52 protein-coding genes and 1 riboswitch (2 of these 53 cut by a window edge) are annotated in these 57,671 nt (G+C 68.5%); of the genes, 37 read left to right on the top strand and 15 right to left on the bottom strand.

All coding sequences use genetic code 11. The features are described 5' to 3' along the window. A protein-coding gene (locus NBG84_RS05650) for an ABC transporter ATP-binding protein (protein ID WP_425608582.1) crosses the window boundary here: on the bottom strand, positions 1-507 show its start. 1,386 nt of this gene lie to the left of the window's left edge; 507 of the gene's 1,893 nt are visible here — the first part of the coding sequence; the start codon lies at positions 505-507; its stop codon lies beyond the left edge, outside the window. Positions 508-806: 299 nt separating this feature from the next. Further along, positions 807-2,828 carry an ABC transporter ATP-binding protein gene (locus NBG84_RS05645; RefSeq protein WP_250918155.1) on the bottom strand — a complete coding sequence of 674 codons (2,022 nt, stop codon included), beginning with the start codon at positions 2,826-2,828 and terminating at the stop codon, positions 807-809. A gap of 414 nt (positions 2,829-3,242) precedes the next feature. Here NBG84_RS05645 and NBG84_RS05640 point away from each other — a divergent pair, with 414 nt between their 5' ends. The 6 genes from NBG84_RS05640 to NBG84_RS05615 all read left to right on the top strand — a co-directional run bounded on the left by NBG84_RS05640 (position 3,243) and on the right by NBG84_RS05615 (position 10,508). Further along, complete coding sequence (locus NBG84_RS05640) at positions 3,243-4,454, top strand: L,D-transpeptidase (protein ID WP_250918154.1); 1,212 nt, start codon at positions 3,243-3,245, stop codon at positions 4,452-4,454. A gap of 461 nt (positions 4,455-4,915) precedes the next feature. Then, positions 4,916-6,157 carry a L,D-transpeptidase gene (locus NBG84_RS05635; protein WP_425608576.1) on the top strand — a complete coding sequence of 414 codons (1,242 nt, stop codon included), beginning with the start codon at positions 4,916-4,918 and terminating at the stop codon, positions 6,155-6,157. 204 nt (positions 6,158-6,361) lie between these two features. Then, complete coding sequence (locus NBG84_RS05630) at positions 6,362-7,141, top strand: enoyl-CoA hydratase/isomerase family protein (RefSeq protein ID WP_250918153.1); 780 nt, start codon at positions 6,362-6,364, stop codon at positions 7,139-7,141. A 315-nt stretch (positions 7,142-7,456) separates the two neighbouring features. Continuing rightward, positions 7,457-7,987 carry an ATP-binding protein gene (locus tag NBG84_RS05625; RefSeq protein ID WP_250918152.1) on the top strand — a complete coding sequence of 177 codons (531 nt, stop codon included), beginning with the start codon at positions 7,457-7,459 and terminating at the stop codon, positions 7,985-7,987. A 488-nt stretch (positions 7,988-8,475) separates the two neighbouring features. Then, on the top strand, positions 8,476-9,282 hold the full coding sequence (locus NBG84_RS05620) for a polysaccharide deacetylase family protein (protein WP_250918151.1): 807 nt from the start codon (positions 8,476-8,478) through the stop codon (positions 9,280-9,282). Then, positions 9,282-10,508, top strand: a complete 1,227-nt coding sequence (locus NBG84_RS05615) for a YncE family protein (protein WP_250918150.1) — start codon at positions 9,282-9,284, stop codon at positions 10,506-10,508. The genes NBG84_RS05620 and NBG84_RS05615 overlap by 1 nt, the downstream gene beginning before the upstream one ends. 54 nt (positions 10,509-10,562) lie before the next feature. On the opposite strand, the gene NBG84_RS05610 is transcribed toward NBG84_RS05615, so the two are convergent. After that, positions 10,563-11,228 (bottom strand): GNAT family N-acetyltransferase, encoded by a 666-nt coding sequence (locus tag NBG84_RS05610; protein ID WP_250918149.1) that lies wholly within the window; start codon positions 11,226-11,228, stop codon positions 10,563-10,565. A gap of 100 nt (positions 11,229-11,328) precedes the next feature. Between NBG84_RS05610 and NBG84_RS05605 the strand changes: the two genes are divergently transcribed. The 5 genes from NBG84_RS05605 (at position 11,329) to NBG84_RS05585 (ending at position 15,646) form a co-directional block, all read left to right on the top strand. Continuing rightward, a complete protein-coding gene (locus tag NBG84_RS05605) occupies positions 11,329-11,568 on the top strand; it encodes an EF-hand domain-containing protein (protein ID WP_250918148.1) in 240 nt (79 codons plus the stop codon). Positions 11,569-11,653: 85 nt separating this feature from the next. Beyond that, positions 11,654-12,622 carry a CopD family protein gene (locus NBG84_RS05600; RefSeq protein ID WP_425608575.1) on the top strand — a complete coding sequence of 323 codons (969 nt, stop codon included), beginning with the start codon at positions 11,654-11,656 and terminating at the stop codon, positions 12,620-12,622. A gap of 237 nt (positions 12,623-12,859) precedes the next feature. After that, positions 12,860-14,071 carry a S8 family peptidase gene (locus tag NBG84_RS05595; RefSeq protein ID WP_250918146.1) on the top strand — a complete coding sequence of 404 codons (1,212 nt, stop codon included), beginning with the start codon at positions 12,860-12,862 and terminating at the stop codon, positions 14,069-14,071. 160 nt (positions 14,072-14,231) lie between these two features. Continuing rightward, positions 14,232-14,726: a SigE family RNA polymerase sigma factor gene (locus NBG84_RS05590; RefSeq protein ID WP_250918145.1), complete on the top strand. Its 495-nt coding sequence runs from the start codon at positions 14,232-14,234 to the stop codon at positions 14,724-14,726. After that, positions 14,723-15,646 carry a hypothetical protein gene (locus NBG84_RS05585; protein WP_250918144.1) on the top strand — a complete coding sequence of 308 codons (924 nt, stop codon included), beginning with the start codon at positions 14,723-14,725 and terminating at the stop codon, positions 15,644-15,646. Before NBG84_RS05590 ends, NBG84_RS05585 begins: the two co-directional genes overlap by 4 nt. 644 nt (positions 15,647-16,290) lie before the next feature. Here the strand turns inward: NBG84_RS05585 and NBG84_RS05580 are convergent. The 3 genes from NBG84_RS05580 to NBG84_RS05570 are packed head-to-tail and all read right to left on the bottom strand — an operon-like array spanning position 16,291 to position 18,231. Then, positions 16,291-16,485: a hypothetical protein gene (locus tag NBG84_RS05580; protein WP_250918143.1), complete on the bottom strand. Its 195-nt coding sequence runs from the start codon at positions 16,483-16,485 to the stop codon at positions 16,291-16,293. Positions 16,486-16,521: 36 nt separating this feature from the next. Further along, a complete protein-coding gene (locus NBG84_RS05575; RefSeq protein WP_250918142.1) occupies positions 16,522-17,100 on the bottom strand; it encodes an HD domain-containing protein in 579 nt (192 codons plus the stop codon). Positions 17,101-17,115: 15 nt separating this feature from the next. Continuing rightward, positions 17,116-18,231, bottom strand: coding sequence for a helix-turn-helix domain-containing protein (locus NBG84_RS05570; protein WP_285366389.1), 1,116 nt, complete (start codon positions 18,229-18,231; stop codon positions 17,116-17,118). A gap of 305 nt (positions 18,232-18,536) precedes the next feature. Here NBG84_RS05570 and NBG84_RS05565 point away from each other — a divergent pair, with 305 nt between their 5' ends. Next, positions 18,537-18,773, top strand: coding sequence for a hypothetical protein (locus NBG84_RS05565; protein ID WP_250918141.1), 237 nt, complete (start codon positions 18,537-18,539; stop codon positions 18,771-18,773). Between the two features lie 218 nt (positions 18,774-18,991). Here the strand turns inward: NBG84_RS05565 and NBG84_RS05560 are convergent, their stop codons facing one another. The 6 genes from NBG84_RS05560 to gcvT all read right to left on the bottom strand — a co-directional run bounded on the left by NBG84_RS05560 (position 18,992) and on the right by gcvT (position 24,466). Further along, positions 18,992-19,384 carry a type II toxin-antitoxin system VapC family toxin gene (locus NBG84_RS05560; RefSeq protein ID WP_250918140.1) on the bottom strand — a complete coding sequence of 131 codons (393 nt, stop codon included), beginning with the start codon at positions 19,382-19,384 and terminating at the stop codon, positions 18,992-18,994. Beyond that, positions 19,381-19,653, bottom strand: coding sequence for a hypothetical protein (locus tag NBG84_RS05555; RefSeq protein ID WP_250918139.1), 273 nt, complete (start codon positions 19,651-19,653; stop codon positions 19,381-19,383). The genes NBG84_RS05560 and NBG84_RS05555 overlap by 4 nt, the downstream gene beginning before the upstream one ends. A gap of 296 nt (positions 19,654-19,949) precedes the next feature. Next, positions 19,950-21,317 carry an L-serine ammonia-lyase gene (locus NBG84_RS05550; protein ID WP_250918138.1) on the bottom strand — a complete coding sequence of 456 codons (1,368 nt, stop codon included), beginning with the start codon at positions 21,315-21,317 and terminating at the stop codon, positions 19,950-19,952. Positions 21,318-21,443: 126 nt separating this feature from the next. Further along, the gene (glyA, locus tag NBG84_RS05545; protein ID WP_250918422.1) at positions 21,444-22,703 is read right to left on the bottom strand and encodes a serine hydroxymethyltransferase; all 1,260 of its coding nucleotides are present in this window, start codon (positions 22,701-22,703) and stop codon (positions 21,444-21,446) included. 71 nt (positions 22,704-22,774) lie between these two features. Further along, complete coding sequence (gene gcvH / locus NBG84_RS05540) at positions 22,775-23,152, bottom strand: glycine cleavage system protein GcvH (protein ID WP_250918137.1); 378 nt, start codon at positions 23,150-23,152, stop codon at positions 22,775-22,777. A 189-nt stretch (positions 23,153-23,341) separates the two neighbouring features. Then, positions 23,342-24,466, bottom strand: a complete 1,125-nt coding sequence (gene gcvT / locus NBG84_RS05535; protein ID WP_250918136.1) for a glycine cleavage system aminomethyltransferase GcvT — start codon at positions 24,464-24,466, stop codon at positions 23,342-23,344. Positions 24,467-24,613: 147 nt separating this feature from the next. Next, positions 24,614-24,709, bottom strand: a riboswitch (glycine riboswitch). 222 nt (positions 24,710-24,931) lie between these two features. Here gcvT and NBG84_RS05530 point away from each other — a divergent pair. The 11 genes from NBG84_RS05530 (at position 24,932) to NBG84_RS05480 (ending at position 38,306) form a co-directional block, all read left to right on the top strand. After that, positions 24,932-25,627, top strand: coding sequence for an AAA family ATPase (locus tag NBG84_RS05530; protein ID WP_250918135.1), 696 nt, complete (start codon positions 24,932-24,934; stop codon positions 25,625-25,627). Positions 25,628-25,747: 120 nt separating this feature from the next. Continuing rightward, positions 25,748-26,530, top strand: coding sequence for an enhanced serine sensitivity protein SseB C-terminal domain-containing protein (locus NBG84_RS05525; protein ID WP_250918134.1), 783 nt, complete (start codon positions 25,748-25,750; stop codon positions 26,528-26,530). A 133-nt stretch (positions 26,531-26,663) separates the two neighbouring features. Continuing rightward, positions 26,664-27,452, top strand: a complete 789-nt coding sequence (locus tag NBG84_RS05520; RefSeq protein ID WP_250918133.1) for an enhanced serine sensitivity protein SseB C-terminal domain-containing protein — start codon at positions 26,664-26,666, stop codon at positions 27,450-27,452. Positions 27,453-28,257: 805 nt separating this feature from the next. After that, positions 28,258-29,256 carry an ABC transporter permease gene (locus NBG84_RS05515; RefSeq protein WP_250918132.1) on the top strand — a complete coding sequence of 333 codons (999 nt, stop codon included), beginning with the start codon at positions 28,258-28,260 and terminating at the stop codon, positions 29,254-29,256. Between the two features lie 195 nt (positions 29,257-29,451). Next, positions 29,452-31,230, top strand: coding sequence for an ABC transporter substrate-binding protein (locus NBG84_RS05510; protein ID WP_250918131.1), 1,779 nt, complete (start codon positions 29,452-29,454; stop codon positions 31,228-31,230). Between the two features lie 281 nt (positions 31,231-31,511). Beyond that, on the top strand, positions 31,512-32,486 hold the full coding sequence (locus NBG84_RS05505; protein ID WP_250918130.1) for an ABC transporter permease: 975 nt from the start codon (positions 31,512-31,514) through the stop codon (positions 32,484-32,486). Then, the gene (locus NBG84_RS05500; RefSeq protein WP_250918129.1) at positions 32,483-33,598 is read left to right on the top strand and encodes an ABC transporter ATP-binding protein; all 1,116 of its coding nucleotides are present in this window, start codon (positions 32,483-32,485) and stop codon (positions 33,596-33,598) included. The genes NBG84_RS05505 and NBG84_RS05500 overlap by 4 nt, the downstream gene beginning before the upstream one ends. Beyond that, on the top strand, positions 33,595-35,010 hold the full coding sequence (locus NBG84_RS05495; RefSeq protein ID WP_425608574.1) for an ABC transporter ATP-binding protein: 1,416 nt from the start codon (positions 33,595-33,597) through the stop codon (positions 35,008-35,010). The genes NBG84_RS05500 and NBG84_RS05495 overlap by 4 nt, the downstream gene beginning before the upstream one ends. A 23-nt stretch (positions 35,011-35,033) precedes the next feature. Further along, complete coding sequence (locus tag NBG84_RS05490) at positions 35,034-35,693, top strand: trimeric intracellular cation channel family protein (RefSeq protein WP_250918128.1); 660 nt, start codon at positions 35,034-35,036, stop codon at positions 35,691-35,693. Positions 35,694-35,992: 299 nt separating this feature from the next. Beyond that, a complete protein-coding gene (locus tag NBG84_RS05485) occupies positions 35,993-36,838 on the top strand; it encodes a thioesterase family protein (RefSeq protein WP_250918127.1) in 846 nt (281 codons plus the stop codon). 304 nt (positions 36,839-37,142) lie between these two features. Beyond that, positions 37,143-38,306, top strand: coding sequence for a cysteine desulfurase family protein (locus NBG84_RS05480; protein WP_250918126.1), 1,164 nt, complete (start codon positions 37,143-37,145; stop codon positions 38,304-38,306). 117 nt (positions 38,307-38,423) lie between these two features. On the opposite strand, the gene NBG84_RS05475 is transcribed toward NBG84_RS05480, so the two are convergent. After that, positions 38,424-39,128 carry an N-acetylmuramoyl-L-alanine amidase gene (locus NBG84_RS05475; protein ID WP_250918125.1) on the bottom strand — a complete coding sequence of 235 codons (705 nt, stop codon included), beginning with the start codon at positions 39,126-39,128 and terminating at the stop codon, positions 38,424-38,426. 60 nt (positions 39,129-39,188) lie between these two features. On the opposite strand from NBG84_RS05475, the gene mnmA reads away from it, so the two are divergent. Beyond that, a complete protein-coding gene (gene mnmA / locus NBG84_RS05470; RefSeq protein ID WP_250918124.1) occupies positions 39,189-40,313 on the top strand; it encodes a tRNA 2-thiouridine(34) synthase MnmA in 1,125 nt (374 codons plus the stop codon). Between the two features lie 116 nt (positions 40,314-40,429). Here the strand turns inward: mnmA and NBG84_RS05465 are convergent, their stop codons facing one another. Next, on the bottom strand, positions 40,430-41,227 hold the full coding sequence (locus NBG84_RS05465; protein WP_250918123.1) for an alpha/beta fold hydrolase: 798 nt from the start codon (positions 41,225-41,227) through the stop codon (positions 40,430-40,432). Between the two features lie 202 nt (positions 41,228-41,429). Here NBG84_RS05465 and NBG84_RS05460 point away from each other — a divergent pair, with 202 nt between their 5' ends. The 9 genes from NBG84_RS05460 (at position 41,430) to gatB (ending at position 52,598) form a co-directional block, all read left to right on the top strand. Beyond that, positions 41,430-41,969 (top strand): LOG family protein, encoded by a 540-nt coding sequence (locus tag NBG84_RS05460; protein ID WP_250918122.1) that lies wholly within the window; start codon positions 41,430-41,432, stop codon positions 41,967-41,969. Positions 41,970-41,998: 29 nt separating this feature from the next. Next, entirely contained in the window at positions 41,999-42,688 is a 690-nt protein-coding gene (locus NBG84_RS05455; protein WP_250918121.1) for an SDR family oxidoreductase, read from the top strand. A gap of 92 nt (positions 42,689-42,780) precedes the next feature. Then, positions 42,781-43,788, top strand: coding sequence for a methionine synthase (locus NBG84_RS05450; protein ID WP_308312012.1), 1,008 nt, complete (start codon positions 42,781-42,783; stop codon positions 43,786-43,788). Further along, positions 43,788-46,025 carry an NAD-dependent DNA ligase LigA gene (gene ligA / locus NBG84_RS05445; RefSeq protein WP_250918120.1) on the top strand — a complete coding sequence of 746 codons (2,238 nt, stop codon included), beginning with the start codon at positions 43,788-43,790 and terminating at the stop codon, positions 46,023-46,025. Before NBG84_RS05450 ends, ligA begins: the two co-directional genes overlap by 1 nt. Before the next feature lie 315 nt (positions 46,026-46,340). Next, entirely contained in the window at positions 46,341-48,527 is a 2,187-nt protein-coding gene (locus NBG84_RS05440; RefSeq protein ID WP_250918119.1) for a putative bifunctional diguanylate cyclase/phosphodiesterase, read from the top strand. 511 nt (positions 48,528-49,038) lie between these two features. Beyond that, positions 49,039-49,335: an Asp-tRNA(Asn)/Glu-tRNA(Gln) amidotransferase subunit GatC gene (gatC, locus tag NBG84_RS05435; RefSeq protein ID WP_250918118.1), complete on the top strand. Its 297-nt coding sequence runs from the start codon at positions 49,039-49,041 to the stop codon at positions 49,333-49,335. Between the two features lie 5 nt (positions 49,336-49,340). Next, positions 49,341-50,834, top strand: coding sequence for an Asp-tRNA(Asn)/Glu-tRNA(Gln) amidotransferase subunit GatA (gatA, locus tag NBG84_RS05430; RefSeq protein WP_250918117.1), 1,494 nt, complete (start codon positions 49,341-49,343; stop codon positions 50,832-50,834). Continuing rightward, the gene (locus tag NBG84_RS05425) at positions 50,831-51,070 is read left to right on the top strand and encodes a hypothetical protein (RefSeq protein WP_250918116.1); all 240 of its coding nucleotides are present in this window, start codon (positions 50,831-50,833) and stop codon (positions 51,068-51,070) included. The genes gatA and NBG84_RS05425 overlap by 4 nt, the downstream gene beginning before the upstream one ends. A gap of 16 nt (positions 51,071-51,086) precedes the next feature. Next, positions 51,087-52,598, top strand: a complete 1,512-nt coding sequence (gatB, locus tag NBG84_RS05420) for an Asp-tRNA(Asn)/Glu-tRNA(Gln) amidotransferase subunit GatB (RefSeq protein ID WP_250918115.1) — start codon at positions 51,087-51,089, stop codon at positions 52,596-52,598. Positions 52,599-52,775: 177 nt separating this feature from the next. On the opposite strand, the gene NBG84_RS05415 is transcribed toward gatB, so the two are convergent. Continuing rightward, the gene (locus tag NBG84_RS05415) at positions 52,776-53,675 is read right to left on the bottom strand and encodes a hypothetical protein (protein ID WP_308312011.1); all 900 of its coding nucleotides are present in this window, start codon (positions 53,673-53,675) and stop codon (positions 52,776-52,778) included. A gap of 312 nt (positions 53,676-53,987) precedes the next feature. On the opposite strand from NBG84_RS05415, the gene NBG84_RS05410 reads away from it, so the two are divergent. From NBG84_RS05410 to NBG84_RS05395, 4 genes are all read left to right on the top strand, one after another. Next, positions 53,988-56,219, top strand: coding sequence for an MMPL family transporter (locus tag NBG84_RS05410; protein WP_250918113.1), 2,232 nt, complete (start codon positions 53,988-53,990; stop codon positions 56,217-56,219). 46 nt (positions 56,220-56,265) lie between these two features. After that, a complete protein-coding gene (locus NBG84_RS05405) occupies positions 56,266-56,844 on the top strand; it encodes a GNAT family N-acetyltransferase (protein ID WP_250918112.1) in 579 nt (192 codons plus the stop codon). A gap of 120 nt (positions 56,845-56,964) precedes the next feature. Continuing rightward, positions 56,965-57,573: a hypothetical protein gene (locus tag NBG84_RS05400; protein WP_250918111.1), complete on the top strand. Its 609-nt coding sequence runs from the start codon at positions 56,965-56,967 to the stop codon at positions 57,571-57,573. Positions 57,574-57,640: 67 nt separating this feature from the next. Then, positions 57,641-57,671: the start of a GNAT family N-acetyltransferase gene (locus tag NBG84_RS05395; RefSeq protein ID WP_250918110.1), read on the top strand. The gene runs 770 nt beyond the window's last position; only the first 31 of its 801 coding nucleotides appear in the window; it begins with the start codon at positions 57,641-57,643; the stop codon falls past the right edge of the window.

Genomic DNA, 57,671 nt, shown 5'->3' with positions numbered 1-57,671 from the left:
CGAGCGGGAGATCAACCGCCCCGAGGTGTACCGGTCGTGGAAGTCCACACTCAGCGCCTGGGCATGGCGGAAGATCCGCCCCCGCAGATCGAGCAGCACGTCCTGGTTGAGACGCCCGGAGACCATGATGAAGAGGTACTGGAGCAGACCGGCGCCCAGGGAGGCGACCGCGTAGCCGGCGGCGACGGCGATCAGCGGGCCGTAGTCGTGCTCCCGGAAGGCCGGTACGCCACGGTCGATGGCGTACGCGACGAGCAGCGGGCCGGCCTGGATGGCGGCCTGCTGGAACAGCAGGATCAGCGCGACGCACAGCACCCGGGGGCGGTGCGGCGCCAGGAGCGAGCGCAGCAGGCGGCCGGTTGCGCCGTTCTCGGTCGGCAGATCGTCCTGGTCGAAGGGGTCTGCCGCCCGGGCCGGCGCGTCGGACCTGCCCAGTGCCTGATCCGGTCGGGGTTCCCGTTCCTGATCCGACGCGGCTTCCTTGCCCGCGCCGGGCCGGCCGGACATCTGCTCCTGCCGGGAAGGGTGCCGCTGGCCGGGGGCGTTCGCCTCTTCCCCGGTCGCCCATGGGCCAGTGGTGGATGGGGAGCCAGCCGCACGGACCGGGACCTGCTCGGCTTCGGCCGGCTGGCTCGGACGGTCCTCGCCAGGGTCCCGCCGGAGTGAGCCGGCCTCCTTCTCCACGTCCATGGGCCGCGCCGCCGTGTCCAGTGGCCGTGGCGCGCGGTTGCCATCCGCCGCGAGGCGTCGTTCGACGGCCGTGTCACCGGGACCCCCGGGTTCCTCGGGGGCTGTGCTGGCGGCGGTCATCGTCCGTTTCCTTCCCAAAGGCTTTCGGGCGCTTCGATACGGTCGGTCGTCGATGGGTCGCCGGCCGCGGCGGTGCTCCCGGTCGTGATGGCGGCTTCGACCGAGGGTCCGATCTCGGCCCCCGACATCAGCCAGGCGTACTCCGCGTTGGTTCCAAGGAGTTCCTGGTGGGTGCCGACGGCCGCGATCCTGCCTTCCGAGAGCAGCGCCACCCGGTCCGCGAGGAGGACTGTCGAGGGCCGATGGGCGACCACCAGCGCCGTTGTGTTCTTCAGGACCTGCCGCAGGGCTGCTTCCACCAGCGTCTCGGTGTGCACATCGAGTGCGGAGAGCGGATCGTCGAGCACCAGGAACCGGGGGCGTCCGACCACCGCGCGCGCCAGTGCCAACCGCTGGCGCTGCCCTCCGGACAGGCTCAGCCCCTGCTCGCCCACCTCGGTGTCCACACCGTGCGGCAGGGAGTGGACGAAGGACGCCTGGGCGACCCCGAGCGCACGGTGGAGGTCTTCCTCGTTCGCGGCGCCGTCCGTTCCCATCAGCACGTTCTCGCCCACGGTCGCGGAGAAGAGCGTGGGTTCTTCGAATGCCACCGACACCAGCCCACGCAGCCGTTCGCGCGGCATGCTGGTGATGTCCTCGCCGTCCAGGGTGATCCGTCCCGATGTCACCTCGTGCAGCCGCGGTACCAGCGCGGTGAGGGTGGTCTTGCCGCTGCCAGTGCCGCCCACCAGGGCCATTGTCTCGCCGGGGTTTATCGATAGATCGATGTGCGAGAGCACTGGGACGCTGTCCGCCGCGGCGTCCGGGTAGCGGAACCCGACGCCCTCGAACCGCAGCCCACCGGCACCCGGGCCGGCCGGTGGCGCTTTGGCGGCCGCCGGGGAGGGGGACGCCGATGTCTGGGGCCGCGGCGTTGGTCCCGCCGGAGAAGTCGCCGCATCGATGAGTGCCCTTGAACCGGTCGCCTCGGTTGCCTTGGTCGAATCGGTCGACCAGGAGCCATCGGCCCCGGCCGGGTTCGATGCCTCCTGGTCGACGTCCATCACCTCGAAGAAGCGATCCGTCGCGGTGGCCGCCTCCTGGCTCATCGCCAGCAGGAAACCGATCGACTCCACCGGCCAGCGCAAGGCCAGCGCGGTGGAGAGGAAGGCCACCAGCGTGCCCGCCGACAGGGCCCCGTCCGCGACCTGGATCGTGCCCAGGACCAGTGCTCCGCCGATGGCGATCTCGGGGAGCACCGTCACCGCTGCCCAGATGCCCGCCAACAGCCTGGCCTTGACCAACTCCGTACCGCGCAGTCGCCGCGCGAGCTCATGGAAGGCGCGGGCCTGGCTGCGGTTTCGGCCGAAGCCCTTGACGATACGGATGCCGAGCACGCTCTCCTCGACCACGGTGGTGAGGTCGCCGATCTGGTCCTGGGCCCGACGCGCGGCGAGGGAGTACTTGGACTCGAAGTAGGAACAGAGGACGAACAGCGGCACGATCGGCGCCATCAGGACCAGGCCGAGAGTCCACTGCTGCCAGAGCAGGATCACAAATCCCACCAGGATCGTGGTGCCGTTGACCAGGAGGAACGTCAACGGAAACGCCAGGAACATCCGCACCAGCATCAGATCCGTCGTACCGCGCGAGAGCAGTTGCCCGGACGGCCAGCGGTCGTGGAAGGCCATGGGCAGCCGCTGGAGATGCCCGAAGAGCGCGGCACGCATTCCGGCTTCCACGCCCGCTAGCGGCCGGGCCACCAGCCAGCGCCGGAACCCGAAGAGCACCGCCTCGACGATGCCCAGCACCAGCAGGACAAAGGCTCCGAGCCAGACCCCGCCCGGGTCCCGATCCGTGATCGGCCCGTCCACCATCCACTTCAGCACCAGGGGGATGACGAGGCTCATGCACGAGGCCACAATCGCCACAAAAGCGGCGCTGAACAGCCGTGCGCGGACCGGTCGCACATACGGCCACAGGCGCAGCAGTGAGCGTATGGCCGATCGTTCCTTGGCGGATGCATGTGAAGTGGACATCAGGAGTGAGCCTACGGTTGATACCTGACATCGCTCATCTGAATTTGTTGGTGATCTAGTTCAAGCCGCTCGGCCCTTGACGCTCACCGCGTGACCGGCTCAGGGACCCCCGGTACCCCGTCGGGGAACGTGAAACCGCCACCGAGAGCGCGGGAGCCCGCTCCCGCCGACGAACCAGCCGCGCTCCCGCTGCGAACCGGTCACGACGAGGTGCCGGTACCTACCGCGGCCGTCCGTGTCCCGCACGATCGAGCCATGGGCGGCGACCGGGTACCAGCGTCCGCCGGCATCGCGACCCGGCGCACGCCCCCATCGGACATCGGCGGGGTCTGCCGTCCTCGCCTCGGGTACGGCACTCGACGCACATCGACGTCTTCGACGTTTCCCCGCAGGTCCGTGATCGTTGGGTGGTGCGTGAGACATGTACTGATGCGGGCTGGACGGGGCGCCGCCGTCGCCCTGACATGTGCGGGACTGATGACCTCTCTCGCCGGCTGCACCGGCAGCGGAGTCGCAGCCATGGGGAAACCACCCTCACCCGAGGACACGATCAGGGTCATCCCCGATGACGGTGCCAGGGAGGTCCTGGCCGGCGGTCCCCTCGAAATCCGCCTCCCCAGCGGGCGGCTGGAACGGGTCAAGGTGATGCGGATCGAGAGTGAGACCCCCACCCCCGTCCCCGGCCGGATCTCCGAAGACGAGTTGCGCTGGCAGCCCACCGACGGGACCCGACTCGACCTGGCGGCCAAGTACAGCGTTGACGTGGTCGCCCTCGACGCCCACGGCCGCCGCTCCGCCCGGCACACCACCTTCACCACCAAGGTCCCCGAGCATCGATTCATCGGCTACTTCAAGCCCGAGAACCGGGCCACCGTCGGCACCGGGATGATCGTCTCCTTCGACTTCAACCAGAAGATCGAGAACCGGGCCGCCGTTGAGCGCGCCATCAAGGTCACCTCCGACCCGCCCGTGGAGATCGTCGGCCACTGGTTCGACAAGGACCGGCTCGACCTCCGCCCCGAGAGCTACTGGGAGCCCGGCACCAGGGTCACCGTCGCCGTACGGCTTCGCGACATCGAGGCCGCCCCGGGCTCCTACGGCATCCAGGACAAGACCGTCTCCTTCACCGTCGGCCGATCTCAGGTCTCCCTCGTGGACGCCGAGGCCAAGACGATGGCGGTACGCCGGGACGGACAGCTCCTGGCCACGGTGCCGATCACCGCGGGTGCGCCCAAGTCGACCACGTACAACGGGAAGATGGTGGTCAGCGATCTGTACGACGTCACCAGGATGGATGGCCGAACGGTGGGCTTCGGCGGTGAGTACGACATCAAGGACGTGCCGCACGCCATGCGGCTGACCGAGTCCGGCACGTATCTGCACGGCAACTACTGGGCGGCCGCTGACATCTTCGGGAGCGTCAACGTCAGTCATGGCTGTATCGGTCTACGCGATGTGAAGGGCGGCAGCGGGGACACCCCGGCCGGTTGGTTCTTCGACCGGACCCTGGTCGGTGACGTGGTGGAGGTGATCAACTCCCGTGACAAGCTGGTCGCCCCGAGCAATGGCCTGAGTGGCTGGAACCTGCCCTGGGCCAGTTGGAAGGAAGGCTCCGCCCTGCGCTGACCCGAGTGAGTGGGCCGGGTGCCCCTGGGCCCGGGTGGCCCTCGCGTGGCGAGTGCCACCCGCGCTGATCCGACACCGGTGCCCCCCGCGGCCACCGACAGATGACGGCCACCGACAGATGACGGCCGAGATCGCGGCCCCACGGCGATCGCAGTCACGGAGATCGCGGGCACAGAACCTCGTCACTGAGATCCAGGGCGAGGACTCACCGGTGGCGAGTGTCGCGGACTCTGCCCTTCCGCACCCCGCCGATGGAGCGGCGGACCGGGCCGCCCCACCCGGCCCCACCCCCCGACGCCACCTCCCCACCTGCCCGTTGAGCCCGTCGAAGCTTGGGACTGAACGGTGACAAACACGCGAACAATCCACGACCACGTGTGTGATTGTCTGGTCGATGTGCGTGCGTAAGACGCGCGGGGGTGAGGGCCTAGGCGGGGCCGGGCCGTGCGAGGGGAGACACCATGAAGGACGGGCATCCGATATCGGGGACATCGGTTGGCTTCCCTCGACATCGCAGGCGTTCCGCGCTGCTCGCAGGGGCCATGGGCGCCCTGCTCGTGCTGGTGACCGCGTGCGGTGGGGGTTCCGACAAGGACAGCGGCAAGGGCGGCGACAGCAGCGGGCGGGTCGGTAACGCGGCCTCGCAGGCGGTGGTCACCGTCAGCCCCAAGGCCGGTGCCAAGGGGGTCGCCACCAGCGGCGTCCTCAAGGTCACCGCCGCCCAGGGCAAGCTCACCACGGTCACCGTCCAGGACGACAAGGGTGTCGCTGTTGAGGGCAAGATCTCCGCCGACGGCGGCTCCTGGGAGCCGCTGCACCATCTGGCCGCCTCCACGCTGTACAAGGTGCACGCCGTGGCCAAGGACAAGGACGGCCGTCAGTCGGCGAAGGACGCCAGCTTCACCACCCTCGTACCGAAGAACACCTTCATCGGGCACTACACCCCTGAGGACAAGTCCACGGTCGGGGTCGGTATGCCGGTCTCCCTCAAGTTCACCCGGGGTATCACCAACCCGGAGGTTGTGGAGAAGGCCATCAAGGTGACGGCGGTGCCGGCGGTGCCGATCGAGGGCCACTGGTTCGGCAACGACCGGCTCGACTTCCGTCCTGAGAAGTACTGGGCTCCGGGGACCAAGGTCACCGTCGCGCTCAATCTCGACGGTGTCGAGGGCCGCCCCGGTGTCTACGGCAAGCAGGCCAAGACCGTGTCCTTCACGATCGGTCGCAGCCAGGTCTCCACCGTGGACGCCACCGCCAAGCGAATGAAGATCGTCCGGGACGGTGTCCAGATCAAGGACATCCCGATCACCGCGGGGGCGCCGTCCTCGACCACGTACAACGGTCAGATGGTGATCAGCGAGAAGTACAAGGTCACCCGGATGGACGGCGCGACCGTCGGCTTCGGCGGTGAGTACGACATCAAGGACGTGCCGCACGCCATGCGTCTTTCCACGTCGGGCACCTTCATCCACGGCAACTACTGGGCCTCGGCGGGAACCTTCGGCTCGCAGAACGTCAGTCACGGCTGCGTCAGTCTGCGCGATGTCCGCGGTGGCGGTGACAAGGACGCCCCGGCCCGTTGGTTCTTCGAGAACTCGCTCATCGGTGATGTCGTGGTGGTGGAGAAATCCGACGACAAGCAGATCGCCCCCGACAACGGCCTCAACGGTTGGAACATGTCCTGGGCGGAGTGGACCAAGTAGCCAAGCGCCACCGACGGCCGGCGATCGGCCGCGAGTGGCTCTCGGGAGAACCGCGCGGAGTGCCGCGGAGTGCCGCCGAAGAACACCAAGGCCCTCCGGGCCGCACCGAGAAACGTCCATGAGGCTCTGAGAACCCACCGGACCCGGTGCTGTGTACGTCACAGCACCGGGTCCGACCCCGTTAGCGGCGGTTAACCTGCCTGCATGACGACCGCTAACACCGTGAACCTCGAAGTCCTCGACGGCGTGGGCACCATTCGCCTGGACCGTCCCCCGATGAACGCACTCGACATCGCCATCCAGGACCGGCTGCGCGAGCTGGCCGAGGAGGCTGGCCGTCGCGATGACATCCGGGCGGTGATTCTGTACGGGGGCGAGAAGGTGTTCGCCGCCGGTGCGGACATCAAGGAGATGGAGCGGATGGATCACGCGGGAATGGTGGCGCGGGCCGGCGCGCTTCAGGCGTCCTTCACCGCCGTTGCCCGTATCCCCAAGCCCGTGGTGGCCGCGGTCACCGGGTATGCCCTCGGTGGCGGCTGCGAACTGGCTCTCTGCGCGGACTTCCGGATCGCCGCGGACAACGCCAAGCTGGGTCAGCCGGAGATCCTTCTCGGGCTGATCCCCGGCGCGGGTGGCACCCAGCGACTCGCTCGACTCATCGGCCCCTCCAAGGCGAAGGATCTGATCTTCACCGGCCGTCAGGTGAAGGCGGCTGAGGCACTGGCACTCGGCCTGGTGGACCGGGTCGTGCCGGCGGCCGAGGTCTATGAGCAGGCGCAGGCGTGGGCCGCACGGCTGGCGAAGGGTCCGGCCATGGCCTTGCGCGCGGCCAAGGAGACCATCGACGCCGGCCTGGAGACCGATATCGAGACGGGATTGACGATCGAACGGAACTGGTTCGCAGGGCTGTTCGCGACGGAGGACCGTGAGATCGGTATGCGTAGTTTTGTCGAGGACGGGCCGGGCAAGGCCCGCTTCCGCTGACCCGGTCCATTCCGCTGGGTTCTTTCACAACCCCTGACTGTCCGCGAGAGATGAGTCACGGCGGCGGTGGGAGCGTCGCAGGCCCCGGCGTAGTGCGGTCAGCCTGTGTCGAAGTCTCGGGCGATTCCAGGAAACGCCTGGTCGTGGGCTTGCCAGGAGGGCTATTGACAGGGTGTCAATGCGGTTCAGGGTGAGCGCGTCAAGGAGCGCGAGGCCGCTGGCATATGTCATCGTCGCGGCCGGGGTGGCCCCTGAGCGGCCGACCTCGGGGGCTCTCTTACGCGGGATCGGCCACGGGAGCCCCCCATAGCGGCCATGATGGGGGGCATGGCGGGCCTTGAGGGTGTGGAGCAACCGCGGCAGCGCAGTGGCGCCGTCGCCACCCGTTGGGCATCCCCCGTCGAAGACGAACAGGCGCTCAAAGCGCTGGAGTTGTTCGGCAACCCGGCTGATGAGGAAGTCCGCCTTCCGTCCCGCCCCGAATCCGCCGCCACCGCACGGCGGTTGACCCACTGTGTGGTGGCCCATCAGTGGGCGCTCTCCGCCGCGACCGCCGAGCACGCGGTGCTGCTGGTCTCGGAGTTGGTGGGCAACGCCGTGCGCCACACGGGCGCGCGCGTGTTCGGGTTACGGATGCTGCGCCGCCGGGGCTGGATCAGGATCGAGGTGCGTGACCCCTCGCGAGGGTTGCCCTGTCTGCTCCCGGTGCAGCCGATGGACATCAGTGGGCGGGGCCTCTTCCTGGTGGACAAGCTCTCCGACCGATGGGGTGTGGACCTACTGCCGCGCGGCAAGACCATCTGGTTCGAGATGCGGGTCCCGGAGCGTCACTCCTCCTCGGCCTAGGCCGCGTGGGGTGGAGGCGATCCGCCTCGATGGATCACCCCCGCCCACCTTGCCGCACCTCGATGACTTCCCCCTGGGCTGAGCCCAGTGGCGGGCGAACGATGGCACGGGTGGCGGGGAGGACACAGAGGCCCCCGGCGGTCCGAGGGTGTCGGTGGTGCCGGGGGCCTCTGTGAAGCGCCGTGGAACAGGGGGTGTGTCCACGACCGCTGATGACGACCTGGCCCGGGTCAAAGGGGGTCGTGCCATCGACTATGGCAGATGGGGTCCCCAGGCCCAAATCACGTTATCGCCCAAAAGGGGCAAAAATTGCCAGAGTGAGTAGGAAGTCCAGGCGAAATGGGTGACTGGCCTCGTAAGTGATGGCTGAGACTCGCTTGCGATGACTGTTTCCTTGATCTGTTCACTTCAGGTGGGTGCGACCCGCAAGGTCGCTAAATTAGGGCAATCGTTATTTTTTACTTGATTCGCCCCTACTGTGCTTTCCCGTGACCTCGATCGACCGCCGCCGCGCCCTACGCACAGGAGCCGGGGCCGCCGTCGTGGGTGCCCTGGCCGCCGGCTGCGCCGGCACAGGTCCCGCCCCGGCCAGCCCCCCGCCCGCCGACGCGCCGTCGACCGCCGTGCCCGGCCGGCCCTTTGCCTCCCAGGGCTCACGCCCCCGCGTCGCACCCGCCGCGCGTCGATTCGCCAAGCAGCCCACCGAGATCACCCACGGGCCGCGCGATCGCGATCAGGTCGCCCTGACCTTCCACGGGAACGGCGACCCGGCCACCGCGCGCGCCGTACTCGCCGAAGTCGAACGAGCCCGGGCGCGGATCACCGTCCTGGCCGTGGGGAGCTGGCTCGACGAGTATCCAGAACTCGCGCGCAGAATCCTGGACGGCGGCCACGACCTGGGCAATCACACCCAACGCCATCTCTCCATCACCGAAATGCCCGAGTCGGAGGCCTACGCCGAGATCACCGCCTGCGCCCGGCGGCTGCGTACGCTCACCGGCTCCATCGGCAGTTGGTTCCGACCCTCCCGCACCCAGCACACCACCCCGCTCATCACCCGGCTCGCCGGGCGAGCCGGATACCCCCATGTCCTCTCGTACGACCTTGACTCCCTCGACGCCACCTCGCCCGGCGCCGCGGCCGTGACCCGCACGGTCGCCGGGCAGATCCAGCGCGGATCGGTGGTGAGTCTGCACTTCGGCTATGCGGACACGGTCGCCGCACTGCCCGCCCTCCTCGACGATCTCGACCGCCGCGGACTGCGCGCGGTGACCACCACGGAGCTGCTGAGCTGATGCATCCGACAACCACTCCTCTGAGGATCACCCGGCGGGCCGCGACACTGCTGGCCGGGGCCCTGATCGCCGTACTGGCAGGGTGCGGCACCAACGACTCGCAGTCCCTGGCGAGCGGCACCGAGGCGGACAAGACCAAGGCGACCCGAAGCAAGGCCGCCGCACCTCCCGTCGCCCCCGAGAAGGCCGTCCCGGTCGGGCTGCCGGGAATGCCACCGGTCCTCGACCCCAAGGACATCTACGCCGCGGATCGCCCCAACAAGCTCTCGCCGGTGGTACGGAAGTTCCCGTCGCGGGTGTACGTCCCCAACACCAACTCCAACACGGTCTCGGTCATCGACCCCACGACCTACCAGGTCGTCGAGACCATCCCGGTCGGAGTGCAACCGCAACACGTGGTCCCGTCCTGGGATCTGAAGACCCTCTGGGTCAACAACAACCGCGGCCATACGCTCACCCCGATCAACCCGGCGACCGGGAAGGCGGGCAAGGCGGTCGAAGTGCACGACCCCTACAACCTCTACTTCACCCCCAACGGCAGGTACGCGGTCGTCATGGCCTCGCTCGACCGTGAACTCGTCTTCCGCGATCCGCACACCATGGACCGGAAGAAGACCGTCCCGGTCAGCTGCTACGGGGTGAACCACGCCGACTTCTCAGCGGACGGCAGATACTTCGTCGTCTCCTGCGAGTTCTCCGGCGAGCTGCTGAAGGTCGACACGGAGAAGATGGAAGTCGTCGGCCAGCAGAAGCTCCCCTTCAAGGGAGCGATGCCACAGGACGTGAAGATCTCGCCGGACGGCAAGACCTTCTACATCGCGGACATGATGGCGCACGGCGTATGGGTGCTCGACGGCGAGAAGTTCACCACCCCCCGGCTGATGCCCACCGGCAAGGGCTGCCACGGTCTGTACATCAGCCGGGACTCCAAGGAGATGTACATCCCCAACCGCGGTGAGGGATCGGTCTCCATCTTCGACTTCCAGCAGAACAAGCTGACGAAGAAGTGGTGGCTGCCCGATGGCGGCAGCCCCGACATGGGTGGGGTCTCCGCTGACGGAAAGGTGCTCTGGCTGTCCGGGCGCTATGACTCGGAGGTCTACGCCATCGACACCAAGACGGGCAAGCAACTCGCCCGCATCCCGGTGGGCGGCGGTCCGCACGGCCTTGCGGTCTATCCCCAGCCCGGACGCTACTCCCTCGGCCACACCGGGGTATTCCGCTGAGCGGGGCCCGGCGCCGGGCCCCTGGGTGCGGAGGTTCGCCACCCCTTCCGGAGGTCAACGGACCGCGAAGAGCGCCTCCGAGCCCACAGGTCTGAACCCCGCCCGTTGGAACGCCCGCACACTGCGGGCGTTCCCCGGTGCTATCTGCGCCCACACCGCTTCACCCGGCACCAGCTGCCGGGCGGCCCGGGCAAGTGCCACCCCGAGCCCCCGCCCCCTGGCGCTCCCGTCGACCTCCACCGAGCACTCCCAACGCCCGGCCAACCCCTGCCCGAGGACCAGCATCCCCCCATCGGCCTTCCAGGCCCGTACCCCGTCCCGGTACCTCAGCGCCCGCGCCACCCGGGGGTGGCCGTGGTCGTCGATCTCCGTCAGTTCGACATCGGGGGCACCCGGCAGCGCGGCGGCGACCGTCAGTACGTCGATGGCATCCATCGACCGGCCGGTTCGAGCGAGCATCGCCGACAGGAACGCAGGGTGCATCGACGCCGCCAGGGGATCGGTGGGAGTGGCGGCCAACCGCTCGCGCACCCAGATCGGGTCCTCGTCCACAAAGACCACCGAGTGGGCGGTGAAGGCCAGCACACCGCAGTCCCGGGCACTCGGCTGTCTGACCACCGTGGTGGTCCCGTCGGCCGGAGGGAACTCCCCCCGTGCGGCCGCGGACAGAATCTCCGCCACGTCCGTCCCCTGCGCCACACCAGTTGGTTCATTGCTCATCGGATCATGATCGCGGACCGTCTCTGGAACCCATCGCCGGGGCTGCGGATAATCTGATCTCCATCAGTAGTGCGAAAGCGCACCCAGGAGGGGCACAGCAGTGGCGGACATTGAAGAGGCGCGCAGAGCGTTCGACCGGTTCGATCTGAACGGCGACGGTCGCATCACGGCGACGGAGTACAAGAGCGCGATGGCGCAGCTGGGCGACTTCTATGTCACCGAGACGGTCGCCGAAGCGGTGATCAAGACCAAGGACGCCAATGGCGACGGTGAGCTGACCTTCGAGGAGTTCTGGGACTCGTTGAACAAGCGCGCCAAGCCGGCGGCGGAACCGGCCTGATCCAAGGGAGCGACTCCCCGGCGAGTCGGCCGGGGGGACGCCCCGGCCGACTCGCCGCCGAGGGGTCCAGATCCGCCGAATCGCGATGCACACGACCCCTGACAAAGACCATGAAGTGGCTCCTTCCGTAGCCATGCCTCGCGCCTGGGCGTCCCGACGGGCCATCGCCCCGACGGCGGCCCTTCTGGCCACCGCCTTGGCCATCGCCTACTTCGGCACCAGGTTCGCCATGCGGGACACCGGGGAGCTACCCATTCCCGCGGCCGGTACGGCCACCCTGCTGCGTACCGTCGTCTTCGTCGCACTGACGGTCCACCTGGGTGAACTCGTGGGAAAGCGACTGGTGAACCGTGGTGCGCTGCCCCGCTCATGGTCCCGGGCCGCCGCGCTCGCCGGAGCGGTTGGCGCCGGGGGGCAGATCATTCGGCTGGCCGTGGTCAGCGACATCGACATGACAACGGCGTACGGCACCCGTGAGGGCCAGCTGCTGTTGATCATGGCGAACGGTTTCCTCGCCGCCGCTGGCTGTGCTGCCCTACGCCGTCCCGCCCTGGCCGCCGTCCCGCTGGCCCTGGTGATCGTCGCGGAGGCCATCCGCGCCCACCCGGAGCAGTACAGCCCCGAGTTCGGTGCGGCGCTGACGGTCTGCCATCTGACCGCGGCCTCCCTCTGGGCCGGTGGTCTGCTCTATGTGCTGCGCGCCCTACGGCTGCGCCAACCCAACCGTGCGGACGCCAAGGCGGTACTCGCCGGCTACGCCCGTCTCGCCGCCTGGCTCCTCGCGGCCCTGGCCGTCACCGGGACGCTCTCGACCCTGCGCAGACTTCCGACGGACGTCGTCCTCGACACGGCGTACGGCAGGGTCCTGATCGTCAAGGTGGCTCTGGTCGCGGTGGCGTGCGCGCTGGCGCTGGTGGCCCGGCACCGGATGCTCCGCGGCCGTCCGGATGCCCAGCGCCCAGCCCGCGTGGAGCTCATCGTGCTGGGCGTGACCCTCCTGATCTCATCGATCCTGACGGTGGTCCCGGACCCGCACTGGCTGAGCGCCCGCTGACCCGGCTCCATCCGACGGGTCAGCGCGTATGGACCGGGTTCTGACGAAGCCTGCCGGTCACCGCGTGGATCGACGGCCGAAACCATACGGTCGCGCTGGTCCATCCGGTGATCGTCGCTCAAGTCCCGGGTGCCCCAGGGACGAAACGAATGGTGTTGATCGCTCATCGGCTGCGATAACCCCATGAGCTGTTTCGTTCCCTGATCTCCCCGATCTTCCTGAACTCTAGGAGCACGCATGCGCCTGCGCGCACGCTGGGCATCGACGGCCCTCCTGCTACTCGTCCCCCTGCTGGCAGGAGGCACGGACGCCCTGGCCGATCCGCGGCGGAGCCCCCTCCCCATCGAGCGCTCCGCCAGTGCCATCCCCGGTCAGTACATCGTGAGCCTCAACCCGGAACAGACCCCGGACGGTGTTCTGCGCACGCTCGGGGTCAAGCCGATGTTCACCTATGACACCGCCCTGCGGGGTTTTGCCGCCCGGCTCACTCCAAGCCAACTTGCGGTGGCCCGTACGATCCCGGCGGTCAAGGCCGTCGAAGAGAACGCCACCGTCAGCGTCGTTCTGCCACCGTCACCGTCGGTGAGCTCATCCGCGCGGACCGGGTCCGAGCAGCGCGCCGTGCCGTCCCAGAGTTGGGGGCTGGACCGGATCGACCAGCGACTTCGACCGCTCGACGGCGAGTTCTCGCCAGTGGGAACCGGCAGCGGGGTATCGGCGTACATCGTCGATACGGGGATCGACACCAGCCACGGCGAGTTCGGCGGCCGGGCATCGGTCGGGTTCGACGCCGTCGGAGACGGCCGCGCGGGACAGGACTGCAACGGCCATGGAACCCATGTGGCCGGCACCGTCGGCGGCTCGACGTACGGAGTGGCGCGCTCGGTCTCCCTGATCGCCGTCCGGGTGCTCAACTGCCAGGGCCAGGGCAGCGTGGCCGGAGTCCTCGCGGGCTTCGACTGGGTCTCCAGGAACGCCCGCCAGCCCGCGGTCCTCAACGCTTCGCTGGGCGGTGGCGCCTCCGCCTCGATCGACGCGGCCGTCAACGCGGTCGCGGACCGGGGTGTTCTGCCGGTGGTCGCGGCGGGCAACGAAGCCCAGAACGCCTGCAACGTGTCACCCGCCCGAGCGACGAAGGCGTTCACCGTCGGAGCCACGGACAGCGAGGACCGCGAGGCCGACTTCAGCAACTACGGCGCCTGCCTGGAGGCATACGCCCCCGGCGTTGACATCGTCTCCGCCCAGTACGGCGGCGGTACGGTCGCGCACGACGGCACCTCGATGGCCAGCCCGCATGTCGCCGGAGTCGCCGCACTCGTCAAGGAGAGGTACCCGAACGCCGCTCCCGCGGACGTCAGCCTCTGGCTCACGGACAACTCGACCAAGAACGTCGTCACCTCCATCAGCGCGGGCTCGCCCAATCGACTGCTCTACACGGGCGGGCTGTGACCGCGACCGACACCGACCTGGATTGACGACCAGGGCCACTGGGCCGTCGGCTGCGGACCGCGTATCCCTCCACTTCTCCCACTGGCTGCAACCTTTCGATGCCCCCAGCGCACTACCAGGGTGAGACGGTCCGCACAGTGCGGACCCGGGAGGGGGCGGGATGACGCGGGACGATGATGACGACGCGCTGCACGCCTTTGTGGAGGGGCGGCGCACAGCGCTGTTTCGCAGTGCCTATCTGCTGTGCGGCGATCGGGACGAGGCCGATGACCTCGTCCAGACAACGCTGGTGAAGGTGGTGGTGGGGGGCCGGCGGCACATCCGCCTCGACAACATCGAGGCGTATGCGCGCAAGACCCTGGTCAACACCTTCATCGCCTCCCGCCGCCGCTTCTGGCGGCGGGAGCACGCGCACGGCGAACTCCCCGACTACGCCGGAACACCGGCCTTCGACCCGGATACAGGACTGCTGGTCCGTGCCGCACTCGACCGGCTCAGCCCCAGACAGCGGGCTGTGGTGGTGCTGCGCTACTGGGAGGACCTGAGCGTCTCGGCCACCGCCGAAGCGCTCGGCATGCGGGAGAACACCGTCAAGAGCCACACGGCTCGGGGGCTCGCGGCGCTGCGCGCCGAGGTGCGGGGGGAATTGGTATGAACGACATCAAGGAACTCCTGACCAAGGCCGTCGAGGACGCGGGGCAATCGGCCGTCACCACCGAGGCGGTGTACGCGGGGGTGGCCAAGGCCAGGCGGCGGCGCGGGATCTCGGTGTCCGCCGCGGTGGCCGTCGTCGTGGTGGCCGGGCTGGTCGCCACCGTGGTCGGCGTCCCGGGTGACGGCGGAGGCGAGGACGACTCCTACATCGCGGCTCCGTCACGGTTCGGCAAGGAGGGGGAGGCCCAGGCCGAGAGGCTCCGCAAGCTGCTGCCCGGAAAGATCGAGCGGGTCGAGAGGGTCGTCAACGCGCCGATGCGGGTGAACCCAGGCGCCGAGATCCTGCCCAAAGCCCCGTCGATCCGCTCGGTCGGTCCGCTCGACGGACAGTTCCTGGTCACCGAGAAGGTGGAGGGAAAGACCACGTTCAGGGGCCTGAGTATCACGGTCATGGACCGCGCGGCCGTTGCCAAGGACACTAAGGGGAAGGGCCTACCGAAGAACTTCTGTACGGCCTACACCAAGCGTGCCCTACCAGAGTGCGTACGCGAGCAACTCTCCAACGGACAGATGCTCACCACCTGGAAGGGATCGGGCGCGATCGAGATGGGCAGAACACCCTGGACCTACAACTGGCATGGGCGCCTCACCCTCCCGGACGGCGGACTGCTGCTCTTCGCGGAAGGGCTGTACGCACAGGACCCGAAGGTCATGGCGATCGTCCGCGCTGATCACCCGCCGCGTCCGGAGGCCCCCAGGCCCACCAAGCGCATCAGTGAGATGAGCGAGGAGGAGCAGGAGAAGTTCTTCCACGAGCTGTCGATGGCAGACGCGACCGTCGACCGGGACGACTTCACCCCACTGGACCCCAAGGTCTTCCGCAAGCTGATGCTCCGACCGGAACTGGTTCCCAAGAACTAGGGCTCTTCGTGGGATCAGGCAGGTCGCGGGGGCTGGATGAGCAATACCCTGCGGGTCAGTCGTGAGGCCGAACCCTCGGCCCCCGCAGCCGCCCTCCCTTGAGGTCAGCCGGCTCCCGTGGACGCATCTACCGGGCTGGTGGTGGGCATGGGTGCGGCTCGGGGCACTGTCAGGATGGGCGGATGGTGTACAGGTGTCGCTGACACGGGTCGGGGGCCGGTACGCCCGGAGCCGGGGTGGGGCGCTCGGTCGCCGGATTGCACAACCTACCCGCTGTGCAGGCCAGGCCCTGCCTACCCCGGTGACGGTGGCTGCCTCACCCCCGTCGGATCTCCGTCACAGGATGCGGGTGCCGCACAGCTTGAGGATTTCCTTGGGGTCGGGACGTGGCCCTCCGCAGGTGGATCATGGCCGGCTAGCAGCCCGGCGCTGCTCCTTCCGGCGGCTGCGACTGGCGCGCCTTCGGAGGACTGACCGATGCCCCGTTCCGCCTGATCAAGCTGCTGGAACGGGGCTAGGACGCAGGTTCGCCCTGGGGTAGCCCTCCCTGCACGGCGTGACCCGCTTCCTTGGCTGGGGGCGGGCGCTGTCGTGTTCGAGCGCGGTCCGTTGAGGACGTTTCGCGGTCGCGCCCCTGCCCGGCGCTACACCTGGTGGCGGACCCGCCGCTTGAGGGCTTGCTCGATCTCGTATCTGTTCTGTCCGCTGGCCTTGGCGTACTCGGTGATCGCCGTCTGTACCGCGTAGGCGGTCTCCGTGGTGAGCGCTCCGGCCTGGATCTCCTGCCAGGCACGGGTCTCCAGCTGAATCAGATCGCTGGGCAGTTCGATATCGGCCATGGCTCGAATCGTACGGTGTTGTACGGCTGGAGCAGGTCAGGGCTTCTTCCCCATGGCGCCGTGCAACCAGTCGAGGGGTGTTTGTGAGAGCAGCTCCTCGGCGAGCAACTTGCCCGTGGCAGTGACCAGCCGGGCTTGGCTGTTGTCGATCCACCGCTGAGCGCTTGCATATCCCTGCGACTTGTATTCGATGCCTTGGAGCATGCACTCCAGCTTGTCGGCGTCGCGGGCGCAGATGGCTTCGGGGGTCTCCTTCGCCTCGTACTCGGCGACCAGATCGCGCAGGGTGGAGGCGAGGATCTCGGGCATGCCCGCGGTCTGGTCCGCTGTCACAGCTACCGGGTCGGCGCTCGGGGAGTACTTCTTGCCGAGGTGGTTCACATCCCCGGTTCGGGTCTCCTGAGAGTCGTGCCAGACGGCGAGGAACGCGGCACGCGCCGGGTCGGCGCCCTCTAGCTTGGCGATGATCGAGGCGATGAGGGAGGTGCGCCAGGAGTGCTCAGCGACGCTCTCCGGGTCCCGGACACCGGCCATCCACCAGCCCGTGCGCCGGGCCTGCTTGAGGGTGCCCGACTCGTACAGGAAGTGCGCCACCGCGGACAGGTCGTCAGCCATGTCGTCCGTCTCCTCTCAGGCCTCAGTGAGGCGGATCGCGTATCGGATGCCCTCAAGCTCGCGGCGGGCGCGCCGCGACAGCTCTGGGCTATCCAACATCACAGGCAGCTGATCGCGCAGCGCCCGGACTGCCGTTGACTTGGGGTGGAGAAGGTTCGCGCGGGCAGAGAGCAGGGCCCAGAGGGTGTGGACGTTGAGGTCGAAGAAGCCGTGGTGGGGGGTGAGTCCGCGCACCAGGTGGTGCACTAGCCGGTCGCCTGGCCAGGAGCCGAGACTGTCGGCGATGAAGTCATCCGACAGTTGGACGTGGGGTGATTCCCCAATCCAGTAGGTCCAGTAGTTGAGGTTGGCAGCTTCCCCGGCGTCGTCGTCGGCGAGGGTACGCGCGATGAAATGCTCCATGCGGTCGCGGTCACCTTGGCGTGCGGCGACTGCTGCGACGGATCGGTCAGCGAGCCATCGGGTCAGCCAGTCCTCCGGGCGCATGGTCCCCTGCTGGTGGGCCAGCCACTCGGTGGTGTCCGGGGCGTCGTCGTAGCCGGACAGGTAGAGCGCCTGGCGCCGGAGAAGGAAGTGGTCTCGCCCGCGGGCTTGTTCAGCGGTACGGCGAGTGCGGGCGAAGAAGCGCTGACGGTCCTCTCGGGGTAGCTCGGGCGCTGCGGGTACCGGTCCTCTACGAGCCCGGGGAGCAGGGGGAATCGTCCTCAGCGGGGTGGGGGTGTTCCCACCCAGCGGCCAGGCGAGGACTTCGACGAGGTCGCGCTTCATCACCCACGCACCCATGGGGTCATCTGCCAGTGGGGGCGTCTCATTGAGGGCACTGGACAGAAGGACATCCGCCTCTATGGCCCGTTCCAGTGCAAGGAGCAGGGCCGGGTCGGTGCCGAGGCGAAGCAGGCGGTGCCTGTGAACGAGTACCTGTCCAACTGGGACGGCGGTGAGAGGGCGGCGCCCTGTTTCCCAGCCGGCGATGGTGTCGGTTGAGACCCGGAATTGCTCGGCGAGGGTGTCCTGGGTGTGGCCGAGTTGCTCGCGGATCAGGCGGAAGACATACCCGGAGACTATGCCGGTCCTTGGTCGTGGAGGGATTCCCGTACCGCTGGTCGGGGTTGCGGATCGGTTGCTGCCCAAGGTGCTGCTCCTTACTGGTGGAGCGTTGCTGGATACCCGTACCGACGGTCGCTTCAAGTGGCGTTCTTCGCCCCATACCGTCGAAGTCACTAGGAACCGGGCAATCAGCGTAGTAGGAAAGGCCCCTCCGTGATGACGATGCGTGTGTATGGAGCGCGGCCGGATAGGTCTCGCTATCCCGTGTCACCCGAGATCGTGGTGGACACCCCGAGGGGGCCCCAGACGTCACCGGCGCCCATCACGTCCTCGGCGTATCCGCCGTGTCGCTGCCCTCGGTGCCCCCTGCCGGAGTCGGAGACTCGGTGATGGAGATGCGGACATGGCGCGACGCCCGCGCGCGAGCCGAAGAGGCGGCAGCTGCTCTTCATACGGCGCTGACCCAGCTCGGGCTGCCGGAGCGAGCCCTCCGGTCGATCGGGCCGGTGGTCACCCCGGATGGGCAGGCGTATGTACGGGTCGGCCGGGACCTGCTGGACAGTGTCCGCGGTGAGGAGATCGCCGAGGCCGTACGGATACGCGCCGCCGGCCCGGAGGGCGCCTAGAGCCGCCTGCCCCCGACCCACCCCCGGCGGGGGCAGGCACTCGGGTTGGCCGTGATTCTGCAGAGGGGATTCCCTCGACCGCGACGCGCGCTCCTCGCGCCGGTGCCACCGGTCCTGCGATGAGCGACAGCGAGGCCGGGCCCGCGTCCGGCTGGCTGAGGACCCCACGCAGGCTCCGATCCGCGCAAGGGGATGGACCGAGGCGCGGCCTCGCAGGGTCAGACCTTGACGATGCGGACGCCGGGGCGGCACAGCACGAGGAGGTCCTCGGGGTCCGACGTCAGTACGGTCACGGGGGCGGGCGAGGCGAGTGCGGTGGCGGCCACGATGGCGTCGAGGGCGTACGTGTGGCCGTGCAGGCCGACGGCGGCGAGGAGCTTGCTGGCATGGCGGGAAATGGCTTCGGTGGGCGGGACGATGTTCACGCGGGAGACGGCGTAGTCGAAGCGGGCTTGGGTGACCTTGGGGTCGCGTGCTTCGACCAGAGTGACGGAGCTGGTGACCACGCGGATGTCCTCGTCCTCGGCCGCGGCCAGCCACTCGGTGACTTCAGGGGAGCGTTGTACGAGTTTGGACAATCCCTCACAGTCCAGGACGAGCGTCCCGCTCACGCCGCGTCCGCCGAGTCGGCCATGTCACCGCGGAGGATCGCTCGCTTGGTCTCGACCGCTACCTGGTCCACCGGGCCGTGCTCGGCTTCGGCGTCTTCGATGAGTTCGCGCAGCAGGTCCCGCTCCAGCTGGCGCTGGATGAGAGCTTCGACGTAGGCGGACATGCCTCGCTTGCCGGTACGTGCCTTGAGGGCGGCGATCGTGCCTTCGTGGAGGGAGACGGAGACCGGGCGGACGGGGCCTTCGCCGGGAGCGGAAGGGGTAACCATGAACCCACTTTAACAAAACTCTTGTTATTTGGTGATCGCCGTCCGTACCCGGTCCCCAGCGCGGATATCGCCTGCAGAACTGTGCGAACGGTGCCAGAGGGAGGGGCTGACGTCGAGCAGATGCGATAGATCCCAGATCAGAAGCCGATCCGCGAAGGACTTCCCAGGGACCTTTCAGGTACTTTCACGTCCGTCCCAGGGCTGATCCAGGGACTTTCCACCGTGCGGGCGGGGAAGGCCCTGACAGCGCCGAAAGACATAAAAGCGCTGGTCAGGGCCCACCCATCACGACGTCATCAGCACTCGATGATGTTCACCGCGAGCCCGCCCCGCGCCGTCTCCTTGTACTTGACCGACATGTCCGCCCCGGTCTCCTTCATCGTCTTGATGACCTTGTCCAGGGAGACCTTGTGGCTGCCGTCGCCCCGCATCGCCATGCGGGCCGCCGTGACCGCCTTCACGGCCGCCATGCCGTTCCGTTCGATGCAGGGGATCTGCACCAGACCGCCGACCGGGTCGCAGGTCAGACCGAGGTTGTGTTCCATGCCGATCTCGGCCGCGTTCTCCACCTGCTCGGGGGTGCCGCCCAGTACCTCGGCGAGGGCGCCCGCTGCCATGGAGCAGGCCGAGCCGACCTCGCCCTGGCAGCCGACCTCGGCGCCCGAGATGGAGGCGTTCTCCTTGAAGAGCATGCCGATGGCGCCGGCCGAGAGCATAAAGCGGACCACGCCCTCGTCGTCCGCGCCCGGGACGAAGTTCATGTAGTAGTGCAGCACCGCCGGGATGATGCCCGCCGCGCCGTTGGTGGGGGCGGTGACCACCCGGCCGCCCGCCGCGTTCTCCTCGTTCACGGCCATGGCGTACAGAGTGATCCACTCCATCGCCCGGGCCAGTGGGTCGCCTTCGGCGCGCAGCTGACGGGCCGAGTTGGCGGCGCGGCGGCGGACCTTGAGGCCGCCGGGGAGGATGCCCTCGCGGGACATGCCGCGAGCGACACAGGCCTGCATGACCCGCCAGATCTCCAGCAGCCCTTCGCGGATCTCCTCCTCGGTGCGCCAGGCCTTCTCGTTCTCCAGCATCAGCGCGGAGATCGACAGGCCCGTCTCCCGGGCCAGCCGCAACAACTCGTCACCGGTGCGGAAGGGGTACTTCAGCACGGTGTCGTCGAGCACGATCCGGTCCTCGCCCACGGCGTCCTCATCGACGACGAACCCGCCGCCGACCGAGTAGTACGTCTTCTCCAGGACGGTCGCGCCCTCGGTGTCGTACGCCGAGATCGTCATGCCGTTGGCGTGGTACGGCAGCGCCTTGCGGCGGTGCAGGATCAGATCCCTGTCGAAGTCGAAGGGGATCTCGTGCATGCCGAGCAGACCGATCGTGCCGGCTTCCTTGATCTGCTCCACCTGGGCATCGGCGGTTTCCACGTTCACCGTGCGGGGGGAACTGCCGGTCAGGCCGAGCAGGACCGCTTTGGGGGTGCCATGGCCGTGGCCGGTCGCGCCGAGTGAGCCGAAGAGTTCCGCGCGTATCCTCGCGGTCGGCGCGAGGAGGCCGTCGTTCTTCAGCCGCCGCGAGAACATACGGGCGGCGCGCATCGGGCCGACCGTATGGGAGCTGGATGGACCGATGCCGATCGAGAACAGGTCGAAGACCGAGATGGCCACGTTGGACTCCTAGTGCGACTGGTAGACGCCGTTGTCTGCCGGGGTGGTGCAGATCACGCGGTGGAACGGATGGGGGCACCGCGCTCACGATCCAGTGTGCGCGGTGCCCCCGAACTACGGACGGGCTTACAGCCCGGGGTACAGCGGGTGCTTCGCGGCGAGCGCGGACACCCGGGTCCGCAGCGCCTCGACGTCGTAGGACGGCTTGAGCGCCTCGGCGATGACGTCCGCGACCTCGTGGAAGTCATCCGCCTGGAAACCGCGGGTGGCCAGCGCCGGGGTGCCGATCCGCAGGCCCGAGGTCACCATCGGCGGCCGGGGGTCGTTCGGGATGGCGTTGCGGTTGACCGTGATGCCGACCTCATGGAGACGGTCCTCGGCCTGCTGGCCATCCAGCTCCGAGTTACGCAGGTCGACCAGGACCAGATGGACGTCCGTACCGCCGGAGAGCACGGACACGCCGTGCTCCGTGATGTCGTCCTGGATCAGCCGCTCGGCGAGGATGCGTGCCCCGTCCAGGGTGCGCTGCTGGCGCTCCTTGAAGTCCTCGGTCGCCGCGATCTTGAAGGAGACGGCCTTGGCCGCGATGACATGCTCCAGCGGGCCGCCCTGCTGACCGGGGAAGACCGCTGAGTTGATCTTCTTGGCCAGTTCGGCCGTGGAGAGGATCACACCACCGCGCGGACCGCCGAGGGTCTTGTGGGTGGTGGTGGTCACGACATGGGCGTGCGGCACCGGGTTGGGGTGCAGCCCGGCCGCGACCAGGCCCGCGAAGTGGGCCATGTCGACCATCAGATAGGCCCCGACCTCATCCGCGATCCGGCGGAAGGCGGCGAAGTCCAACTGACGCGGGTACGCGGACCAGCCGGCCACGATCAGCTTCGGCTGGGACTCCTTGGCGAGCTTCTCCACCTCGGCCATGTCGACCTGACCGGTGTCGGTGTCGACGTGGTAGGCGACCACGTTGTAGAGCTTGCCGGAGAAGTTGATCTTCATGCCATGGGTCAGGTGCCCGCCGTGCGCGAGGTTGAGGCCCATGATGGTGTCGCCGGGCTTGAGCAGCGCGAACATCGCCGCCGCGTTCGCCTGGGCACCCGAGTGGGGCTGCACATTGGCGTGCTCGGCGCCGAAGAGCTCCTTGACGCGGTCGATGGCGATCTGCTCGATCACATCGACGTGCTCACAGCCGCCGTAGTAGCGGCGGCCGGGGTAGCCCTCGGCGTACTTGTTGGTGAGGACCGAGCCCTGGGCCTCCATCACCGCGACCGGAGCGAAGTTCTCCGAGGCGATCATTTCCAGGGTCGACTGCTGGCGGTGGAGCTCGGCGTCGACAGCGGCGGCGACGTCCGGGTCCAGCTCGTGGAGAGAGGTGTTGAGAAGCGACATCTCGAAGTCCCTGTCGGGGTCGTGGTCGGTTGGCTGGGTGCGCCGGCCGACGACACCGTCGGCCGGGACCATCAGCTGCTGGAGAAGTCGGCGTACTCGGCGGCCGAGAGCAGATCGTCCTGCTCGCCGCTGACGCGCACCTTGAACAGCCAGCCGCCCTCGAAGGGGGCGGTGTTCACCAGCGAGGGGTCGTCCACGACGTTCTGGTTGGTCTCCGTGACCTCGCCGGAGACCGGGGAGTACAGATCGCTGACGGACTTGGTCGACTCCAGTTCGCCGCAGGTCTCACCCGCGGTGACGGTGTCGCCCACCTCCGGGAGCTGAGCGAAGACGACATCGCCGAGCGCGTTGGCCGCGAACTCGGTGATACCGACCGTCGACACGCCGTCCTCGGCGGCCGACAGCCACTCGTGCTCCTTGCTGTAGCGCAGCTGCTGGGGGTTGCTCATGTCGAGAATTCTCCTGTACGCGGAACGTGCTGATGAACGGGTGGCCACCTGCCGAGACGACGGCGGATGTGTTGGATGCCTTACGGCGTTCCCGAGGTTGCTGTCGACGCTACTGCGACGCCTACCGGGGACCTCCGGGGCTGACCGGCGACCGCAGTGAGGTCCCTTACTTCTGACGCTCGCGGTCCCCTACTTCTGACGCTTGTAGAAGGGCAGTGCGACAACGTCGTACGACTCATGCGTACCGCGGATGTCGACGCCCACGCCCGCGGTGCCGGGCGCGGCATGGGCGGCGTCCACATAGGCGATGGCGATCGGCTTGCCGAGGGTGGGGGAGGGGGCGCCGGAGGTGACCTCGCCGATCACCTGGCCGTCCACCACCACGGACATGCCGGCACGCGGTACCCGTCGGCCCGCGGCGATCAGACCCACGAGCTTGCGCGGCGGCGCGTTCTCGGCCCGTTCGGCGGCCGCGGTCAGGGCGTCCCGGCCGACGAACCGACCGTCGTTGGCGGTCTTCTCGAACTTCACGACCCGGCCGAGACCGGCGTCGAAGGGGGTGAGCGCGGTGGTCAGCTCATGCCCGTACAGCGGCATCCCCGCCTCCAGGCGGAGGGTGTCCCGACACGACAGACCGCAGGGAACCAGGCCCGCGGACTCGCCCGCCGCGGTGAGCGCTCGCCACAGGGACTCGGCGTACCGCGGCTCGACGAACAGTTCGAAGCCGTCCTCGCCGGTGTAACCGGTCCGGGCGATCAGCGCGGGCACCCCGGCGACCGTGCCGGGCAGACCCGCGTAGTACTTGAGTCCGTCGAGGTCCGCGTCCGTGACCGACTTCAGGATGCCCGGGGACTCCGGGCCCTGGACGGCGATCAGGGCGTAGGCGTCGCGGTCGTCCCGGACAACCGCGTCGAAGCCCTCGGCGCGCTCGGTGATCGCGTCCAGGACGATCTGGGCGTTCCCGGCGTTGGCGACGACCATGTACTCGGTGTCCCCGAGGCGGTAGACGATGAGGTCGTCCAGGATGCCGCCGTCCTCGCGGCAGACCATCGTGTAGCGGGCGCGGCCCGTGGCCACCGAGCCGATGTTCCCCACCAGGGCGTAGTCGAGCAGGGCCGCGGCCTCGGGCCCTGTGACCGTGATCTCGCCCATGTGCGAGAGGTCGAAGAGACCGGCACGGGTGCGGACGGCGTTGTGCTCGTCGCGCTCACTGGCGTACCGCAGGGGCATGTCCCAGCCCGCGAAGTCGGTCATGGTCGCGCCCAGCGAACGATGCAGGGCATCGAGGGCTGTCAGGCGGGGGGTATTGCTCATGGACGGGACTCCCAGGGCATGGCCGACGAGGACGGTCCTCCCCATCTGTCATCGGAACCTGAGAGGTTCATCACGACCACGCACTCAGGTGGTCATGACTTGCACCTTGGGTGGAGCCGCCGGGGCGACTCGCTTTTCAGATCTGCCTCATCACACGCGGTACGGGGCCTGAGAGATTCAAGGGAGGAACTTGCTCCTTCGGCGCCCGGCACATGGTGCCCGGGACTCTCCCGCGTGGATTCGAACGGCCGGTATGCAGTTGGCGGGCACATCATTACACGCATCAGGCTCCGGTGGGGGGCGCGGACCCCGCTGATCCGCCGACGCCGATGCGCGTTCTTCGGCCATTGTCCGATCTGTGGCCGTGTCTTTGGACCTGGTTAGCCGGTAAATAAGTTGCTCCCCATTACCATTTCTTTACGCTTCATGGGCAAGTGTGTGGTGACTGACATGGGGGAGGGTGTAATGACGTTGCAGCACTCCAGTGCCTACGCCACCACGGCGGGGGTGCCCGCCCTGCCACCGGTGCCCGCCCGGACGCAGGCGGCGGCGATCGCACCGGTACTGCGGGATCTACGGGGCCGTGCGGGGCGCAGCCCGCGGAGCCTGACCTTCGGCGCCGGGGATGTGGTGGTCGTTTCCGGACTGCCCGGAAGCGGCAAGTCGACCTTGATCCGACGTGCGGCCAGCGCGAGCCGGATCGACTCCCAGGACACCCGGGACCGCTGGGACACCAGGATGCCGCGCTTTCTGCCCTATGCCGTCTATCGCCCCTTCGTCCGCTATATGCACTATGTAGGGCTGCGGAGGGCGCTGCGCTCCGGGGAGAGCGTGGTCGTCCACGACTGCGGGACCCAGGCATGGGTGCGCCGCTGGCTGGCCCGGGAGGCGCGCCGCCGGGGCAGCGCCCTGCATCTGGTGCTGCTCGATGTGGCGCCGAAGGTGGCTCGACAGGGCCAGCGGGAGCGCGGCCGGGGGGTGTCGGGATACGCCTTCGCACGGCATCGGCGTGCGACCGCCCGGTTGATCTCCGACGCGGAGTCCGGACTGCTCCCCGCCGGCTGCTCAGCGGCGGTGCTGCTGGACAGGGCGGCTGCGACGACCCTGACCAGGATGGGTTTCGCGGCGACCGAGTCACCCGAGCCACCCCTTCTTCCCTAAGGGCTGTCCCACCCTGGAACGCGGGACAGTTCTGAGCCGTGCCCCCGCGGGCTCCGCTCGGCACTAGGGTCTGAGGGCAAGCCGTGGGAGGACCGGCCAAGCCGGGGAGAGAGCCGCCAGATGAGCATTCCGGAGCAAGTACACCCGCACCCGTACGACGGCGGCTGGCCGGCGAACGAGCTAGAAGAGACCCTTACCGCCTCCTTGGGCGTCCCCGGCGCCGGCGCCAGGCTGGTCGAGGTCCTTGGCCGAAACCCCATCTGGGTACCGCTGCCCAACGGCGGCTCCCCGGACAGTCCCGACCTCGATCTGCCCACGATGGAGATCGACGGCGGCGCCTATGTCCCCGTCTTCAGCTCCGAACAGCAGTTCCTGAGCTGCGTCGGCACCCATATGTCCTTCACCGTCGCGCCCGCCCGGGACTTCGCCCGCGGACTGCCCCCCCAGCTCGGTATCGCGCTCAATCCCGGAGGCGCCGTGGGCGTGCCCCTCCCGCCGCCCGCGGTCGCCGAACTCTGCCGGGTCGGGCACTCACCGCTCGACGGCTCGGCCAGCGGAGGGCGAGTACGGCTGTTCGAACCCGACTGGCAGGAGGACCCGGTTGACTTCCTGACCGCGGCAGCCGGTGAGTTCCATGCCTGCGGTGCCGTCCTCACCGCCCGTCGGGCGCTCGCCTCCATCGAGGGTGACCCGCCGTCCCTCTTCATCGGCGTCCAGCTCGCCTCTGCGACGCCCGTGCTCGACCCGGCGGACAGCGCTCCACTCGATGCCCTGGGCCGTGCCCTCGGCCGCATCCAGGTGGAATGGCCGGTCAACCTCGTACTCCTGGACGCGGCTCGGGACCCGGTCGTGGACTGGATGCTGGAGAGGGTGCGCCCGTTTTACCGACAAGATGACTACTAGCGCTTACGTACTAACGCCCACGGTCGTCAAGTCGGTGTCGGCGGGGCAGATTAAGCTGGTCCCATGGCCCCGCCTCCCACCGATCCGGAGGTTGTGCCGGATCGTCAGTCACAGATGAGGGGCGGGGACCAGGGTGAGCGCGTCAGGCACCGCGGCGGCCGGGCACGTCGAGCACATGCTGCGACAGGTGACACCCGGGCGGTACGACGCGTACGAGGCATTGCTGAAGGCGCTGGCCGACCCGGCGAACGGCCGGGTCTGGATGCTGCTCTGGCACGGCGTCCCCGGCTCCCCGGACGCTCAGTACGGGACGATGGAGATCGACGGCGTCGGGTACGCCCCCTGTGTCACCTCCGCCCAGGAGTTGGCCGTCTCCGGATGGAATCGCGCCCATGAGGTCGTCACCGGACTCGACATCGCCCGGGCCCTGTACCCCGATCGCTCGGGAATCTGGCTCAACCCCCATGCTCCGGGCGGTGGCGTCGGCGTCCCCTGGCCGGACCTGCGGCGGATCGCCACCGGCCTTGACCGGATGCCCGCCGGGCCGCTGAGACTCTCGGAGCCCGCGGTCGAGATCCCGCACTTCTACGCCCTGCTGGCACAGAACGCACACCGTACGACCCCGATCCGGTCGCTGCGCCGGGTGTGGGTCCAGCCTGCGCTGGGCGCTCCGTATCTCGCCATCGGGCTCGATCTCTATGACACCAGCAGAACGTCGGTGGACGCGGTACGGGCGATGATGCAGCAGTCGATCGCGGCGGTGCCCGAGGGGCTGCCGGTGTCGACGGTGGCGATGTCGGATGAGTATGACCCGGTGACGATGTGGTTGCGGGCCAATGCCCGGCCGTTCTACGACCGGGACGCCCATGCCGGGGGTGCCGCGCCAGCGCCCGGCTACGGCTTCCCGCCCCAGTCCCGCTGACTCAACCGTGCGGGAGGCGAGTAGTCGTTCCGCGCTCCTCGCTGCCGCCGATCTCGGCTCTCCGCTGTACGCACCGGTGCGCCCCTACCCCACCTGGGTGGGAGCGGAACCAACCCCTACATCGCAGAAGTTGGCCCTAAGTCGTCGTCGGCCCCGTGCGCGGCGTTGGAGAACCAAGGGGGCCGAATCAGCCGTTGACCGCCCTCCCTCCTTGGGGCATCCAGCCAACTTCGCCGACTCGCCGTCCCAAGGCCCGACAGCCGACTGTCGAGATCTCGCCCCCTCTGAGGGCGTCTGAAAACCTCTAGATGCAGGTCGCCAGGCCAGATTGACTCCATCGCGCTTGCAAACCTCACTATCCTTGATGGCTTGATTTCATAGATAAAGCGCCCATCGCGGCCATTCTCGCTCTTCTCGTCAAGGTGCTCCGATCCCTCCCTGAAAGCGCTCTCGCGGGCGCTCACGCCCCGTGCATCCCCTTGCGACCACTCTGTCCATATGGCGGGATCTATCTCAACTATCTCCCGAATTCTGGCAATTGATCAACCGCTCAGTCAGTGCTGGCGTCCGAATAGCGGGCTATCCCAGCGCATCACGGTTGAGCAAACATTCCCCATGGGGGCTGGCGGGTGATCGCGCGACCATTGAAGACTCCCGCTCCAAGGGCAAATTCGCCCTCGCGTACGGAGGACTGCATATGCGCTTCCCGTGCCCGAGCTCCACTGCGCACCAGATGTTGTGAACGAAGCCGCTAGCGCGGCGGGTACGGGCCGGTCAGCGCCGGTCGAGAGGGGTCCCCACCACGATGACGGCACCACTGCACGGCACCAGCGCGGAACCGGACGCGCCCGCCGATGTCACGGCGACTGCTGCCGGTAAACAGGTCGAGGGCCGGTCGCTCGGGCGGATCGCCTGGTCCCGCCTCAAGCGCGATCGGCTCGCCCTCGCGGGCGGCATCGTTGTCATCTTCCTGGTGCTCATCGCGGTCTTCGCCCCGCTGATCGTGAGCCTGTTCGGGCATCCGCCCAACCAGTTCCACCAAGACAAGATCAACCCGCTGTTCGGCACGCCCTACGGCTCCTTCGGCGGCATCAGCTCGGAGCATCTGCTCGGGGTCGAACCCAACAACGGCCGCGATGTCTTCAGCCGGATCGTCTACGGCGCACGGATCTCCCTCCTCGTGGCGTTCCTCTCCGCCATGGTCGCCGTGCTGATCGGTACCGTCCTCGGCATCGTCGCCGGCTACTTCGGGGGCTGGGTCGACTCCCTGATCAGCCGCGTCATGGACATGTTGCTGGCCTTCCCGCAACTGCTCTTCATCATCTGCCTGGTCTCGGTGCTCCCGAACAATCTGCTCGGCATGACCGGCAGCACGGTCCGCATCACGATCCTGGTCGCCGTCATCGGCTTCTTCGGCTGGCCCTACATCGGCCGTATCGTCCGCGGCCAGACGCTCTCCCTGCGCGAGAAGGAGTACATCGAGGCCGCCCGCAGCCTGGGCGCCGGCCGACGCTATGTGCTGTTCAAGGAGTTGCTGCCCAATCTGGTGGCTCCGATCACCGTCTACACCACGCTGATGATCCCCACCAACATCCTCACCGAGGCCGCGCTCAGCTATCTCGGCGCGGGGGTGCGCCCGCCGACCGCCTCCTGGGGGCAGATGCTCTCCAAGGCGGTGGACAGCTATGAGGCCGATCCGACCTTCATGGTGGTCCCCGGCATGGCGATCTTCGTGACGGTACTGGCCTTCAACCTCTTCGGGGACGGCGTACGGGACGCGCTGGACCCCAAGGGCACCCGCTGACCAGAACTCTCCCCGAGCCCGGACTCTGCTGATGCCTCGCACGGAAGGCACCAGCAACGGGAAGCACCCCACGGCCTTCGGCCCCCAGCCGGACCCGCGGACAACTGAACTGCCCCTGCCACAGCGGCCAGGCGGCTCCCGACGGTTCCCCCGGCAGGCAGCGGGGGGCCGCCCTACCCCGGAGGTTGCAGGACTATGACACCCCTACGTTCGTCGCGGACCCAGCGCATCGCTGGCGCGGCGCTCATGGTGGCCGCGCTCACCGCCACTGCGGCATGCGGCGGCGGTGGCGGCTCCAAGGACGAAGGCGGCGACGGCAAGGGCGCCGGCTACAACGCCGGAGCCAAGGGCATCGCCAACCCCTCCACCAAGAAGGGGGGAACGCTGAAGTTCATCGGCAAACAGGACTTCGACTCCACTGATCCGCAACGCCAGTACTACGGCATGGCCTGGGACTTCTCCCGCTTCTACGCCCGCCAGCTGATCTCCTACACGCCCAAGCCCGGCCAGGCCAGCGCCGAACTGGTGCCTGACCTCGCCAAGGGCAAGGCCCAGATCACCAATGACGGCAAGACCTACACCTACCAGTTGCGCGACGGCGTCAACTGGGAGGACGGCACGCCGATCACCTCCAAGGACATCAAGTACGGCATCCAGCGCATCTGGGCGACGGACGTCATCACCGGTGGGCCCAGCTATCTGCGCCAGGTGCTCGACCCCAAGGGCGAGTACAAGGGGCCGTACAAGGACACCACCCCGGACAAGCTCGGACTGAAGGCGATCCAGACACCGGACGACAAGACCATCGTCTTCAATCTGGCCACCCCCAACGGCGACTTCGAGCAGATGCTCGCCATGCCGTCCGGCTCCCCGTTGAAGAAGGAGAAGGACACGGCGGGCAAGTACCAGCTGAAGCCGTTCTCCTCGGGGCCGTACAAGTTCCAGTCGTACTCCCCCAAGAAGGGGGCGGTGCTGGTCCGCAACGACAAGTGGCAGCGCAGCTCCGACCCGATCCGGGCCGCTCTCCCGGACAAGATCACCGTCACGATCAACTCCAACATCGAGGCGATCGACGAGCTGTTGATCAAGGGCGAGTACGACCTCGACCTCAACGCCACCGGAATGGGTCAGGCCGGCCGCACCAAGGCGATCAAGGAGCACCGGGAGAACCTCGACAACATCGAGACCAGCTTCATCCGCTATGTCGACATCGCCACCAAGGTCGCGCCGTTCGACAACATCGAGTGCCGCAAGGCCGTGATCTACGCGGCCGACTACGCGTCGATGCAGGCCGTGCGCGGCGGTCCCGAGGCCGGCGGTGAGCTCGCCACCAATATGCTGCCCAAGTCCATCAAGGGCTCGGACGACTATGACCCGTACGGCATCCTGGCACGCAAGGGCAAGCCCGACGAGGCCAAGGCCAAGGCGGCGCTGAAGGCCTGCGGCAAGCCCAGCGGCTTCACCACCACCATCAGCGCCCGCAGCAACCAGCCGGGCGAGGTGCAGAGCGCCGAGGCGCTCCAGCAGTCACTCCAGGCCGTCGGAATCAAGGCCGAGGTGGAGTCCATCGACGGAGCGGAGTCCGCCAGCATCACCGGTTCGCCCGCGGTGGTGAAGAAGCGCGGTCTGGGCCTGATCGTGACGGGCTGGGCGCCTGACTTCCCGACCGGCCAGGGCTTCTCCCAGCCGCTGGTGGACGGCCGTTTCATCGCCCCGAACGGCAACTACAACGTCTCCGAGACCAATGACCCGAAGATCAACAAATTCTTCGACGACGCGCTGAAGGAGACCGACCCCGGCAAGGCCGCCGCCATCTACCAGCAGATGAACCACGCGGTGGCGGACCTCGCCGTCCAGATGCCCTTCGTCTACGAGAAGAACTTCACCTGGCGCAGCTCGCGACTGACCAACGCCTACTCGTCGGCGGCGTACAGCGGCCGCTACGACTATGTCTCCCTGGGCGTCGTCAAGTAGGCGTCAGGCAGGCGTCAGGCAATCGTCGCGCATGTCCGGGAGCCACCCCTGAGGTGGTCCAGCGCAGGCGCGCCCGGCCGGTGCGCGGTCGTCCGCGGCCGTGCACCAGCCGTATCCGTACCAGATGGTCCCGGTAGAGCGTTACCCCCCACCATCGCCCAACCCGCCAAGCCCGAAGGGCAGGTGATGGCCTCGGGCGGCGGCTCGGCGGGCCGGATTCGACTCCGGCCGGTCAAGCCGCCGCCGGGCCGCGCACAGTGCTTGCTTATGTCATCCGGCGCTTGTTCGCCGTCGCCATGATGCTGATGGTCGTCACCCTGACGACCTTCGTCATCTTCTTTGTGCTCCCGAAGTGGGCGGGCTCGGACCCGGCGTACCTCTTCGCCGGGAAGCAGACCGACCCCGCCGCCATCGAGGGCATCCGGCAGAAACTCGGGCTCTCCGACCCGGTGCTCGTACAGTTCTGGAACTTCCTCCAGGGCCTGGTCGCCGGACGGGAGTACACCAACGGCGCGGATGTCACCAAGTGCCCGGCCCCCTGCTTCGGCTACTCCTTCCGCACCGAACAGGAGGTCTGGCCGCAGCTGACCGAGGCCATCCCGGTCACGCTCTCGCTCGCCGCCGGAGCCTGTGTGCTCTGGGTGGTCGGCGGGGTCGCCGCGGGAGTGGTCTCCGCGCTGCGCCGCGGCACCCTGTGGGACCGGGCCGCCATGACCGTCGCCCTCGCCGGTGTCTCCCTGCCGATCTACTTCACCGGACTGATCGCGCTCGCCGTCTTCAGCTATCAACTCGACTGGATCAGCGGCGAGTACGCCCCGGTCGAAGAGGACCCGGCCCAGTGGTTCCAGACGCTGCTGCTGCCGTGGATCACCCTCGCCCTGCTGTACGCGGCGATGTACGCGCGGCTCACCCGAGCCACCATGCTGGAGATCATGGGGGAGGACTACATCCGTACGGCCCGGGCCAAGGGCCTCAAGGAACGGGTCGTCATCGGGCGCCATGCGATGCGTTCCACCTGGACCCCCGTACTGACCCTGCTCGGTCTGGACCTCGGTGCCCTGCTCGGCGGGGCGGTGCTCACCGAATCCACCTACAGCCTTCCCGGACTCGGGCGGCTGGCCATTGACTCCATCGAAGGCAAGGACCTTCCACTGATCCTCGGCGTCACCCTCATCGCGGCCCTCTTCATCTGTGTCGCGAACCTCGTGGTGGACCTGTTGTACGCCGTTGTCGACCCACGAGTGAGGATCGGATGAACAGCCTCGGCAGCACTGGACGCGCCTCCGTGGAGAGCGCCCCCGGCGAAGTCGCGGCGGCCGGCTCGCCCCCGCCGACCGCGTTTCTCGAAGTACGCGATCTACGGGTGCATTTCCCCACCGACGACGGACTGGTCAAATCCGTCGACGGTCTCAGCTTCCGGTTGGAGAAGGGCAGGACCCTCGGGATCGTCGGCGAATCCGGCTCCGGAAAGTCCGTCACCTCCCTCGGGATCATGGGGTTGCACACCGCGGGCCAGTACGGTCGGCGCAAGGCCCAGATCTCCGGAGAGGTATGGCTGGACGGCCGCGAACTCCTGGCAGCGGACCCGGACGAGGTACGCAGGCTCCGCGGCCGGGAGATGGCGATGATCTTCCAGGACCCGCTGTCCGCCCTGCACCCCTACTACACGATCGGCCGCCAGATCGTGGAGGCCTATCGGGTGCACCACGACACCGACAAGAAGTCCGCCCGCAAACGCGCCATCGAACTCCTCGACCGGGTCGGCATCCCCCAACCGGATCAGCGGGTGGACAGCTACCCCCATGAGTTCTCCGGAGGCATGCGCCAGCGCGCCATGATCGCGATGGCCCTGGTCAACAACCCCGAACTGCTGATCGCGGATGAGCCGACGACCGCCCTGGACGTGACCGTGCAGGCGCAGATCCTCGATCTGATCCGCGACCTCCAGAAGGAGTTCGGCTCCGCGGTCATCGTCATCACCCACGATCTGGGGGTGGTCGCCGAACTCGCCGACGACATCCTGGTGATGTACGGCGGTCGATGCGTGGAGCGCGGCCCGGCCGAGCAGATCTTCTATGAACCGCAACACCCCTATACCTGGGGGCTGTTGGGGTCCATGCCCCGCATCGACCGGGATCAGACCGAACGGCTCATCCCCGTGAAGGGCTCCCCGCCCAGCCTGATCAACCTGCCCGAAGGCTGCGCCTTCCACCCGCGGTGCCCTTACGCCGATGTGCCCAAGGGCCATGTGACGCGCACCGTGCGTCCCGAACTCCAGCAGGTGGTCAGCGGGCACTTCTCCGCCTGCCATCTACCGCAGGAGCAGCGGACGCGGATCTGGACCGAAGAGATTGCGCCCAGGCTGTGAGTGACAACGTGAAGATTCCCCAGCAGCAGCAGCAACAACAGCCGCGGAGCGCTCCCGACGCCTTGTTGAGGGTGGACGGGCTGGTCAAGCACTTCCCCATCAGGGAGGGCCTCCTACGGCGGCAGACCGGTGCCGTGCAGGCGGTCGACGGGCTGACCTTCGACGTGCGACCGGGGGAGACCTTGGGAGTGGTGGGTGAGTCCGGCTGCGGCAAGTCCACGATGGGCCGGCTGATCACCCGGCTGCTGGAGCCGACCGCCGGAACGATCGAGTTCCAGGGGCACGACATCACGCATCTGGGGGTCAGCGCGATGCGCCCGCTACGCCGGGACGTTCAGATGATCTTCCAGGATCCGTACTCCTCGTTGAACCCCCGGCACACCATCGGCACCATCGTCTCCGCCCCGTTCCGGCTCCAGGGCATCACGCCCGAAGGCGGGGTCAAGAAGGAGGTGCAGCGCCTTCTTGAGCTGGTGGGTCTCAGCCCTGAGCACTACAACCGCTATCCCCATGAGTTCTCGGGTGGCCAGCGGCAGCGGATCGGCATCGCGCGGGCGCTGGCCCTCAAGCCCAAGCTGGTGGTGGCGGACGAACCGGTCTCCGCGCTGGATGTCTCCATCCAGGCCCAGGTGGTGAATCTGCTCGATGACCTCCAGGACGAGCTGGGACTCACCTATCTGATCATCGCCCACGACCTGTCGGTGATCCGCCATGTCTCCGACCGGATCGCCGTGATGTACCTCGGCAAGATCGTGGAACTGACGGATCGCCTCTCGCTCTACCAGAGCCCCATGCATCCGTACACCAAGGCGCTGCTGTCCGCGGTTCCGGTGCCCGACCCGCGGCGGCGGGGCGTCAAGAGCGATCGCATTCTGCTGAAGGGGGATGTGCCGTCGCCGATCTCCCCACCCCGTGGCTGCCGGTTCCACACCCGGTGCTGGAAGGCGACCGAGGTCTGTGTCCAGCAGGAGCCCCCCTTGGTGGAGCTCAAGCCGGGCCAGCAGGTCGCCTGTCACCATCCGGAGAACGCGGCGGACCAGGTGCCCGACGAGACGGTGCTGGAGTCGGCGCGGGAGGCGGTGGAGATCGTCTCGCTGGCGCCGAAGACCGAGGCCGGGACTGTGACGGGGACCGAGGCCGGGACCGGGACTGTGACGGGGGCCGAGGCCGGGACTGTGACGGGGGCTGAGGTCGGGACTGTGACGGGGGCTGAGGTCGGGAGTGAGACGGGGACTGTGACGGGGACTGGGGCCGCGGGGTCGGCTGCCTCGGCGGCGTCGAGTCTGGCTGAATCGGCTGGGGAGGCATCTCGCGTCCGGGAACCCGGTGGGCAGCCCGCTCCGGAGCCCCGGCCGGCGGCCGATGACCAGCCCGGCCCGGCAGGCCCAGCACCGTCGGGAGGCACCACCTAGCAGCAGACCGGCACAATCGTCCGGTGCTCCATGAACTGTTCTCCCCCTCCGTCCAGCATGCGCTTGACCTCGCCGGAATCTTTGTCTTCGCGATCTCAGGTGCACTCCTCGCCGTACGCAAGAACTTCGATGTGTTCGGCATCGCCGTGCTCGCCGAGGTGACCGCGCTGGGCGGAGGGCTCTTCCGTGACCTGATCATCGGCGCCGTACCCCCGGCCGCCTTCACCGATCTCGGCTATTTCGTGATGCCGCTGGTGGCGACGGCGCTGGTCTTCTTCCTCCACCCGGAGGTCGAGCGCATCCAGTTGGGGGTCAATGTCTTCGACGCGGCGGGTCTGGGACTGTTCTGTGTGACCGGCACGATCAAGGCGTACGAGTACGGTCTGAGCCTGACCTCATCGGCGGTGCTGGGGCTCGCAACCGCCGTCGGCGGGGGAGTCCTCAGGGATGTGCTGGCCAATGAGATCCCCTCGCTGGTGCGCTGGGACCGTGATCTCTACGCCGTCCCGGCCATGGTGGGGGCGACGATGGTGGCGCTCTGCATCCAGTGGGACGTACTCAACACGGCCACCGGCGCGCTCGCGGTGGTGACCGCCTTCTCACTGCGGCTGCTGGCGCTGCGCTTCCACTGGCGGGCCCCGCGTGCCTGGAACCGCCGCTCATCGACGGCCGAGGAAGCCTGAGCCGGAGTCCGACGGGGGGAGCGTCCCGCGGGGCCCCCCGCTGACATTCCTGATATCCCTGGCATCTGGCATCTGGCATCTCTGGCATCAGATGTTCCCAACGGTGCGGCGACCGAACCGACCGATCCGACCGATCCGACCGATCCCAACCGAACCCGCTGACCCATCGAACTGCCCGACCCCGGCCCGACCGATTCCGACCGAACCGGCTGATCCCCACCGATCCCGTTCGATCCCCACCGGTCTCCATCGATAAGGCAAAGCTACCGCTTAGTAGATGCCTGTTGTACGGTGCCGCTATGGCACAGGCAGTTCAGGCATCCATCGGGGACAGCGAGTTCGACCGCGACACCGCCGTCACCCTCAGTCAGCCGGGCGTCTATGACGCCCATCTCTCGGCGGGCTGGACGATCATCAGCGCCATCAACGGTGGCTATCTGCTGGCCCTCATCGGCCGCGCCCTGGCGGACGCGCTTGCGCACCCCGACCCCTTCACCGTCTCGGCCCACTATCTGAGCGCGTCCCAAGCGGGCCCCGCCATCATCCGGACCGAGACCATACGTACCGGCCGTACGCTCTCCACCGGACAGGCCTCCCTGATCCAGCACGACGAGAACGGCGCCGAGGTCGAGCGCATCAGGGTCCTGGCGACCTACGGAGACCTGGATCAGCTCTCCGAAGAGGTGCGAACCTCGGCGACACCGCCCGTCATCCCCGCGTACGAACGCTGCCTCAGCACCTCCGACGGCCCGGTCCCCGATCTCGGGGGCAGCTCCGAGATCCTGGAGCGGCTGGACATCCGGCTTGACCCGGCCACCGTGGGTTGGGTGGTGGGCGCGCCCTCCGGCAAGGGGGAGATGCGTGGGTGGTTCTCGCTGGCGGACGGCCGGCCCGCGGACCCGCTCTCCCTGCTGCTGACCGTGGACGCGCTGCCGCCCACCGCGTTCGAGCTGGGCCTCAAGGGCTGGACGCCCACGGTGGAGCTCACCACGCACATCCGTTGCCGCCCGGCGCCCGGTCCGCTGCGGGTCGCCATCACAACCCGCAATCTCGCCGGCGGATTCCTGGAGGAGGACGCGGAGGTCTGGGACAGCGAGGACCGGTTGGTGGCCCAGTCCCGCCAACTCGCCAAGGCCTCCCGCTAACCGGCGACGGCGATCGCTCAGGCCCGGTGCGTAGGGGCGGGCCCTCCTCCCGCCCCTACTACCGGTGCGATCTCCGTCACTTCCGCCTGCCCCCTCCCACCTTTCGAGAGGGCGCCTCCAGACGGTCAATTCCGGCCCTTGTCGGATCGATACCGTGTGGACGGCGGTAGTGACCACGCTGTCCTGCCCCGGCGAAAGCACCGCCGACGCCCGTGGCGGGGGCGGGCCCGAGCGGCTCCCCGCGGCCGGAACGCGTATGCGCCTCGTCCGGCTCGCTTCCCGGCCTCGTAGAATCGTGGCCACCATGGCATACCTCGACCACGCTGCGACGACTCCGATGCTGCCGGAAGCCATCGAGGCGATGACCGCCCAGCTCACCGTCACCGGCAACGCCTCAGCGCTGCACGGCGCGGGCCGTCGTGCTCGCCGTACCGTCGAGGAGGCCCGGGAGACCCTTGCCGAGGCCCTTGGCGCACGGCCCAGCGAGGTGGTCTTCACCTCGGGCGGCACCGAAGCCGACAATCTCGCCGTCAAGGGGCTCTACTGGCAGCGCCGGGACGCCGACCCGGCCAGAACCAGGGTGCTGGCCAGCCCCGTCGAGCACCACGCGGTGCTCGACGCCGTCGAGTGGCTGGGCGAGCACGAGGGCGCGACCGTCGAGTATCTGCCCGTCGACGCCTTCGGGCGGGTCCACCCCCAGGCGCTGCGCGAGGCCATCGAGCGCGATCCCGACTCGGTCGCCCTGGCCACCGTGATGTGGGCGAACAACGAGATCGGCACGATCATGCCGATTCCCGAGCTCTCCGCCGTGGCTCAGGAGTTCGGCATTCCGCTCCACTCCGACGCCGTCCAGGCCTTTGGGCAGACCGAGGTCGACTTCGGGGACTCGGGGCTCGCGGCGATGACCGTGTCCGCCCACAAGATCGGCGGGCCCTACGGCATCGGCGCCCTTCTCCTGGGCCGGGAGTACACCCCGGTTCCCGTGCTCCACGGGGGTGGCCAGGAGCGACATGTACGCTCCGGCACCCTCGACGCCCCCGCCATCGCGGCCTTCGCCATCGCGGCGAAACTCGCGGCTGAGGGCCACAAGGACTTCGCCCGGGACGTCGGTGCACTGCGCGACCAACTGATCCAGGCGGTCCAGGCCACGGTCCCGGACGCCATCCTCGGCGGCGACCCGGACGACCGGCTGCCGGCCAACGCCCACTTCACCTTCCCCGGCTGCGAGGGCGACTCGCTGCTGCTGCTCCTCGACGCCCAGGGCATCGAGTGCTCGACCGGATCGGCCTGTACGGCGGGTGTGGCCCAACCGAGTCATGTGCTGCTCGCCACCGGCACCGATCCCGATCTGGCCCGGGGAACCCTGCGCTTCAGCTTCGGGCACACCTCGACCCGGGCGGATGTGGACGCGGTCGCGCGAGCGATCGGTCCGGCGGTGGAACGGGCGCGTGCCGCAGGACTCAGCTGACCGCTCCACGTCCCCAGCGCGTTCAACGACCGTGGGGCGATCCGAGCGGGGCGGTCAGACGCCCCCATCACCGACCGGCCGCTCCAGGGATGCCGACCTCCGCCCACCCTCGGGGCGTCATACCGAATTCCCCGTCGGTTTCGCCTTGGCCTTGGCCGCCGTACGAGCCCGCTTCACCAGCTCCAGATAGCGATCCCAGTCCCAGTGCGGCCCCGGGTCCGTGTGGTCGGTGCCCGGCACCTCCACATGCCCGATGATGTGCTCGCGGTCCACCGGCAGGTCATACCGCTCGCAAATGCCCGCGGTGAGCTTCGCGGACCCCAGGTACATGGCGTCGGTGAAATCCTGGGGACGATCCACGAACCCCTCGTGCTCGATCCCTATGCTGCGCTCGTTGAACGATCTGTTCCCCGCGTGGAAGCCGACATCCAGCTCACGGATCATCTGGGCGACATGCCCGTCCTTGCGTACGACATAGTGCGTCGCAGCACCGTGGCCGGGGTTCTTGAAGACCTTCAGCGCCGTGGGATAGCTGCCCTGGACGACATGGATGATCACCCGGTCGATGCGGTAGTCCTCGGGGCGGTCCGCAAGCCGCCAGTTCGCCCGGGAGGCGGCCGTCCACTCCGCACCGAGGTGGTCCAGCTCACCTTCCTTGCGTGGTTTGGTCATCCCCGGCACCCGCCACCACAGCCGGCTGAGCTGGTCCTGAGCCAGCACACCGCCGCCCAGCACGGCGGCAGCGCCGCCGATCAGCACCCCCCGCCGGCCGATCCTCGGCCGGCCGCTCTTGCGTCTACCGCGCTCTGTATCGCTCCCCATGAGCTGTTCAACGCATACTCGGGAGCCCTCGGTTCCCCGGGCCCGTACCCTGGTACTGCTATGACTCAGACTTCCCAGCGCCCTCTTCGCGTGCTCGCCGCCATGTCGGGCGGCGTGGACTCCGCCGTTGCCGCCGCCCGCGCCGCCGAGGCAGGACACGATGTGACCGGAGTGCATCTGGCGCTCTCCGCGAACCCGCAGTCGTTCCGCACCGGCGCGCGGGGCTGTTGCACCATCGAGGACTCGCGTGACGCCCGCCGCGCCGCGGACATCATCGGCATCCCCTTCTACGTCTGGGATCTCGCCGAACGCTTCCGCGAAGACGTGGTCGAGGACTTCATCGCGGAGTACGAGGCCGGGCGGACCCCGAACCCCTGCCTACGCTGCAACGAGAAGATCAAGTTCGCCGCGCTGCTGGACAAGGCACTCGCCCTGGGCTTCGACGCGGTCTGCACCGGCCACTACGCGACGGTGGTGACCCGCGAGGACGGCAGCCGCGAGCTCCACCGGGCCAGCGACATGGCCAAGGACCAGTCGTATGTCCTCGGTGTGCTCGATGAGCGCCAGCTCGCCCATGCGATGTTCCCCCTCGGCGACACCCTCACCACCAAGGGCGAGATCCGGGCGGAGGCCGAACAGCGCGGGCTCGCCGTCGCCAATAAGCCGGACAGCCACGACATCTGCTTTATCGCCGACGGCGACACCCAGGGCTTCCTCGCGGGCCGCTTGGGCACCGCGGAAGGCGACATCCTCGATGAGTCCGGCGCCAAGCTGGGCACCCACGACGGTGCCTTCGGCTTTACGATCGGCCAGCGCAAGGGCCTGCGGATCGGGCACCCGGCCGCGGACGGCAAGCCGCGGTACGTCCTGGACATCTCACCCGTCGACAACACCGTCACGGTCGGCCCGGCCGAAGCCCTCGACGTCACCGCACTGACCGCCATCAAGCCGCGCTGGTGCGGAGCCGCTCCCACGGGACCGGGGACGTACACCGCCCAGCTGCGCGCCCACGGCGGCGAGACCGAGGTGACGGCCTCGCTCGACGGCGGTGAGCTGACGGTCCACTTCACCGAACCGGTACGGGGAGTCGCCCCCGGCCAGGCGATCGTTCTGTACGACGGCAGCCGGGTGGTGGGCTCGGCGACGATCGCCTCGACCTCCCGTGCGGCGGTGCCGGCGGTCTGAGGCCCGGTCGGTCGGGGGACCTTTCACGGACGGCTGGCTGGTGCGGGTGAGCGCGGTGCGCGGATTTGCTGCGCACCGGCCGCCGTCTTCCCTGCGGCTTCACGCGCGCTGCGACGTCACGCGGTGAAGAAGTCCTCCAGCACCGGCGCCAGCACATGCGGAGCCACCTCATGCGTCTGACCCGTCAGGGTGCGGTGTCTGCCGCGCGGTAGCGCCTGGGCGACCAGTCGGGCGGCCTCGCGCATCCACGGCGGGCTGGCGCCGCCGTCCACCACCATCACCCGAACGCCGACCCGCCTGAGCTCGGCTTTCGGAACCGCGCCGTTGCCCATCACCTCGTAGTCGTACGGCAGGGTGTGGGCGACCGACTCCAACGCGTTCCACAACGGGGAGTCCCGCATGCTCGCCAGTGTCTCGGCGGGCATCCCCGCCTCGGTGAGGAAGACGGCGAGGGCATCCCCACGCCTTCCCTCGGCCAAGAGCTCGGCCAGCTGCGCCACGGAGGGCGCGGCCTTCTGCCCCGGCCGGGCGGCCGGGCTGAAGGGGGGCTCGTAGACCGAGAGCTGGTTGATGGGCAGGCCCGCGGCGGCGGCCCGGAGCGCTAGCCCGCCCCCGGACGACATGCCGTGGACGGAGACGTTCTCGCCTACCTCGTCGATGATCGCCGCGAGATCCTCGATCTCCCGTTGTACCGCGTACGTGGGGGAGTCCCCGCTGTTGCCCCGGCCGCGCCGGTCGTAGGTGATCACCCGGAAGCGAGGGGCGAGCAGCGCGGCCAGTGGGGCGTCCGTGGCTCCGGTGCACAGAGCGCCGCTGATCAGTAACAGGGGGGCGCCTTCGCCCCGCTGCTCCCAGGCGATGGGGGTGCCGTCGGTGGAGTGGGCCTTGCTGAGCGTCGGGCTGGTGTGGTCCATAGGAGGGCTGACCGGCCCGCTTCGAGTAACTCATCGCTTGCGCGCGATAATTTCTGAGGAAACTTCCGTTGAAACGTGGATAGTTGATGGATCACCTTCTTTGGGTCGGATTCCGTCGGCGGGAGGGCCGCCCGGCCGCGTCGTTCCGTCCTGGGGATCGCGCTCCTGTGCCCATCGCGGTATGGCCATCTACCGTTGCCCCATGAACATCTGCGTCTTTCTCTCCGCCGCCGAACTCGACGAGCGCTATACCCGCCCCGCACGTGAATTCGCCGAACTGCTCGGCAAGGGTGGCCACACCTTGGTCTGGGGCGGCTCCGAGACCGGGCTGATGAAGGTCGTCGCGGATGGAGTGCGGGAGGGCGGTGGGCGGCTTGTGGGGGTATCGGTGGAGTTTCTGCACACCCTGGCGCGGACCGATGTCGATGAGATGGTGATCGCCAAGGATCTCGCCGAGCGCAAGGCGCTACTGCTGGCCAAGGCCGACGCAGTAGTGATCATGGTCGGGGGTACGGGCACCTTGGATGAGGCCACCGAGATCCTGGAGCTGAAGAAGCACGGTAAGCACACCAAGCCGGTGGTCCTGCTGAACACCGCCGGCTTCTACGACGGGCTCAAGACGCAGTTCCGGCGGATGGACGCCGAGGGCTTCCTCCCGCTGCCCCTCACCGACCTCGTCTTCTTCGCCGAAGACGGGGTGTCGGCCCTGGCCTACCTGGAGGAGTCGGCCGGCGTGCAGTAGCCGGCCGCGGGGGTGCGAGCATGGGCCGTATGGCAACACATCTGATCACCGGAGCGGGCTCGGGCATCGGCGCGGCCGTGACACGCAGGCTCCATGAACGCGGCGATGACCTCATCCTGCTGGCGCGGGACGCCGGCCGGGCCAAGGAACTGGCGGGCGTCTATCCCGGAGCCCGTACGCTCGTCGCCGACCTGGCCGACCCCGACCGGATCTCCTGGGCCTTCTCGCACCAGCCCATGCCCGACCGGATCGACTCACTGCTGCATATCGCGGGCATCATCGACCTCGGCCCGATCGCCGAGATGCGGCCCAAGACCTGGCACCAGCAGCTCAACGCCAATCTGATCTCACCGGCCGAGCTCACCCGGCTGCTGCTGCCGCAGCTGCGCGTGGCCCAGGGACATGTGGTCTTCGTCAACTCCGGGGCCGGGCTGCGGGCCCATGCGGAGTGGGGCGTCTACGCCGCGTCGAAGCACGGTCTCAAGGCGCTCGCCGACTCCTTGCGCCAGGAGGAGCACCCCAACGGAGTGCGGGTCACCTCCGTCTACCCGGGGCGCACCGCCAGTCCCATGCAGGTGAAGGTGCACTCCCAGGAGGGCAGGGAGTATGACGCCGCGCGCTGGATCGACCCCGAGTCGGTCGCCACGGCGATCCTCACGGCGATCGATCTGCCCCGGGACGCGGAGATCAACGATCTGACCGTCCGCCCCGGACGATAGGGCTCCCCATCGCCCCATGATCGGCAGCGGAGGCCGCGACCCCGGGGCGGGCGCGGTGCGTCGACGGACACCCCGACACGTACCCTTCCCGGGTGAGCGACAAGAGCGAGAAGCACGAGTTCAGCTGGGGCCCCGCCACCGGTGTCGGGTCCATGCCCGGTACGGATGCGCGCGAGGCCGCGAAGACCGTCGTCGGGTCCGTTGAGAACTTCCCGTATCTGCCCGAACTCCCCGCCCGCGGCCCCGGCGCCGACATGATCGGGCGGAGCATCGGACTCCTCGTGGAGATGTACGCACACGTCGAGCCCAGCGGCTGGCGGATCAGTGACCGCCCGGGGCGCGACACCCGGCGCGCCCGCTCCTGGCTCGGTGAGGACCTCGACGCGCTGGAGGAGTTCGCCCAGGGCTACGCGGGCCCGCTGAAGGTACAGGCCGTGGGGCCCTGGACGCTGGCCGCCGCACTGGAGCTGCGGCACGGCGAATCGCTCCTCTCCGACCCCGGCGCCTGCCGCGACCTCGCCGCCTCCCTCGCGGAGGGCCTGCGCACCCATCTGGCCGATGTACGCCGCCGGCTGCCCGAGGCCCAGGTGGTGGTCCAACTGGACGAGCCATCGGTGACCGCCGTACTGCTCGGACGGATCAAATCGGCCAGCGGGTACCGCACCCATCGGGCCGTCGACCGCCAACTGGTCGAGTCCACCCTGCGCGAGGTGATCGCCGATGAGCCGGTGGTCATCCACTCCTGCGCCCCCGAGGTGCCCTTCGCGCTGCTGCGTCGCGCCGGAGCGGCAGGGCTCTCCTTTGACTTTGAGCTGCTGACCGAGCGTGACGAAGAGCCGCTCGGTGAGGCGGTTGAGGGGGGTACGAAACTGTTCGCCGGAGTCGTACCGCCCACCGACACCCCATTGTCAGACCCGGGGGGTAGCGTCATGGGTGTCAGGACGCTGTGGCGCAGGTTGGGGCTGAATCCAGGGACTCTTGCCGAGTCATTGGTGATCACTCCGGCATGCGGTCTCGCGGGTGCGTCCCCGGCGTACGCACGGGCGGCGCTCGCCCAGTGCGTCCGGGCCGCAAGATCCCTTGCAGACAACCCTGAGTAATGGGTGTTGGGAAATCAGGAGGACAGACGGTGGCTGGCGAAGAGCAGACGGGACTGCCCGCGGAGGCATCGGCGGAGCTGCCCGTATCGGCGCGGGAAGAGCACGCCCAGCTCGCCGAGCGGATCGAGGAGCACCGCTTCCGCTACTACGTGAAGGACCAGCCGGTCATCAGCGACGGCGAGTTCGACACGCTGCTGCGCTCGCTGGAGGCGCTCGAAGACGAGTATCCGGCGCTCCGCACGCCCGACTCGCCGACCCAGAAGGTCGCCGGGCACTACGAGACCGATCTCACCAAGGTCGAGCACCGCGAGCGCATGCTCTCCCTGGACAACGCCTTTGACGAAGCGGAGCTCACCGCCTGGGCCGAGCGGGTCGAACGCGAGGTCGGCAGCTCCGACTTCCATTTCCTCTGCGAGCTCAAGATCGATGGTCTCGCGGTGAATCTGACCTATGAGAAGGGCCGGTTGACCCGGGCCGCGACCCGCGGTGATGGGCGGGTCGGTGAGGACATCACCCCGAACATCCGCACCATCTCGGACATTCCCGAGCGACTCCAGGGCGACCGCATCCCCGATCTGGTGGAGATCCGTGGTGAAGTCTTCTTCCCGATGGACGAGTTCCAGGAGCTGAACGCGCGCCGGGTCGCCGCCGGCGAACAGCCCTACGCCAACCCCCGTAACTCCGCTTCCGGGTCGCTGCGCCAGAAGGACCCCAAGGTCACCGCGACGCTTCCGCTGCATATGGTGGTGCATGGCATCGGGGCCCGTCGGGGCTTTGACATCGACTGCCTCTCCCACGCCTATGACCTGCTCCGGGAGTGGGGCCTGCCCACCGCCCGGCACAACAAGGTCGTGGACTCCCTCGATGGAGTGCGGGAGTTCATCGCGTACTTCGGCGAGAACCGCCACTCCATGGACCACGAGATCGACGGAGTGGTCGTCAAGCTCGATGAGATCCCCCTCCAGGGCCGGCTTGGCTCCACGGCCCGGGCTCCCCGCTGGGCCATCGCCTGGAAGTACGCGCCGGAAGAGGTCAACACCAAGCTGGTCAACATCCGCGTCGGAGTCGGCCGCACCGGCCGGGTCACCCCCTACGCGCAGGTGGAGCCGGTGAAGGTGGCGGGCTCCGAGGTCGAGTTCGCGACCCTGCACAACCAGGAAGTGGTCAAGGCCAAGGGCGTGCTGATCGGCGACACGGTGGTCCTGCGCAAGGCCGGTGATGTCATCCCGGAGATCCTCGGCCCGGTGGTCGATCTACGGGACGGGACCGAGCGCGAGTTCGTCATGCCCGCCGAGTGCCCCGAGTGCGGGACGGCGTTGAAGGCGATGAAGGAGGGCGATATCGATCTCCGCTGTCCCAATGCCCGTTCCTGTCCGGCTCAGTTGCGGGAGCGCCTCTTCTATCTCGCGGGCCGCAAATGCCTCGATATCGAGCACTTCGGCTATGTCGCCGCTGCGGCACTCACCAAGCCCTTGGAGCCCGATGTCCCCCCGTTGACGGACGAGGGCGATCTCTTCTCTCTGGAGCTCGATCAGCTGCTCCCCATCAAGGCATATGTCCTCGACCAGGACAGCGGACTGCCGAAGCGGGACCCGGAGACCGGTGAGGAGAAGATCGTCACGGTCTTCGCCAACCAGAAGGGCGAGCTGAAGAAGAACGCCGCGGCGATGCTGGAGAACATCGCAGCCGCCAAGGAGCGTCCGCTCGCCCGGGTGCTGACCGGGCTCTCCATCCGCCATGTGGGCCCCGTGGCCGCGGAAGCGCTGGCCCGGGAATTCCGTTCCATCGACCGGATCAGGGAGGCGACCGAGGAGCAGCTGGCCGCCACCGACGGCGTCGGAGGGATCATCGCGGCCTCGCTGAAGCAGTGGTTCGCCGAGCCCTGGCACGAGGAGATCCTGCGCAAGTGGGCCGCGGCCGGTGTTCGACTGGAGGAGGAGGGCGCCGGGGAGGACCAGGGGCCCAGACCGCTCGAAGGCCTCACCATCGTCGTGACGGGAACACTCCAGCGGTACACAAGGGATGGCGCAAAAGAAGCCCTACAGACCCTTGGTGCGAAAGTGACTGGTTCTGTTTCCAAGAAAACTGCGTTCGTTGTGGTTGGTGACAACCCTGGTTCCAAGTACGACAAGGCCATGCAGTTGAAGGTGCCGGTTCTGGACGAGGATGGGTTTGTGATTCTGCTCGAACAGGGGCCCGAAGACGCGCGTGGGGCAGCAGTGCCACAAGAGGAGTGACTGAGGGGGCGTAAGCGGCTTCACTAAGGGGCACTTCCAAGGAATGGCAAGAGGTGTACCAACGGGAATAGGACGTTTTTCGCGGAGGCGGAACGACGGGTACAGGTCACCCGTTCAGCGCATAGCAGATGGATAAGGGTGGCCGGGTCGCATTCGGGCAAGAGCTGTAGAGCGCTGCTCGCCAAAGCCTCCTGCCGCCTACTGTTGAGACATGCGCCTGTCGTGCCCGGCCGCGTGATGGGAATTCAGTCGTGGTGGCATGACAACGGGAACCATCACGAAGCATCGGCACCGCCGGCTGTGAGAGGGACGGGAATGAAACCGACCGAGAGCGCCGCCCCGGTCTCACGGCCGCGCGGATTCGCGGCCCTTACTGGCTTGACCTCTCAACTGCCATCCGTCGTCGTCGCCATCGCCGCCCTGGTGCTGGGTGTCGGGATAGTCGACGCCGTGCGCCACGGTCACGCTCTCTTCCCCGGCTCGACGGTGGGCTGGGCCTTCGCCGCCCTCACCGGAATCATCGTCGGCCATCTGGTGGCGCTCGGCCGCGACCGCTGGTGGGGCGGCACCGGCTCGGGTGCCGCGCTCACCGTCGCCGTCCTGCTGCTCTACGGCTGGGTGCCGGCCGGACTGGTCAGTCTGGCCGTCGTCACCCTGGTCGGCACCGCCCGCCGCAACCGCTGGCGGCACGGCGTGGTGCATGGTTCGGCCGACATCCTGGGGCTGGGGGCCGCGGCACTCGTCCTGGAGATGTTCGGGGCGTCACCGAGCGTCAAGAACCCCTGGGAACCACTCGACTGGGGCATCGGAAACGCACACGAGGTGATCCTCGCCGCCACCGTCTATCTCGCGGTGTCCCGGCTGCTGCTGTGGTTCGTCCTCGCCCCTCAGCACGGCGGACTGCCCACCATCGCCCGTACGGCCCTGTTGCGACAGGGCCTCATCGCGGTCGCCCTGCTGGGGATCGCCCCGCTGATCTGTGTCGTGGCCATCGCCAGGCCCCTGCTGCTGCCCCTGTTCGCCGTACCGCTGATCGCCCTTGACTCCACCCTCTGGATCGCCCGGGCCCGGGCCGAGGAGCAGTTGCGGGATCCGCTCACCGGGCTTCCCAACCGGCAGTGGCTCCTGGAGCGGACCTGGGCGGCGCTGGAGGACGCGGAGACCAACGGCACCCGGGCCGCGCTCGTCCTGATCGACCTCGATCGGTTCCGCTCGGTCAATGACACCCTCGGGCATCTCGCGGGCGACCGGCTCCTGCTGCAGATAGCCCAGCGCCTACGGCACGCGCTACCCCGCGGCGCCGAAGCGGCCAGGCTCGGCGGCGATGAGTTCGCCGTCCTGCTCCCCACCGCCGACTCCATCACCAGCGCCCAGCGCGTCGCCCGGCAACTGGCCACCGAGCTCTCCTCGCCGCTCGACCTGGACGGACTCACCCTCGTCCTGGAGGCCAGTGCGGGCGTCGCGGTCTTCCCCGAACACGCGCTCGACGCCGAAGGGCTGCTGCGCCGCGCGGATGTGGCGATGTACCAGGCCAAGCGCGACCGTACGGGTGTGGAGGTGTACGAGTCCAAGCGGGACAGCAACACCCCCGACCGGCTCGGTCTCCTCGGCGATCTGCGGCGCGCCCTCGACGCACGGGAGGTGGAGCTGCACTATCAGCCCAAGGTCCGTTTCGATGGGCATGTCGCCGGCCTGGAGGCGCTGGTCCGCTGGGTCCACCCGGATCGCGGCCGAGTGCCTCCCGATGAGTTCATCGCGATCGCTGAGTCCTCCGGGCTGATGCCCCACCTCACCGAGTACGTGCTCGACACGGCGCTGGCGCAGGTCGCCAAGTGGCGCGCGCAGGGGCTCGATGTGCCGGTCGCGGTGAATGTGTCCCCGCGCGATGTGCACACCCCGGGATTCGCCGGCTCGGTCGCCGCGCGCCTGGCCCGGCACGGAGTCCCCGCGGGCTCGCTCCAGCTGGAGATCACCGAGCATGTCCTCCTGGAAGACCCCCAGCGGGCCGCCGACACCCTCGCCGGGCTCACCGACCACGGGGTGAAGATGTCCCTGGACGACTTCGGCACCGGGTACTCGTCCCTGGTCCATCTGCGGCGACTCCCCGTCAGCGAGCTCAAGATCGACCGCTCCTTCGTCGCCCGACTGGCGGTGGACAACGAAGACGCGGAGATCGTCCGCTGCACCGTCGACCTGGCGCACTCCCTCGGACTGCTGGTGGTCGCTGAAGGCGTCGAGGACGACGAGACCTGGGAGCGGCTGAGGGACCTGGGCTGTGACGCGGTGCAGGGCTGGCTGGTGGCGGCGGCGATGCCGCCCCAGGAGGCGACGGCATGGCTGCGGGCCCGGGGGGAGCGAGGCTGGCACCGCCAGATCGACTCCGAGCCGGCTGCCTCGGCCGCCGCCCCCGCCACCGCTGTGCCCGCCGCCACCCCGGCACCCGCGGCTCCGGCAGCCGCCACCCCGGCCCCCGCCGACAGCCCCGGCCAGGCGGTTCCGTAGCGGTAACGGCTGACCAGCACGGCGGAGAAGTATCCGCCGGCTGGCAGCACGACGGACCAGCGGGGGCGCCAAGCGGCTTCCCGCTGCGCCGCACGGCAGGCAGGCGATCACCGGGCAGGAGAGGTGTGGGTCATGGGGTTCGCGGACCCCGGAGCATCGCCCGTTCAGGCCCCCTGGTCCGAGACGCAACGGCCGCCGTCCCACGCCGCGCAGGCCCCCGACCCGGACCCGCTGACCCGGACCCGCCGACCCGGGATCGGCGAGCCGAGCTCAACCAGGCGCGCCCAGCCCCTGGTCGCCGGCCCCCTGGGCACCCCGGCCCCCGATTCATCCGGCGCGTGGGCCCTTGGGCGAGCGAGCTTCGCAGGCGCGAGGAATGAGCTCTTCGCGATATCGGGCGACATCAGCTGACATCGGCGAAGGAGCTTCCGAGGGAACCGTTTCGTGGTCGGCCACCCCTGCCCCATAGGATTGGGCCAAACCACACCCACTCACCCCTGAGGATCGCTGCATGCCTGGCATTACGCGCGAGGAGGTCGCCCACCTCGCCCGGCTGGCGCGTCTGGAGCTCTCCGGCGAGGAACTCGACCACTTCGCCGGTCAGCTCGGCGACATCATCGGCGCGGTCGCCCGCGTCGCCGAGGTCGCCGACCAAGACGTACCCCCGACCTCCCATCCGCTGCCGCTGACCAATGTCATGCGCGCGGACGAGGTCCGTCCCTCGCTCACCCCCGAGCAGGCGCTCTCCGGCGCTCCTGCCCAAGAGCAGCAGCGTTTCAAGGTGCCGCAGATCCTGGGGGAGGACTAATCACGATGACGGACATCATCAAGCTCACCGCGGCCGAGATCGCCGCGAAGATCGCCGCGGGTGAACTGACGGCCGTCGAGGTCACCGAGGCCCACCTGGCCCGGATCGACGCCATCGACGAGAAGGTGCACGCCTTCCTGCACATCGACCGTGAGGGTGCCCTCGCACAGGCTCGGGCCGTCGACGCCAAGCGTGCCGCGGGTCAGCAGCTCGGCCCCCTCGCCGGTGTCCCGCTCGCCCTGAAGGACATCTTCACCACCGAGGGCATCCCGACAACGGTTGGCTCCAAGATCCTTGAGGGTTGGATTCCGCCGTATGACGCCACCGTGACGCGCAAGCTCAAGGAGGCCGATGTCGTCATCCTCGGCAAGACCAACATGGACGAGTTCGCCATGGGGTCCTCCACCGAGAACAGCGCCTACGGCCCCACGGGCAACCCCTGGGACCTGACCCGTATCCCCGGTGGCTCCGGCGGTGGCTCCAGCGCCGCCCTCGCCTCGTACGAGGCGCCGCTCGCCATCGGCACCGACACCGGCGGTTCCATCCGACAGCCCGCGGCCGTCACCGGCACGGTCGGCGTCAAGCCGACCTACGGCGGGGTCTCCCGCTACGGCATGGTCGCCTTCTCGTCCTCCCTCGACCAGGGCGGCCCCTGCGCCCGTACGGTCCTGGACGCGGCGCTGCTGCACGAGGTCATCGCCGGGCACGACCCGCTCGACTCCACCTCCATCGACGCCCCGGTCCCGCCGGTGGTCGAAGCCGCCCGCAACGGCAGCGTGGCGGGCATGCGCGTGGGAGTGGTGCGGCAGTTCCGGGGCGAGGGCTACCAGGCCGGAGTGATTCAGCGCTTCGATGAGTCGGTCGAGCTGCTGAAGGCACTGGGCGCCGAGATCGTCGAGCTGGACTGCCCCTCCTTCGACCTCGCCCTCTCCGCGTACTACCTGATCGCGCCGTCCGAGTGCTCATCGAACCTCGCCCGCTTCGACGCCATGCGCTACGGCCTGCGGGTCGGTGACGACGGTACGAAGTCGGCCGAGGAGGTCACCGCGCTGACCCGCGAAGCCGGCTTCGGCGACGAGGTCAAGCGGCGGATCATCCTCGGTACGTACGCGCTGAGCTCCGGCTACTACGACGCGTACTACGGCAGCGCCCAGAAGGTCCGTACGCTGATCAAGCAGGACTTCGACAAGGCGTTCGAGCAGGTCGATGTGATCGTCTCACCGACCACTCCGACCACGGCCTTCCCCATCGGTGAGCGTGCGGACGACCCGATGGCGATGTACCTGGCCGACCTGTGCACCATCCCGACCAACCTGGCCGGCAACGCGGCGATGTCCCTGCCGTGCGGGCTGGCTCCGGAGGACAACCTCCCGGTCGGACTGCAGATCATCGCCCCGGCCATGAAGGACGACCGCCTCTACAAGGTCGGCGCCGCCGTCGAGGCCGCCTTCGTGGAAAAGTGGGGTCATCCGCTGCTTGAGGAGGCACCGTCACTATGAGCGCACTGACCAAGGCCAAGGGCTTCAAGAAGTCGAAGACCGGGACGTATCTGACGATCGGAACCACCGCGTTCGGCGCGGTGAGCGTGCTCAAGCAGGCGAGGAAGGCCCGCAGCGAGCACGACACACTCCGGCTCATCGACGCCGCGATCTCCGCCGCCGCCATCGTCACCGGCGTCGCCCTGCTGCTGCGTGAACTCAAGCGCATCGGCGACGACGACGTCCTGTTCGGCTGAGAGGGAAAGTTTCACTGTGACCGTCACTGAACTGGTGTCGTACGAGGCGGCTCTCGCCGGGTACGACCCCGTCATGGGCCTTGAGGTCCATGTCGAGCTGGGCACGCGGACCAAGATGTTCTGCGGCTGCTCCACCGAGCTGGGCGCCGAGCCCAACTCACAGACCTGTCCCATCTGCCTCGGCCTGCCCGGCTCGCTCCCGGTCGTTAACTCGATCGGCGTCGAGTCCGCCATCAAGATTGGTCTCGCGCTCAACTGCGAGATCGCCGAGTGGTGCCGCTTCGCCCGGAAGAACTACTTCTACCCGGACATGCCGAAGAACTTCCAGACCTCCCAGTACGACGAACCGATCGCCTTCAACGGTTATCTGGACGTCCAACTGGAGGACGGCGAGATCTTCCGGGTGGAGATCGAGCGCGCCCACATGGAGGAGGACACCGGCAAGTCGACCCATGTCGGCGGTGCCACCGGCCGTATCCACGGCGCGTCCCACTCCCTGCTGGACTACAACCGCGCCGGCATCCCGCTCATCGAGATCGTCACCAAGCCCATCGAGGGCGCTGGCGAGCGGGCCCCGGAGGTCGCCAAGGCGTATGTCGCCGAGCTGCGCGAGCTCATCAAGGCCCTCGGAGTCTCCGAGGCCCGGATGGACAAGGGCCAGATGCGGTGCGACGTCAACCTCTCACTGCGCCGGCACGGTGTGGAGAAGTTCGGTACCCGCAGCGAGACGAAGAACGTCAACTCGCTGCGGAGCGTGGAGCGCGCCGCCAGGTTCGAGATCCAGCGGCATGCCGCCGTACTGGAATCCGGCGGCACGATCGTCCAGGAGACCCGTCACTTCCACGAGGAGGACGGCTCCACGACTTCCGGCCGCATCAAGGACAACGCGGAGGACTACCGGTACTTCCCGGAGCCCGACCTCGTGCCCGTCGCCCCCTCGCGTGAGTGGGTGGAGGAGCTGCGGGCGGGACTGCCCGAGCTGCCGCGTCTGCACCGCAAGCGGCTCCGCGAAGAGTGGGGCATCTCCGAGCACGACATGCAGTCGATCCTGAACGCGGGTGCGGTCGATCTGATCGTGGCCACGACCGACGCCGGCGCTCCGGCCGACCAGGCTCGCAAGTGGTGGATGGGAGAGCTCTCCCGTAACGCCAATGAGTCCGGCCGTGCGCTCGACGAGCTGCCGATCAGCCCGGCGCAGGTCGCCCGGGTTACCGCACTGGTGGCGTCCGGTGATCTCAACGACAAGCTGGCACGGCAGGTCATCGAGGGCGTGCTCGCGGGCGAGGGCGACCCCGACACCGTCGTGGACAAGCGCGGTCTGAAGGTCGTCTCGGACGATGGCGCGCTGGGCACCGCCGTCGAAGAGGCGATCGCCTCCAACGCGGCCATCGCGGACAAGATCCGCGGCGGCAAGGTGGCGGCCGTGGGCGCGCTGGTGGGCGCGGTCATGAAGGCCACCCGTGGTCAGGCGGACGCGGCCCGGGTCAAGGAACTGATCCTGGAGAAGCTCGGCGTCTCCGAGGGCTGAGCCCCTCCGGGCGACCCCGCACAGCTGTGACCCGACTGGGCCTTGCCGCCTTGAGTAGTGCGGCAGGGCCCGGTCCCGTTCGGCGTGCTGCCGTGATCGCCCCGACGTCCTGGGCGAGCGGTGGTGATGGCTGAACTCCGCCGCCAGCCGCGTCCCCAACCCCTCAGGGCAGTACGCCTAGTGCCGTACCCCCAGACCGGGGAGGAGCAGTTCACCGCGGTCCTTGCAGCTCACATCGCGGGCCCGCACATCCTTGGGCTCACGAGTGCCCCTGGCCCTGAGCTCCGCTATCGCCAGCCGCGCCACCTCCGCGGACTCGGCCCGCTCAGGCTCCGGGAACTCCGCCTGCCACCAGCCCCGGTCTCGGGACTGCCAGCCGCGCTGCCGCATCATGCTGGCCCGCTCCGGGCTGTCCTCACCGTCCCGATCGTCCACCGACACCTGCAGCCCTTCGCCCAGCGCGTAGGAGACATGGATCTGGCGGCCCCGGTCGACACCACTGGTCAGGGAGAACCCCGCCCAGTCCCCGCCGACCTGGACGGAGAGCTGCTCCACCCAGGCGCTGAGCATCAGGGTCAGGGCGCTCTCGAAGTGACCGAGACTTGAGGCCATCCGGCCACCGGTCCGTTCGGGTGGCGGCTCGCCCGGCCCGCTGCGGTCCAGCTGCCAGATATAGGGCAGGAGATCGAAGTCATGGGGCTCATCGGCTGACCAGGCCCCACCCCACTCGAAGATCCGCATCTCCTCGGACTCCAGGGGGCCGGTGCGATGGACCGATAGCTGTGCTTGATGGTGGTTTCCGGCGAGCAGAACGATGCGCTCGGGATCCCGCCAGCGGATATGGGGACCGGAAGCCGACCCACCGTAGAGCGTGGGCTCCCCGATCCGGTCGACTATCGCCCCGTACACCTTGCGGAAGGACTCACGCCGGGTCCGAAGCATGGCATTTGGCTCATGGACGAGCACCGGCACCGGGTCGTATCCCAGATAGCTCCCGGGCGCTTCGAAGAGCGCCACGGCGAACTCGGCGGCTTCGCCCGGACTGAGGATCGGTCGATTGCCCCCCGAGGTCTCCATGTCATCCATCGTGCCAGCCACCTCTGACAACGCCCGCTAGGCAAAAGGCCCTTTACCGTCAGCCAGGGACGATCTCTGTCATGTTGAAGTCAAGAGTGATCGCCGAGCCGGATAAATACAGGCGATCGAGGATTCCCGTCCTTCATCGCCGCAGTTTTCCCTTCTGTCTCTCCTGCCTCTGTGAGTAAGCCCACGAAAGGTGTCCAAAGGGGCAAAGGATCACGGTTGACTGTCAGAGTGAACCCGTAGGTCATGTGTTCTTTGCGCGCTGTTTCCGTTCAAAGGCCCAGGAACCACCCAGGGAGCAGTCCGTTGGCAGTCATCGCCCGGTGGTGCATCAGGCACCGACTCGTCACCGTGCTGCTGTGGGTATTCATGTGCGCGGGTGTGGGGGCTGCCGCGGTCGCCGCCGGAACGACCTACTCCAACGACTACGAAGTCCCCGGCACCGAATCGGGCCGGGCAGCCGAACTCCTCGCCGACGGCTTCCCCGCCCTCAGCGGTGACACCGGCACCATCGTCTGGCACACCGAAACGGGCAGTGTTCGGGCCACCGAGGTCCAACAGCGGATGTCGGGGACCCTGGATTCAGTCGCCGCCCTGGACTCGGTCGCGGATGTCACCGGCCCCTACCAGGCCGCGGGAGCCGCTCAGATCAGCCCCGACGGGCGTACCGCCTATGCCACCGTCACCTTTGACCAGCGCTCCGGCGCCGTCCCCGACCAGCATGTCGAGCAGGTCGTGCAGACGGCCCAGGCCGCCCGCGGCGGTGGCGTCCAGGTGGAGCTGGGCGGAACGGCCATCGGGCCGATGGAAGCACCCTCGGGGCATCTGGCGGAGACGGTCGGGGTGGCCGTCGCCGCGCTGGTGCTCTTCCTCGCCTTCGGCTCGTTGGCTGCCAGCCTGCTGCCCATCGCCACCGCCTTGGTCTCCGTCGGCACGGCATATGCGGGCATCGTGCTGCTCGGCCATGTGATGACCGTCGCCGACTTCGCCCCCATGCTCGGACTGCTCATCGGCCTCGGCGTCGGCATCGACTACGCCCTCTTCATCGTGACCCGGCACCGCAAGGGACTGCGGGCCGGGCTCACGGTGCCTGACGCCGCCCGGGAGGCGGTCACCACCACCGGCCGCGCTGTGGTCTTCGCCGGTGCCACCGTCTGCATCGCCCTGCTCGGGATGCTCATACTGCGGCTCGACTTCCTCAACGGGGTGGCGATCGCCGCCAGCCTCACCGTCGTCCTCACCGTCGCCGCCGCGGTGACCCTGCTGCCCGCCCTGCTCTCCTTCATCGGTATGCGCGCGCTCAGCGGTCGCGAACGCCGACGGCTTGCCGAGCGTGGACCGGAACCCGAACTACCGACCGGTTTCGCCGCGCGATGGTCCGCCTTCGTGGAGCGTCGGCCCAAGCTGTTGGCCCTGGTCGCCGTCGCGGTGATGGCCGTACTGGCGCTGCCGACCTTCTCACTCCACCTCGGCACCTCCGACCAGGGCAACAACCCCGCCACCTCCACCACCCGCCAGGCGTACGACCTGCTGGCCAGCGGCGGCCCCGAGCAAGGCGGTGAGGGCGGCTTCGGTCCCGGGGTCAACGGTCCGCTCACCCTGGTCTCCCGCCCCGACAGCGGCGCTGACCGGCTCACGATGGACCGGTTGCCCGAGGCCCTGCGAGGTGCGGAAGGCATCGCGTCGGTGGGCCCTGTCACCTACAACGCCAGCGGCGACACGGCGGTTCTCACCGTCGTACCGGAATCGTCGCCCCAGTCGAAGTCCACCAGTGAGCTCGTCGACCGACTAAGGGACGACCTGGTGCCCGCCGCCCTGGACGGCGGCTCCCTGAAGGTGCACATCGGTGGCGTGACCGCGGGCTACGACGACTTCGCCGAGATCATCGTGGGCAAACTGCCCCTCTTCGTCGGTGTGGTCATCGCCCTCGGCTGTCTTCTGCTGCTCGTCGCCTTCCGCTCCATCGGAATCCCCCTCAAGGCCGCCGCGATGAATGTGGCCGCCGTCGCCTCCTCCTTCGGCGTCGTCGTGGCGATCTTCCAGTGGGGATGGGGGAGCGAACTGCTCGGCCTCGGCCCGGGCGGGCCGATCGAACCCTTCCTGCCAGTGATCATGGTTTCGGTGCTCTTCGGCCTCTCCATGGACTACCAGGTCTTCCTGGTCAGCCGGATGTACGAGGAGTGGCTGGAGACGGGCGACAACCGGCGGGCCGTACGGGTCGGCCTCGCCGAGACCAGCCGCGTGATCAACTCCGCCGCAGTGATCATGATCTCCGTCTTTCTCGCCTTCGTCCTCAGCGGAGACCGGGTCATCGCCATGTTCGGCATCGCCCTCGCCGCCGCGGTCGCGCTGGACGCCTTCGTCCTGCGTACCCTTCTCGTGCCCGCGCTGATGCATATGCTCGGCCGCGCGAACTGGTGGCTACCGGGTTGGCTGGACCGGCGGCTACCGAAGATCACCGTGGAGCCCCGGAGCGCGGAGGCGTCGACACCGGTCTTCCAGCGCCACCCGAGTGACGAGGAACAACTCGTTCCGTAGCGCTCCCAGCCCCATCCCCCCGCCGCCCCGACAGGAAAGACCCGGCATGTTTGCTCTCCCGCTGGAGACCCCAGGCGATGAGACGGCGAAGTTGCGCCCCCTGGAACCCTGGCAGGCCGACGAGTTCCTCGCCCATATGGACCGGGGCAGGGAGTACGTCGGCACCTATATCGGTCTCCCCGATGTCGTCACCGATCCCCCTTCGGCGCACTCCTTCCTGCGTTCCTACGCCGACAAGCAGGCCGGTGACAGCGGCCGGATCTATGGCATCTGGCTGGCTGACACCCTGGTCGGCGGGGTGATGTTCCGCACCTTCGACGCGGCGATGGGCAACTGCGAGGTGGGTTGCTGGCTCGAACCGTCCGCAGTGGGCCGCGGCCTGATCACCCAGGCCGTCCGACTGCTCATCGACTGGGCGGTAGATGAGCGGGGGATCCACCGGGTCGAATGGGTGGTCTCATCCGGGAACGGCGCGAGCATCAAGGTGGCGCGGCGGCTGGGTCTGACCCGGGAAGGTGCGCTCCGGGAGTCCTATCCGTACCGAGGGGTGCGCCACGACATGGAGATGTGGTCGGTGCTGGCGCCCGAGTGGCGGCGACTGCGGTCCGACGCACGCAGCGGCTAAAGAACTACGGTCCGACGCACGCAGCGGCTGAAGGGGCGAATCGGCACTTCCCGTACCCTGGCAGGCCGCGGATCTGCCGCGTTAAGGGGACTCTCAGATAGGACGCCTAGCGTGCGCCCTATGAACCCCACGGACACCGACAAGACAGACGGCACGCCGGCCGCCCAGCCGACTGATGGAAAGCCCGCAGAGCAGAGTACGCAGGAGCCGGCCAGCCCCGAGACCCAGACCGCGACGAGTCTGGACAAGTCCGCCCCGGCCGACCAGGACGGCACGGCCGCTGATGTCGACGCTGAGGTCGATTCCGACGCGGGGGATCACGACGAGGACGACGAGCAGGGTGTCGCGGGCTCTTCCGGGCTGCTGTCCGCGGCCGCGGGCATGGTGGCGACCGGTCTCGGTGTCGTGGGCCTCAGCGGTGGCTGGGCGGGCCGGGTCGCTGCCGAACGGCAGACCCTCCTGGGACAGATCAAGACCCCGCAGGACGCGACCATGGCGGATCGGATCTCCGCCCTCTACAGCGACGCCTGGCACACCACGGCACTGTTCAACGGCATGTTCGCGCTGCTCGCCGTCGTCATCGGCGCGGCCGTGCTCACCCGGCCGGGCAAACCGACGTGGGTACGGGCCTTCGGCCTGGCCGGAGCCGTGCTCGGCGGCATCGGACTGCTGATCTCGATCGGTATGTACTTCGACCTCATCCTGCCGACGCCCGAAGCCGGTTCCTAAGGCCGTCGCCCGGCCGCGCCCCGCAATGTGGTGGCGTGGCACCGGGCGGTGATGTTCGACTGTGCGCATGGACCACGATGATCTCCTGCGCCTGTTCG

The organism is Streptomyces albipurpureus, from assembly GCF_023701525.1.
Lineage (GTDB): Bacteria > Actinomycetota > Actinomycetes > Streptomycetales > Streptomycetaceae > Streptomyces > Streptomyces albipurpureus.
This window is presented reverse-complemented; position numbering and strand designations above follow the sequence as displayed.

Bases quoted from the DNA above. Each gene is read 5' to 3' on its own strand.
- NBG84_RS05645 (WP_250918155.1), bottom strand. From the start codon at position 2,828: ATGTCCACTTCACATGCATCCGCCAAGGAACGATCGGCCATACGCTCA.
- NBG84_RS05635 (WP_425608576.1), top strand. From the start codon at position 4,916: ATGAAGGACGGGCATCCGATATCGGGGACATCGGTTGGCTTCCCTCGA.
- NBG84_RS05630 (WP_250918153.1), top strand. From the start codon at position 6,362: ATGACGACCGCTAACACCGTGAACCTCGAAGTCCTCGACGGCGTGGGC.
- NBG84_RS05625 (WP_250918152.1), top strand. From the start codon at position 7,457: ATGATGGGGGGCATGGCGGGCCTTGAGGGTGTGGAGCAACCGCGGCAG.
- NBG84_RS05615 (WP_250918150.1), top strand. From the start codon at position 9,282: ATGCATCCGACAACCACTCCTCTGAGGATCACCCGGCGGGCCGCGACA.
- NBG84_RS05610 (WP_250918149.1), bottom strand. From the start codon at position 11,228: ATGAGCAATGAACCAACTGGTGTGGCGCAGGGGACGGACGTGGCGGAG.
- NBG84_RS05600 (WP_425608575.1), top strand. From the start codon at position 11,654: ATGCACACGACCCCTGACAAAGACCATGAAGTGGCTCCTTCCGTAGCC.
- NBG84_RS05595 (WP_250918146.1), top strand. From the start codon at position 12,860: ATGCGCCTGCGCGCACGCTGGGCATCGACGGCCCTCCTGCTACTCGTC.
- NBG84_RS05590 (WP_250918145.1), top strand. From the start codon at position 14,232: ATGACGCGGGACGATGATGACGACGCGCTGCACGCCTTTGTGGAGGGG.
- NBG84_RS05585 (WP_250918144.1), top strand. From the start codon at position 14,723: ATGAACGACATCAAGGAACTCCTGACCAAGGCCGTCGAGGACGCGGGG.
- NBG84_RS05580 (WP_250918143.1), bottom strand. From the start codon at position 16,485: ATGGCCGATATCGAACTGCCCAGCGATCTGATTCAGCTGGAGACCCGT.
- NBG84_RS05575 (WP_250918142.1), bottom strand. From the start codon at position 17,100: ATGGCTGACGACCTGTCCGCGGTGGCGCACTTCCTGTACGAGTCGGGC.
- NBG84_RS05565 (WP_250918141.1), top strand. From the start codon at position 18,537: ATGGAGATGCGGACATGGCGCGACGCCCGCGCGCGAGCCGAAGAGGCG.
- NBG84_RS05555 (WP_250918139.1), bottom strand. From the start codon at position 19,653: ATGGTTACCCCTTCCGCTCCCGGCGAAGGCCCCGTCCGCCCGGTCTCC.
- glyA (WP_250918422.1), bottom strand. From the start codon at position 22,703: ATGTCGCTTCTCAACACCTCTCTCCACGAGCTGGACCCGGACGTCGCC.
- gcvH (WP_250918137.1), bottom strand. From the start codon at position 23,152: ATGAGCAACCCCCAGCAGCTGCGCTACAGCAAGGAGCACGAGTGGCTG.
- gcvT (WP_250918136.1), bottom strand. From the start codon at position 24,466: ATGAGCAATACCCCCCGCCTGACAGCCCTCGATGCCCTGCATCGTTCG.
- NBG84_RS05530 (WP_250918135.1), top strand. From the start codon at position 24,932: ATGACGTTGCAGCACTCCAGTGCCTACGCCACCACGGCGGGGGTGCCC.
- NBG84_RS05525 (WP_250918134.1), top strand. From the start codon at position 25,748: ATGAGCATTCCGGAGCAAGTACACCCGCACCCGTACGACGGCGGCTGG.
- NBG84_RS05515 (WP_250918132.1), top strand. From the start codon at position 28,258: ATGACGGCACCACTGCACGGCACCAGCGCGGAACCGGACGCGCCCGCC.
- NBG84_RS05510 (WP_250918131.1), top strand. From the start codon at position 29,452: ATGACACCCCTACGTTCGTCGCGGACCCAGCGCATCGCTGGCGCGGCG.
- NBG84_RS05500 (WP_250918129.1), top strand. From the start codon at position 32,483: ATGAACAGCCTCGGCAGCACTGGACGCGCCTCCGTGGAGAGCGCCCCC.
- NBG84_RS05485 (WP_250918127.1), top strand. From the start codon at position 35,993: ATGGCACAGGCAGTTCAGGCATCCATCGGGGACAGCGAGTTCGACCGC.
- NBG84_RS05480 (WP_250918126.1), top strand. From the start codon at position 37,143: ATGGCATACCTCGACCACGCTGCGACGACTCCGATGCTGCCGGAAGCC.
- NBG84_RS05475 (WP_250918125.1), bottom strand. From the start codon at position 39,128: ATGGGGAGCGATACAGAGCGCGGTAGACGCAAGAGCGGCCGGCCGAGG.
- mnmA (WP_250918124.1), top strand. From the start codon at position 39,189: ATGACTCAGACTTCCCAGCGCCCTCTTCGCGTGCTCGCCGCCATGTCG.
- NBG84_RS05465 (WP_250918123.1), bottom strand. From the start codon at position 41,227: ATGGACCACACCAGCCCGACGCTCAGCAAGGCCCACTCCACCGACGGC.
- NBG84_RS05460 (WP_250918122.1), top strand. From the start codon at position 41,430: ATGAACATCTGCGTCTTTCTCTCCGCCGCCGAACTCGACGAGCGCTAT.
- NBG84_RS05455 (WP_250918121.1), top strand. From the start codon at position 41,999: ATGGCAACACATCTGATCACCGGAGCGGGCTCGGGCATCGGCGCGGCC.
- ligA (WP_250918120.1), top strand. From the start codon at position 43,788: ATGGGTGTTGGGAAATCAGGAGGACAGACGGTGGCTGGCGAAGAGCAG.
- NBG84_RS05440 (WP_250918119.1), top strand. From the start codon at position 46,341: ATGAAACCGACCGAGAGCGCCGCCCCGGTCTCACGGCCGCGCGGATTC.
- gatC (WP_250918118.1), top strand. From the start codon at position 49,039: ATGCCTGGCATTACGCGCGAGGAGGTCGCCCACCTCGCCCGGCTGGCG.
- gatA (WP_250918117.1), top strand. From the start codon at position 49,341: ATGACGGACATCATCAAGCTCACCGCGGCCGAGATCGCCGCGAAGATC.
- NBG84_RS05425 (WP_250918116.1), top strand. From the start codon at position 50,831: ATGAGCGCACTGACCAAGGCCAAGGGCTTCAAGAAGTCGAAGACCGGG.
- NBG84_RS05415 (WP_308312011.1), bottom strand. From the start codon at position 53,675: ATGGAGACCTCGGGGGGCAATCGACCGATCCTCAGTCCGGGCGAAGCC.
- NBG84_RS05405 (WP_250918112.1), top strand. From the start codon at position 56,266: ATGTTTGCTCTCCCGCTGGAGACCCCAGGCGATGAGACGGCGAAGTTG.
- NBG84_RS05400 (WP_250918111.1), top strand. From the start codon at position 56,965: ATGAACCCCACGGACACCGACAAGACAGACGGCACGCCGGCCGCCCAG.